The 40,848-nt window shown below is 58.5% G+C and carries 38 protein-coding genes and 3 pseudogenes; 32 read left to right on the top strand and 9 right to left on the bottom strand.

Annotated features, from left to right (window positions below):
* Positions 1-142: 142 nt before the first annotated feature.
* Entirely contained in the window at positions 143-2,683 is a 2,541-nt protein-coding gene (locus tag WA157_RS06105) for a PD-(D/E)XK nuclease family protein (protein ID WP_422620119.1), read from the bottom strand.
* An 85-nt stretch (positions 2,684-2,768) separates the two neighbouring features.
* Here WA157_RS06105 and trxA point away from each other — a divergent pair, with 85 nt between their 5' ends.
* The 10 genes from trxA (at position 2,769) to WA157_RS06055 (ending at position 12,484) form a co-directional block, all read left to right on the top strand.
* Positions 2,769-3,101 (top strand): thioredoxin TrxA, encoded by a 333-nt coding sequence (gene trxA, locus WA157_RS06100; protein WP_422620118.1) that lies wholly within the window; start codon positions 2,769-2,771, stop codon positions 3,099-3,101.
* 279 nt (positions 3,102-3,380) lie between these two features.
* The gene (rho, locus tag WA157_RS06095; protein ID WP_011465176.1) at positions 3,381-4,643 is read left to right on the top strand and encodes a transcription termination factor Rho; all 1,263 of its coding nucleotides are present in this window, start codon (positions 3,381-3,383) and stop codon (positions 4,641-4,643) included.
* 222 nt (positions 4,644-4,865) lie between these two features.
* The gene (locus WA157_RS06090; RefSeq protein WP_422620117.1) at positions 4,866-5,141 is read left to right on the top strand and encodes a type B 50S ribosomal protein L31; all 276 of its coding nucleotides are present in this window, start codon (positions 4,866-4,868) and stop codon (positions 5,139-5,141) included.
* Between the two features lie 67 nt (positions 5,142-5,208).
* Entirely contained in the window at positions 5,209-6,927 is a 1,719-nt protein-coding gene (locus WA157_RS06085; RefSeq protein WP_422620116.1) for a hypothetical protein, read from the top strand.
* Positions 6,928-7,049: 122 nt separating this feature from the next.
* Positions 7,050-8,783: a type IV-A pilus assembly ATPase PilB gene (gene pilB, locus WA157_RS06080; RefSeq protein WP_422620115.1), complete on the top strand. Its 1,734-nt coding sequence runs from the start codon at positions 7,050-7,052 to the stop codon at positions 8,781-8,783.
* 20 nt (positions 8,784-8,803) lie between these two features.
* Positions 8,804-10,021: a type II secretion system F family protein gene (locus WA157_RS06075; protein ID WP_422620114.1), complete on the top strand. Its 1,218-nt coding sequence runs from the start codon at positions 8,804-8,806 to the stop codon at positions 10,019-10,021.
* Complete coding sequence (locus WA157_RS06070; RefSeq protein ID WP_422620113.1) at positions 10,021-10,863, top strand: prepilin peptidase; 843 nt, start codon at positions 10,021-10,023, stop codon at positions 10,861-10,863. Before WA157_RS06075 ends, WA157_RS06070 begins: the two co-directional genes overlap by 1 nt.
* A 3-nt stretch (positions 10,864-10,866) precedes the next feature.
* Positions 10,867-11,505 carry a dephospho-CoA kinase gene (gene coaE, locus WA157_RS06065; protein WP_422620112.1) on the top strand — a complete coding sequence of 213 codons (639 nt, stop codon included), beginning with the start codon at positions 10,867-10,869 and terminating at the stop codon, positions 11,503-11,505.
* 5 nt (positions 11,506-11,510) lie between these two features.
* On the top strand, positions 11,511-12,269 hold the full coding sequence (gene zapD / locus WA157_RS06060; protein WP_422620111.1) for a cell division protein ZapD: 759 nt from the start codon (positions 11,511-11,513) through the stop codon (positions 12,267-12,269).
* The gene (locus WA157_RS06055; RefSeq protein ID WP_422620110.1) at positions 12,266-12,484 is read left to right on the top strand and encodes a DNA gyrase inhibitor YacG; all 219 of its coding nucleotides are present in this window, start codon (positions 12,266-12,268) and stop codon (positions 12,482-12,484) included. The genes zapD and WA157_RS06055 overlap by 4 nt, the downstream gene beginning before the upstream one ends.
* Before the next feature lie 39 nt (positions 12,485-12,523).
* Here the strand turns inward: WA157_RS06055 and WA157_RS06050 are convergent, their stop codons facing one another.
* From WA157_RS06050 to WA157_RS06030, 5 genes and pseudogenes are all read right to left on the bottom strand, one after another.
* Entirely contained in the window at positions 12,524-13,003 is a 480-nt protein-coding gene (locus tag WA157_RS06050; protein ID WP_422620109.1) for an NUDIX domain-containing protein, read from the bottom strand.
* Positions 13,000-13,878, bottom strand: coding sequence for an ATP-binding protein (locus tag WA157_RS06045; protein WP_422620108.1), 879 nt, complete (start codon positions 13,876-13,878; stop codon positions 13,000-13,002). The genes WA157_RS06050 and WA157_RS06045 overlap by 4 nt, the downstream gene beginning before the upstream one ends.
* On the bottom strand, positions 13,875-15,104 hold the full coding sequence (argJ, locus tag WA157_RS06040; protein ID WP_422620107.1) for a bifunctional glutamate N-acetyltransferase/amino-acid acetyltransferase ArgJ: 1,230 nt from the start codon (positions 15,102-15,104) through the stop codon (positions 13,875-13,877). The genes WA157_RS06045 and argJ overlap by 4 nt, the downstream gene beginning before the upstream one ends.
* 97 nt (positions 15,105-15,201) lie before the next feature.
* Positions 15,202-17,967, bottom strand: a complete 2,766-nt coding sequence (secA, locus tag WA157_RS06035; protein WP_422620106.1) for a preprotein translocase subunit SecA — start codon at positions 17,965-17,967, stop codon at positions 15,202-15,204.
* A 141-nt stretch (positions 17,968-18,108) separates the two neighbouring features.
* Positions 18,109-19,100 (bottom strand): annotated as a pseudogene (locus WA157_RS06030) (M23 family metallopeptidase).
* 26 nt (positions 19,101-19,126) lie between these two features.
* On the opposite strand from WA157_RS06030, the gene WA157_RS06025 reads away from it, so the two are divergent.
* The 3 genes from WA157_RS06025 to WA157_RS06015 all read left to right on the top strand — a co-directional run bounded on the left by WA157_RS06025 (position 19,127) and on the right by WA157_RS06015 (position 21,188).
* Complete coding sequence (locus tag WA157_RS06025) at positions 19,127-19,438, top strand: hypothetical protein (RefSeq protein ID WP_422620105.1); 312 nt, start codon at positions 19,127-19,129, stop codon at positions 19,436-19,438.
* 101 nt (positions 19,439-19,539) lie between these two features.
* Positions 19,540-20,547: a protein-methionine-sulfoxide reductase catalytic subunit MsrP gene (gene msrP / locus WA157_RS06020; RefSeq protein WP_422620104.1), complete on the top strand. Its 1,008-nt coding sequence runs from the start codon at positions 19,540-19,542 to the stop codon at positions 20,545-20,547.
* Between the two features lie 35 nt (positions 20,548-20,582).
* A complete protein-coding gene (locus tag WA157_RS06015; RefSeq protein WP_422620103.1) occupies positions 20,583-21,188 on the top strand; it encodes a sulfite oxidase heme-binding subunit YedZ in 606 nt (201 codons plus the stop codon).
* A 27-nt stretch (positions 21,189-21,215) separates the two neighbouring features.
* Here WA157_RS06015 and lysA read toward each other — a convergent pair whose 3' ends face one another.
* Both lysA and lptM read right to left on the bottom strand, forming a co-directional pair.
* A complete protein-coding gene (gene lysA / locus WA157_RS06010) occupies positions 21,216-22,517 on the bottom strand; it encodes a diaminopimelate decarboxylase (RefSeq protein ID WP_422620102.1) in 1,302 nt (433 codons plus the stop codon).
* Positions 22,514-22,723: an LPS translocon maturation chaperone LptM gene (lptM, locus tag WA157_RS06005; protein WP_422620101.1), complete on the bottom strand. Its 210-nt coding sequence runs from the start codon at positions 22,721-22,723 to the stop codon at positions 22,514-22,516. Before lptM ends, lysA begins: the two co-directional genes overlap by 4 nt.
* 12 nt (positions 22,724-22,735) lie before the next feature.
* Between lptM and cyaY the strand changes: the two genes are divergently transcribed.
* Entirely contained in the window at positions 22,736-23,065 is a 330-nt protein-coding gene (cyaY, locus tag WA157_RS06000) for an iron donor protein CyaY (RefSeq protein ID WP_422620100.1), read from the top strand.
* On the opposite strand, the gene WA157_RS05995 is transcribed toward cyaY, so the two are convergent.
* Positions 23,055-25,448 carry a penicillin-binding protein 1A gene (locus WA157_RS05995; RefSeq protein ID WP_422620099.1) on the bottom strand — a complete coding sequence of 798 codons (2,394 nt, stop codon included), beginning with the start codon at positions 25,446-25,448 and terminating at the stop codon, positions 23,055-23,057. The genes cyaY and WA157_RS05995 overlap by 11 nt on opposite strands.
* Before the next feature lie 270 nt (positions 25,449-25,718).
* Between WA157_RS05995 and WA157_RS05990 the strand changes: the two genes are divergently transcribed.
* The 18 genes and pseudogenes from WA157_RS05990 to WA157_RS05905 form a co-directional block, all read left to right on the top strand.
* Positions 25,719-26,798 carry a pilus assembly protein PilM gene (locus tag WA157_RS05990; protein WP_422620098.1) on the top strand — a complete coding sequence of 360 codons (1,080 nt, stop codon included), beginning with the start codon at positions 25,719-25,721 and terminating at the stop codon, positions 26,796-26,798.
* Positions 26,795-27,430 carry a PilN domain-containing protein gene (locus WA157_RS05985; protein ID WP_422620097.1) on the top strand — a complete coding sequence of 212 codons (636 nt, stop codon included), beginning with the start codon at positions 26,795-26,797 and terminating at the stop codon, positions 27,428-27,430. Before WA157_RS05990 ends, WA157_RS05985 begins: the two co-directional genes overlap by 4 nt.
* Before the next feature lie 12 nt (positions 27,431-27,442).
* Positions 27,443-28,114, top strand: a complete 672-nt coding sequence (locus WA157_RS05980) for a type 4a pilus biogenesis protein PilO (protein ID WP_422620096.1) — start codon at positions 27,443-27,445, stop codon at positions 28,112-28,114.
* Positions 28,111-28,653: a pilus assembly protein PilP gene (locus WA157_RS05975; protein ID WP_422620095.1), complete on the top strand. Its 543-nt coding sequence runs from the start codon at positions 28,111-28,113 to the stop codon at positions 28,651-28,653. The genes WA157_RS05980 and WA157_RS05975 overlap by 4 nt, the downstream gene beginning before the upstream one ends.
* Positions 28,650-30,782: a type IV pilus secretin PilQ gene (pilQ, locus tag WA157_RS05970; protein ID WP_422620094.1), complete on the top strand. Its 2,133-nt coding sequence runs from the start codon at positions 28,650-28,652 to the stop codon at positions 30,780-30,782. Before WA157_RS05975 ends, pilQ begins: the two co-directional genes overlap by 4 nt.
* 37 nt (positions 30,783-30,819) lie before the next feature.
* Positions 30,820-32,781, top strand: coding sequence for a beta strand repeat-containing protein (locus tag WA157_RS05965; RefSeq protein WP_422620093.1), 1,962 nt, complete (start codon positions 30,820-30,822; stop codon positions 32,779-32,781).
* Positions 32,782-32,795: 14 nt separating this feature from the next.
* Positions 32,796-32,918, top strand: a pseudogene (locus WA157_RS05960) (shikimate kinase); the annotation flags it as partial.
* A gap of 49 nt (positions 32,919-32,967) precedes the next feature.
* Positions 32,968-33,189 carry a ribbon-helix-helix domain-containing protein gene (locus tag WA157_RS05955; RefSeq protein WP_422620092.1) on the top strand — a complete coding sequence of 74 codons (222 nt, stop codon included), beginning with the start codon at positions 32,968-32,970 and terminating at the stop codon, positions 33,187-33,189.
* Positions 33,183-33,548: a type II toxin-antitoxin system VapC family toxin gene (locus WA157_RS05950; RefSeq protein ID WP_422620120.1), complete on the top strand. Its 366-nt coding sequence runs from the start codon at positions 33,183-33,185 to the stop codon at positions 33,546-33,548. Before WA157_RS05955 ends, WA157_RS05950 begins: the two co-directional genes overlap by 7 nt.
* A gap of 1 nt (position 33,549) precedes the next feature.
* Positions 33,550-34,086, top strand: a complete 537-nt coding sequence (locus WA157_RS05945; protein ID WP_422620091.1) for a shikimate kinase — start codon at positions 33,550-33,552, stop codon at positions 34,084-34,086.
* Positions 34,083-35,189, top strand: coding sequence for a 3-dehydroquinate synthase (aroB, locus tag WA157_RS05940; protein WP_422620090.1), 1,107 nt, complete (start codon positions 34,083-34,085; stop codon positions 35,187-35,189). Before WA157_RS05945 ends, aroB begins: the two co-directional genes overlap by 4 nt.
* 67 nt (positions 35,190-35,256) lie before the next feature.
* On the top strand, positions 35,257-36,429 hold the full coding sequence (locus tag WA157_RS05935) for a deoxyguanosinetriphosphate triphosphohydrolase (protein ID WP_422620089.1): 1,173 nt from the start codon (positions 35,257-35,259) through the stop codon (positions 36,427-36,429).
* 38 nt (positions 36,430-36,467) lie between these two features.
* Positions 36,468-37,121 carry a hypothetical protein gene (locus tag WA157_RS05930; protein ID WP_422620088.1) on the top strand — a complete coding sequence of 218 codons (654 nt, stop codon included), beginning with the start codon at positions 36,468-36,470 and terminating at the stop codon, positions 37,119-37,121.
* A 9-nt stretch (positions 37,122-37,130) separates the two neighbouring features.
* On the top strand, positions 37,131-37,751 hold the full coding sequence (locus WA157_RS05925; protein ID WP_422620087.1) for a DUF1415 domain-containing protein: 621 nt from the start codon (positions 37,131-37,133) through the stop codon (positions 37,749-37,751).
* The gene (locus WA157_RS05920; RefSeq protein ID WP_422620086.1) at positions 37,748-38,608 is read left to right on the top strand and encodes a class I SAM-dependent methyltransferase; all 861 of its coding nucleotides are present in this window, start codon (positions 37,748-37,750) and stop codon (positions 38,606-38,608) included. The genes WA157_RS05925 and WA157_RS05920 overlap by 4 nt, the downstream gene beginning before the upstream one ends.
* A gap of 21 nt (positions 38,609-38,629) precedes the next feature.
* Positions 38,630-39,082 (top strand): glycine zipper 2TM domain-containing protein, encoded by a 453-nt coding sequence (locus tag WA157_RS05915; protein WP_422620085.1) that lies wholly within the window; start codon positions 38,630-38,632, stop codon positions 39,080-39,082.
* A gap of 149 nt (positions 39,083-39,231) precedes the next feature.
* Positions 39,232-39,936 (top strand): REP-associated tyrosine transposase, encoded by a 705-nt coding sequence (locus WA157_RS05910; protein ID WP_422620084.1) that lies wholly within the window; start codon positions 39,232-39,234, stop codon positions 39,934-39,936.
* A 171-nt stretch (positions 39,937-40,107) separates the two neighbouring features.
* Positions 40,108-40,848: pseudogene (locus tag WA157_RS05905) on the top strand (glutamate synthase subunit alpha); the annotation flags it as partial.

Below are 40,848 nucleotides of genomic sequence, written 5' to 3'. Positions count from 1 at the left end.
GTTATTGGGGTCAGACACCAATTTCGCTGCGGCGCATGGCGCCGCTCCCTTTGGGCGAGCCGTCGGCTCGGCGAATTTGGGCTCTGACCCCAAAAACCCGGGTTGGGGGAGTGAGTGGGGGAAAAATCACAAAAAACAAAACTCATACAACATCCCAAAAATCCTTACGACACAGTCCCCGCGCAGCGCAAAATTCGCACGCCTTGCCCTCCCCCATCGCCGCCATAGCCGCACCATCGGCAATCCGCGCCATGTCCGTGGCAATCCCCGCCAGCAGCAGGTCGCGCAGGGCCACCACGTCGGACTGCTCGTACGTTTTGGTGCCGTCTTTTTCACCCACATTCACATAAGCCGCCGCCAAGGTGTCATCACCCAGCAGCGCCGCATAAAACGCGAGTTGGGTGTCTTCCGGCGCGTCCTTGATGCGCTGGGCGGTGCTGGCACGCGGCTCGGTTTTGTAGTCGATCACCAGGGCGCTGCCGTCCTGCAGGCGATCGATACGGTCAATCTTGCCAACCAGGGTCAGGTGACCGAGCGGGGTTTCCCGCCAGCGCTCGGCGGCGACAAAGGCGGCGCCGCTGGCCTCGTGCCCGGCCAGCCATTCCAGGTAGCCCGCGCGCACCCGCGGCCAGGCGGCGGCGAACGGCAAGAATTCGCTGCTGGACAAACCCAGCGCCACAGTCGCCTCTTCAGCCGCTCTGTTAATCATAGCTAATCGCCCAACAAAATCGGGGGCTGGAGACTCATTCAATGCTTCATGAAAGAGCTTGAGCACGGTGTGCAGCCAGTTGCCGAAGTCGCGTTTGCCAAGTTCGGTGTCGAGTTCATCCGACTCCTGCAGCTTGAGCTGGCGCAGGGCAAAGAACCGGTACGGGCAGCGGCGCAGGTCTTCATAAGCCGTGCTGGAGAGCCGGGTCACGGCCAGCGCATCGCCCTTCGGGCGCGGCATGGCGCCAGGCTTGGCCGTGAGCGCGCGCAGCGGCCGCGGATCCGGCGCCATGGCACCAATCTGGCTGAGCTGCAGTTCCTGCACAAAGCCGCTGGCCATCAGGTGCTCGCCGCCTTCGCTCTGGCGCCACAACACATCCACATGGGGAAACTGCAAGGCGTACTGCCAGGCCGCGCGGCTGGCAGCGGCCAGATGCGCACGCTCGGGCAGACCGAGCAGCGCGCGTTGGGCAGGGGTCCACGGGCCGGTGGGTTCGGGTGACATCGGCAAGCGCACGTCGTCGCAGCCGGGCAGCACCACCGCCGCCAGCGGGCGACCCAGCAGCTGGCTCAAGGGCAGGATCACGACCTGACCCGGCGCTGATTTCTCCGGATGTTCCGGCAAGAAACTGGCCGCCTCCAACGACTGGCTGACCCACGCCGTGAACTCACTCTGACTCATGGACACGGCCACATCCGCAAACTCGGTATGCGCGCCCTCATGCAAACGCAGGGCCTGCAGCACCGCTTGCCCGGCAGCGTCTTGCGTCAAGCCGGTCCATTGGCCCGCGCTTTGCAGCACGGCGCGCAGATCGACCAGCCAGCGCGCCAGCGGCCGCCCGGATTGCAGACTGTCGCGTAGCGCCTGTACCGGGCGTTGCAAGGCCTCACCGAGCGGCACCGCGCGCCACTCGCGCACCGCGCCGCGGCGCCAACTGGCCTCGGCCTGCGTCACCAGTTGCGGGTCAAACGCCGGCGCGTTTTTCAGCCAGTCGAGCACCACATCAGTGCTGGCGTCCCAGGCGCATGCGCGCAGCAGACTCATCAGTGTGGCGGCGGCACGGGTGGTCGACAGCGTCCAGCCGGTTTCGTCGCGCACGGCCACGCCGCGCTCTCCCAGCATGGCGCGCACGCGGCGCGTCAGCACCCGATCCTGCGCCACCAGCGCCACCGGCGAGCGCCCCGCCGCCAGATGCGCTAGCACGCAGGCAGCCGCGCGCTGCGCTTCGTCTTCGCCGTCCTGGGCCGCGTGCAGCGCCACCGTGTCCGCGCCTGCGGTAGCGCCTGCTGGTGCGTCTTCCTGCTGCAGCGCCAGCACGACGACCCGCTCACCGAGTTCGTGCTGCAAGGCCAGCGCCAGCGGTTCGCTCTGGAAGCCTTGCAGCACCACCAGCAAATCAGGTTGGGCCGCGAACAGCCGATCGGACGGATAACTTGAGCTGGCCACCCAGGCCAGCGCGACCCGGGCCAGCGCGGCCTCCAACGCCAGCACCGGCGCGTCCAGGCCGCTAGCCAACAGACTGTCCAGGCGCAGACCCCACTGCGCGCGCGCCGCGGGCGCAACAGAAGCCGCAAGCCTGGCCAGACTCCAGGCCGCTTCCATCAGGCGCGCCGCCAACAGGTTTTGATACGGGGCCAAGCCCGCGCGTGCCAGCAAAGAAGCCGCCGTCAGCACATCGCGCGCGCAATCGAGCTGCAGATCGTCCGGGCCGGGCTCAAAGCCACCCAGGCTGCGAGTCCAGTTCATGCTGGTCTCGAAACGGGGCAAAAAATGGGCAGGCGAGTTGACGCCAGGCTGGGCGCCCTCCAGAGCGCGCAGCCAGGCGCTGCGCGCTTCCTGCATCAGCTGGGCGTACGGCAACAGCACCACCGTGCGTGATGCATGCACCCCGCGCGCGGCCATTTCGGCGCGGATTTGACCCATGACACGGTCCCATGCCCGATCAACAGGATGGTTTTTTGCTATTTCAGCCATAGGATTTTGGTTAACGATGCAGGGGCTTGGTTTCTGTCACAATTTCCCCACTTTACCTGTACCGACTATCTACCAAGGAATTCTCATGGCCAGCGAACTTATCAAACATGTGTCCGACGCCTCTTTTGAAACCGATGTGCTGAAATCAACGCAGCCCGTGCTGGTGGACTACTGGGCCGAGTGGTGCGGCCCGTGCAAGATGATCGCGCCCATTCTGGAAGAAATAGCGACCAGTTACGAAGGCAAACTGCAAATTGCCAAGATGAACGTCGATGAGAACCGTGATATTCCGGCCAAATTCGGCATTCGCGGCATTCCCACCCTGATGCTGTTCAAGGATGGGCAGCTCGCCGCGACCAAAGTCGGCGCCATGAGCAAGTCGCAGATGACGGCTTTTATTGATCAGCAACTAGCCTGAAGCATTGCGGGACAGACCGCAGTGAAGCCAAGCCAACAAAGTCTGTCCCCCAACCGTTCAAAGCGAGCCAGCTTTACCCGTAAGAATTTAGGCTTTTCCAGATCATGCTTGACAGGGCTTGAAGACTGCATTTTTTTCCTGTCATAATTACAGCCAGTTCACTGACTCCCATCCTGGGTCAGTTCGAGTTCCCGGTTTAGAACATTGAGGCTGAGGATTGCGATCCGCCTCACCCAAACCCCCCCTGTATTTCGTTCAATTCCCCTACCTGGCCATTCCATGCACTTAAACGAACTCAAGGCACTGCACGTGTCAGAAGTCCTCAAGCAAGCTGAAGAGCTTGAGATTGAAAACACCGGGCGCATGCGCAAGCAAGAGCTGATGTTTGCCATCATCAAAAAGCGCGCCCGCGCTGGTGAGCAGATCTTTGCCGATGGCGTGCTGGAAATCCTGCCCGATGGTTTTGGTTTTTTGCGCAGCCCCGACACCAGCTACACCGCCTCCACAGACGACATTTACATCAGCCCGAGCCAGGTGCGCCGCTTCAACCTGCACACCGGCGACATGATTGAAGGCGAAGTGCGCACGCCCAAAGACGGCGAGCGCTACTTTGCCCTGAACAAGCTTGAAAAAGTCAACGGCGGCGGGCCCGAAGAAAACAAACACAAGGTGATGTTCGAGAACTTGACGCCGCTGTTTCCCAACAAGCAAATGCGGCTGGAACAAGACATCAAGACCGACGAAAACATCACCGGTCGCATCATCGACATCATCGCGCCGATTGGCAAAGGCCAGCGCGCCCTGCTGGTGGCGCCACCCAAGAGCGGCAAGACGGTGATGATGCAGCACATTGCCCACGCGATTGCCGCCAACTATCCCGAAATTCACATGATGGTGCTGCTGGTCGACGAGCGGCCCGAAGAAGTGACCGAGATGCAGCGCACCGTCAAGGGCGAGGTGATCGCCTCCACCTTTGACGAGCCCGCCGCCCGCCACGTGCACGTGGCCGAGATGGTGATCGAGCGCGCCAAACGCCTGGTCGAGTTGAAGAAAGACGTGGTGATTCTGCTGGACTCCATCACGCGCCTGGCGCGCGCCTACAACAATGTCGTGCCCTCTTCCGGCAAGGTATTGACCGGCGGTGTGGACTCCAACGCGCTGCAGCGCCCCAAGCGCTTCCTGGGCGCGGCGCGCAATGTGGAGGAAGGCGGCTCGCTGACCATCATCGCCACCGCCCTGATCGACACCGGCAGCCGCATGGACGAAGTGATTTTTGAAGAATTCAAGGGCACCGGCAACAGTGAAATCCACCTGGACCGCCGCCTGTACGAAAAACGCGTGTTTCCGTCGATCCAGCTCAACCGCAGCGGAACCCGGCGTGAAGAGCTGTTGCTGGCCCCCGAGATTTTGCAGAAAACCCGCATCCTGCGCCAGTTTCTCTACAACATGGATGAAATCGAGTCGATGGAAATGGTGCTCAAGCAAATGCGCGCCACCAAGAACAACAGCGAATTTTTTGACATGATGCGCCGCGGCGGCTAGAAATATTGCCCCCACGCTTGGCCACTTCGTGTGCTGCGCTGCCCCCCAAGGGGGTTAATTTTCCTTGGGGCGGCCCGGCGAAAAATTTGCCCCCACGCTTGGCCCCTTCGTTTGCGGCGCTAGGCTATAATTCGCGGTTCTACGCGACAAGTACGACGGGCTTTTAATTGCGCAATGGTTTGCACAAGGGCTGACGCGGCTAACGCAACTGATGGAGAAAACATGAAAGCAGACATTCACCCGAATTACCGCGAAATTTGTTTCCTGGACACGTCCAATGGCTTCAAATTCGTCACCCGCTCTTGCGCTAACGCCAAAGAGATGATCAAGATGGAAGACGGTCGCGAACTGCCGCTGTACAAGATCGATACCTCCAGCGAATCGCATCCTTTCTACACCGGCACACAAAAATCCGTGGACAACATGGGTGGCCGTGTCGAGCGCTTCCGCAACCGTTTTGGCAAGACCAAAACCGCAGTTGCCGCTGTCACCGAATAAACTGGCAAACGCTTCTTCCAAAAGGCAGCCCGGGTTACCCGCGCTGCCTTTTTTTCATCAAACCAGCGTGAATCAAACCACCCCCGCGATCGTCGCCCAAGGCGCCGTGCAGCGTTTGCCGCGCGTTGCTTTGTTTTTGTTTTGCATCGCCTATGTATTGCCGGGCTTGCTGGGCCGCGGCCCCTGGAAAACGGCCGACATATCCGCCTTTGGCTATATGGCCGAATTGGCCCGTGGCGGCACCGCATGGATGTCGCCGCAGTTGATGGGTCTGTCACCCGAGGTCGATGCGCTGCTGCCTTATTGGCTTGGCGCCTGGGCCATGCAGCTCGCGCCCGCCTGGTTCGCACCGGATTTTGCGGCCCGCATCCCGTTTGGCTTGTTGCTGACACTGGCCCTGGTCGCCACTTGGTACGGCACTTACTATCTGGCACGCAACCCTGAGGCCCAACCGGTTGCTTTTGCATTTGGCGGAGAGGCCAGGCCGACAGACTATGCGAGAGCCATGGCCGACGGCGGCTTGCTGGCTTTCATCGCCTGCCTGGGCCTGGCCCAGTTGTCACATGAAACCACGCCTGCGCTGGCGCAGCTCTGTTTTACGGCACTCGCTCTGTACGCGCTGGCCGCCCTGCCCTACCGCACGTTAACGCCCGCCATCGCCGGCGTGTTCGGTCTGGCAGGTCTGACCCTGTCGGGGGCTCCCAGCATGGCCGTGCTGTTGGGCGGCGGCGGCGCCCTGATTCAGCTGCTGGATCGCTCCAATGAACAAAGCGTGACGCGGCGCGCGGCCATTTTGGCCGCCGGGGCGATAGCAATCGTCACGCTGCTGGTCGCTCTGCTGGCCAGCGGGCTGGACTTGTGGCGCTGGCGCATTGAGCTGCCCCATGCCAACTGGACAACGTGGCGCAACCTTGGGCGCCTGCTGCTGTGGTTCACCTGGCCCGCCTGGCCGCTGGCCTTGTGGACCTTGTGGCGCTGGCGCCATCAACTGATTCGCATGGGCATGCCCAGCCGCCATCTGGCGCTGCCGCTATGGTTTGCAGGCGTTGCCATCGGCGCCACACTGACCACCGGCTCGGCCGATCGGTCCTTGTTACTGGCCCTGCCCGCACTGGCAACGCTGGCTGCGTTTGCCCTGCCCACCTTGCGCCGCAGCGTGGCATCGCTGGTTGATTGGTTCACCCTGTTATTTTTCTCCGGCTGCGCCTTGACCATCTGGGTCGTGTGGATCGCCCTGCAAACCGGCGTGCCCAGGCAACCCGCCGCCAACGTCGCGCGACTTCTGCCCGGCTTTGAACACAGCTTTTCCCTTGTTCCTTTTTTGATAGCTGCCAGCGCAACATTGGCGTGGGCCTGGCTGGTGAAGTGGCGAGTTGGCCGGCACCGGGCCGCCATCTGGAAAAGCCTGGTTTTGCCAGCCGCTGGCGCGGCGCTGTGCTGGCTGCTCCTGATGACCTTATGGCTGCCCTTGCTCGACTTTGCCCGCAGCTACGCCCCGCTGGTGCGTCGCACCCTGGTCATTTTTCAGCATCAACCGCGCTGCGTTGAAATCTACGGACTGAGCCGCAGCCAGATCGCGGCTTTTCAATTTCATGGCCATCTGGCACTGCGACCGGCCGGCTCGGACAGCCGTTGCCCCTGGCTGATCGTGGACAAGGATGCCGCGTCGTCTCTGTCCTCAGTCGTTGACCTGACACGCTGGAACTTTCATAGCAACATACGCCACCCGGCAGACCGGTACGAAGACGTGCTCATCTACAAACGAAAAGCCGAACCGGGGTCGTAGCCAGGATTCATTCCTGAAGCAGCGCCAAGTCACAGCCTGACCTGGCCGCCTTTTGATTGCGTCGAACAATCATTCGGCGCCGACCCCATAAATCACTTCCTGTCGTAGTACATTCTCGATCTATGACTGCTGTCGACACCTCGTCTCGAGAATCCCCCGCCACAGCCCTTCCGGGCTTGGGCCGCGCCCTCATCCTGGCGGGCAAACTGGGGCAAAAATCAGCAGAAGAAATCTACCGCAAAGCCCAGAGCGCCCGCACCAGCTTTATTGCCGAGCTCACCGGCTCGGGCGCTGTGTCGGCCTCTGACCTGGCGCACACTATGTCGACAGCCTATGCAGCGCCGTTGGTGGACATGGCCGCCATTGACCCGCAACGCCTGCCCAGGGGCTTGCTGGACGGAAAAATCTGCCAAGACTACCGCGTGGTGGTCTTGAGCAAACGAAATAACAGGCTGATCGTTGCGACCGCTGACCCCTCCGACAGCCAGGCGGCCGAAAAGATCAAGTTTGCCACCCAGTTGGGCGTTGACTGGGTCGTTGCCGAATACGACAAGCTGCTGCAACTGGTCACCGCCAACGCCATCACCGCGTCGGAAACGATGGAGCACATCATTGGGGACGACTTCGAGTTCGATGAGGTTTCGACCGAAGCCTTGACGGAAAGCTCGGACACGTCAAACTCCGAAGTTGAGGACGCGCCGGTTGTCAAGTTTTTACACAAGATGCTGCTGGACGCCTTCAGCATGCGCGCGTCCGATCTGCACTTTGAACCGTATGAGCACAACTACCGTGTCCGCTTCCGTATTGACGGGGAACTGAGAGAGATCGCCTCGCCTCCGATTGCCATCAAGGACAAGCTGGCGTCGCGCATCAAGGTGATTTCCAGAATGGACATCTCTGAAAAACGCGTCCCGCAAGACGGCAAGATGAAGCTCAAGATTGGCCCGGAACGGGTGATCGACTTCCGGGTCAGCACCTTGCCCACGCTGTTCGGCGAAAAAATTGTGATCCGCATACTGGACCCCGGCAGCGCCAAGCTGGGCATTGAAGCACTGGGTTACGAGCCCGAGGAAAAAGAAAGGCTGCTGCAGGCCATTGGGCGACCGTACGGCATGATCCTGGTCACCGGGCCGACCGGCTCGGGCAAGACCGTCTCGCTGTACACCTGCCTGAATATGCTGAACAAGCCGGGGGTCAACATCGCGACGGCCGAAGACCCTTGCGAAATCAATTTGCCGGGCGTGAACCAGGTTAACGTCAACGACAAAGCCGGGCTCACCTTTGCGGTCGCGCTCAAATCATTTCTGAGGCAAGACCCCGACATCATCATGGTCGGTGAAATTCGCGATCTTGAAACGGCGGACATCTCGATCAAGGCCGCCCAGACCGGTCACCTGGTGCTCTCCACGCTCCACACCAACGACGCACCCACCACACTGACGCGCATGCGCAACATGGGTATTGCCCCTTTCAACATTGCGTCCAGCGTGATCCTGATCACGGCGCAGCGGCTCGCGCGGCGCCTGTGCCCGAACTGCAAAGCCCCGATCGAGATTCCCCGAAAGGCCTTGATTGATGCCGGCTACCAAGACGATGAACTCCAGGCGCCCTGGATCAGCTACCGGGCGGTGGGTTGCTCCATGTGCAACAACGGCTACAAAGGACGCGTAGGAATTTATCAAGTGATGCCGGTCAGCGAAGAGATTCAACGCATCATCCTGCGTGATGGCAGCGCGCTAGAAATCGCCGAGCAAGCCAAACGCGAAGGTGTGCGATCGCTGCGGCAAGCCGGGCTGCACAAAGCCAAGTTGGGCCTGACTTCGCTCGAAGAAGTGCTCGCCGTGACCAACGAATGATCCCTTAATTAAAGAGACCCATGGCAACTGAAAAGTCAAAAAAAATCAAGGAATTTGTCTTTGAGTGGGAAGGCAAGGACCGCAATGGCAAGCAGGTACGCGGGGAAACCCGAGCGGTTGGCGAGCACCAGGTTCAGTCCATGCTGCGTCGCCAGGGCGTCATGTCAACCAAGATCAAGAAACGCCGGATGCGCGCCGGGAAATCCATCAGGCCCAAAGACCTCGCCATCTTCACGCGCCAACTCGCCACCATGATGAAGGCCGGCGTGCCGCTGTTGCAAGCGTTTGACATCGTCGGGCGCGGCAACCCCAATCCCAGCGTCACCAAACTGCTCAACGATATTCGTACCGATGTTGAAACCGGAACCTCATTGAGTGTGGCCTTTCGCAAGTTCCCGCTGTATTTCGACAACCTCTATTGCAATCTGATCGAGGCCGGGGAGTCCGCCGGTATTCTGGACCAACTGCTCGACCGGCTGGCGGTTTACATGGAAAAAACCGAAGCCATCAAGTCCAAAATCAAGTCGGCCTTGATGTATCCGATTTCGGTCCTGGTGGTCGCTTTTGTGGTCACGGCTGTGATCATGATTTTTGTCGTGCCGGCCTTCAAGGAGGTGTTCTCGAATTTTGGCGCCGACCTGCCAGCGCCAACTCTGGCGGTGATTGCCATCAGCGAAATTTTCGTCAGCTACTGGTGGCTGATTTTTGGTGGTATCGGCGGCGGCTTTTACTTTTTCATGCAAGCCTGGCGGCGCAACGAAAAGATGCAACACGTGATGGACCGCATCATGCTCAAGATGCCCATTTTTGGCGTGCTGGTCGACAAATCATGCATTGCCCGCTGGACACGCACCCTGTCGACCATGTTCGCCGCCGGTGTACCGCTGGTGGAAGCACTCGATTCCGTGGGCGGTGCCGCCGGCAATTCGGTGTACGAGATTGCCACCAAAAAAATCCAGCAAGAAGTCTCAACCGGCACGGCACTCACAGTGGCCATGACCAATACCAATCTCTTTCCGTCCATGGTCTTGCAGATGTGTTCCATTGGTGAAGAATCGGGCTCGATTGATCACATGCTGGGCAAGGCGGCCGATTTTTACGAGGCCGAGGTCGATGACATGGTGGCAGGCATCTCAAGCCTCATGGAGCCCATCATCATTGTGATTCTGGGTGTCGTGATTGGCGGCATTGTGGTGGCCATGTACCTGCCCATTTTCAAACTGGGTCAGGTGGTCTGATGCTGGTGGCAACGTGGTTTGACGCCACCGTGCTGGGCGTTCTGGGCTTGTTGATAGGCAGCTTTCTCAACGTGGTGATTTACCGGCTACCAGTCATGCTGGAAGCGCAATGGAAAGCCGAGTGCGCCGAAATGACCGGTAAAGAAACGGCGTCGGCAGAGAAGTTCAATCTGGCCGTACCTCGCTCGCGCTGCCTGAAGTGCGGCCATCAAATCCAGTGGTATGAAAACATTCCGGTGTTCAGCTATCTCTTTTTACGGGGAAAATGTTCAAACTGCAAGACTCCCATCAGCCTGCGTTACCCCTTGGTGGAGCTGGCAACGGCTGCCCTGTTTGTTTATTGCGGCTGGAAATGGGGCGCCACACCCGCTGCTCTGGTCTGGTGCGGTTTCGGTGCCACCATGCTGGCGTTGGGCTGCATCGACTGGGACACCACGCTGTTGCCGGATGACATCACCCTGCCGCTGCTCTGGGCGGGCCTGATTGCGGCTGCGCTGCAATGGACACCCGTCGCGCTGCCAGCGGCGCTGTGGGGCGCTGTGGCGGGTTATGTGTCACTGTGGCTGGTTTATTGGGCCTTCAAGCTCGTGACCGGCAAGGAAGGCATGGGTTTTGGCGACTTCAAGCTGTTTGCTGCGCTGGGTGCCTGGTTCGGCTGGCAGGCGCTGGTGCCCATCATTTTGATGGCTTCTGTGATTGGCGCGGTGATTGGCATTGCCATGAAATTCTCCAGCGGGCTGCGTGAAGGTGGCTACATTCCTTTCGGGCCTTTTCTGGTCGGCGCCGGCCTGACTGCGATGATTTTTGGCCCCGGCTCGATTCTTCGCGCGTTTGGGCTCTAGACCATGCGGGGGCTTGTCCGGCTCGGGTTGACCGGTGGCATTGGCAGCGGCAAAAGCACCGTGGCTCGCCTGCTGGCTGAACTGGGTGCCGCCGTGGTGGATGCCGATGCAATTGCACGTCATCTGACCGCGCCGAACGGACCGGCCATCCCCTTGATTGCGGCAACTTTTGGCCCGGATTTCATCACCTCGACGGGTGCCATGGATCGGGAGAAAATGCGCGCACTGGCCTACGCCGACATCACGGCGCGGCAACGCCTCGAAGCCATCATCCACCCGCTGGTTCGACACGAAACACAACGACAAACGCTGCTGGCGGCAAGTCAAGGCCACCCCTGCATCGTCTTTGATGTTCCGCTGCTGGTTGAATCCACCACTTGGCGCGAAAAACTCGATTGGGTGTTGGTGGTGGATTGCACGCCTGCCACCCAGATCAGCCGGGTCATGGCCCGCAATGCCTTGACCCGCGACGAAGTGGAGAAAATCATCGCCTCACAAGCCAGCCGCCGCCACCGCCTGGCTGCTGCAGATGCGGTTATTTTCAATGACCGGCTGTCGCTTGTGGCTTTGGCCGCGGAGGTCGATCAAGTCGCACGTCACTTCGGGCTATCATGCCAACCGTCAGGCCTTAACCAAAAATAATCAGCGTGATCCTTTACGAATACCCTTTTAACGAGCGCATCCGCACCTATTTACGGCTCGAACATCTGTTTCTTCGGCTCAGGGAGTTGGTTTCGCGCGAGTCAGCGCTGGATCACCACTTCGCGCTCTCGACCCTGTTCGAGATCATGGATGTCGGCGCCCGCGCTGACCTCAAGTCAGACGTGCTTAAAGACCTGGACAAACAAAAACACACGCTCGATGCTTACCGGGGCAACCCTGCCATTGCCGAAGATGTGCTCAACGAGATCGTTGCGAAGTTGGAAAACAGTTTCCAGGCCATGAATAGCCTGCCCGGAAAATGCGGGCAATCGCTCAACGACAACGACTGGCTCATGAGCATCCGCAGCCGCGTCGGGATTCCGGGTGGAACCTGTGAGTTCGACCTGCCGGCCTACTACGCCTGGCAACACAAAACAGGAGGCCAGCGCCAGCAGGATCTGGCGCGGTGGATTGCCACTTTAACGCCGCTGGCTGACTCGATTCAATTGCTGCTCAAGCTCCTGCGTGACTCGGGTACGCCGCAAAAAGTGATCACCAATGGCGGGCAGTTTCAGCAGAGCTTGCCCCAGGGGCGCACTTTTCAGCTTCTGCGACTGGCCCTGGACCCGACGCTTGGCTTGATACCGGAAATCAGTGGCAATCGTCTGATGGTATCGATCCGGCTGATGCGCCAGGGAGACGATGACCGGCTGCATGCAAGCAGCGAAGATGCCACTTTTGAACTCGCCTTGTGCTCATCATGAAACCTGCCAATGAAACGCCGCCAGCTCGGCCCAAAATCGTCGTGTGCCCAAGCTGCGGCGGTGAGAGCGTCTACGCCGCGTCCAATCCGTTCCGGCCTTTTTGCAGCGAGCGTTGCAAAAATATGGATTTTGGCGCGTGGGCCAGTGAAAGCTTTCGGGTGCCAGCCAGCGGCCTGCCAGAAGATCAAGCCGACGGCGCTGAACCACTTCAATAGATTTATAAGAAATAGGGCCGCAGCCCCCGTGTAATATGCTTAAGTAGCTACCAAATAAGTAGCGCCCTTGAAACCCCGTTCAGCGGCCAGCCATTGCAGCACCGGCACCGTGCCGGGCAGTACGGGTGCCACCTGCACCGGCAACTGTTGCCACGCGAACAATTGCGCTTCGCGCATCTGCAAGTCGCCCATCCAGTTGAAAACCTTGCAGAAGTTCAAACGCACCAGGGCGTGGGGGTAGTCCACCATTTCAACGCGCCAAGGCATTGCCGGGCCGATGGTGATGCCGAGTTCTTCGTGCAGCTCGCGGTGCAGGGCTTGGGCCACGCTTTCACCCGCTTCCAGCTTGCCACCCGGGAACTCCCAATAACCTGCATAGACTTTGCCCACTGGCCGGGAAGTGAGCAAAAAGCCGCCATCTGGGCGGATCAGAACACCAACCGCGACATCAACAACCGCGCGATTGGCGCCACCTTCGCGCGGCAGCGCGGCGTCAGCGACCAGCATCGCGCTGCTCATGCATCAGCGACATGGGTGCCTGCATAGTCACGCGCAAACTGGTAGGCCACCCGGCCGCTGCGTGAACCCCGCTCCAGAGCCCAGACCAGGGCGTCTGGCCGGGCGGTCTCAATCGCCGGTGCAGCGACACCGAACGAGCTCAACCACTGCGCCACGATGGCCAGATACTCATCCTGGTTAAAGGGGTAAAAGCTGACCCACAAGCCAAACCGCTCGGAGAGCGAAATTTTTTCTTCCACACCCTCGCCCGGATGCACTTCGCCGTCATCGGTGTGGCTGTAGCTCAGGTTTTCGCGCATGTATTCCGGCAGCAGATGGCGCCGGTTGCTGGTGGCGTAAATCAGAATATTGGCGGTCGTGGCGGCCACCGAGCCGTCCAGGATCGACTTGAGCGCCTTGTAACCCGGCTCACCGTCTTCAAAGCTGAGGTCGTCGCAAAACACGATGAATTTTTCGGGCCGATCCGACACCACGTCCACGATATCGGGCAAATCAACCAGATCCGCCTTGTCGACCTCAATCAGGCGCAAGCCGCGCGGCGCGTATTCGTTCAGACAGGCTTTGATCAGCGACGACTTGCCGGTACCGCGGGCCCCGGTCAGGAGCACATTGTTGGCCGGCTGGCCGTTGACGAACTGCAGGGTGTTGCGGCGAATCTTTTCCTTTTGCGGCTCAACTTCTTTCAAGTCGGACAGCCGCATGGCGCCCACATGGCGCACGGGTTCCAGCACACCGTGGCCAGCGCTGCGCTTGCGGTAGCGATAGGCAAAGCCCGCGGTCCAATCGGGCGGCGTCAGCGCGTGTGGCAACACCGATTCAATCCGGCCGATCAGCTGCTCGGCACGCGCCAGCAGGTGCTCAAATTGCTCGTTCATGAGCGGTAGTCCGCGTTGATCGTGACATAGTCGTGACTCAGGTCACAAGTCCAGACCGTATCTGCCGCATCGCCCCGCCCCAACAGCACCCGCACGGTGATTTCACTTTGCTTCATGACGCGCTGGCCCTCTTCTTCCCGATAGGCCGGATGGCGGCCACCCTGCGTGGCCACATGCACCTCGTCCAGGTACAGGTCGATGCGCGTCTGATCCAGATCGTTGATTCCCGCGTAGCCGACCGCAGCCAGAATACGCCCCAGGTTGGGATCACTGGCAAAAAAAGCCGTCTTCACCAGCGGCGAATGGGCAACAGCATAGGCCACCTGGCGACACTCAAACTGGGTCTTGCCGCCTTCCACCTTGAGGGTGATGAATTTTGTCGCGCCTTCGCCATCGCGCACGATGGCCTGCGCCAGTTTTTTTGCCACGCCGAGCATGGCGGACCGGAGCGCTCGCCCGTCAACACTGTCCAGCGATTCAATCGGCGCATGCTTGGCTTTGTTGGTGGCGATCACCACAAAGGAGTCATTGGTGGACGTGTCACCATCGACCGTCACCCGGTTGAATGAACCCTCAGCCAGTTCTGTCGCCAGCTGCTGCATCACAGCCTGACTGACACAGGCGTCGGTCGCCATAAAGCCCAGCATGGTGGCCATATTGGGCCGAATCATGCCCGCGCCTTTGCTGATGCCGGTGATGCTCACCAAGGCGCCACCAATCAGCACCTGCGTTCCAAATGCTTTGGCCACGGTGTCGGTGGTCATGATGCCCTCGGCGGCGCGCAGCCAATTGTCTTCGCGCACGTCTGCCAGCGCGCCGTCCAGCCCGGCCTCAATCCGCTCAACCGGCAGGGTTTCCAGGATGACACCGGTCGAAAAAGGCAGCACTTGCGCCGCAGAGATGCCGAGCTTGCGCGCCAAGGTCAGACACGTGCCCAGGGCCCGGGCGCGCCCATCTTCACCCGTGCCTGCATTGGCATTGCCGGTATTGATGAGCAAGGCCCGAATGCCGGCACCGCTGGCAAGATGTTGCCGGCACAGTTGCACCGGCGCCGCACAAAACCGGTTCTGGGTGAAGACACCCGACACCGAAGCGCCCGGGTCGATCAGCACCACGGTCAAATCCTTGCGCTGGGCTTTGCGAATGCCGGCTTCAGTCACGCCGATGCGCACGCCGGCGATCGGATAAAGCTCGTCAGGGTTGGGGGCAGGCAAATTGACAGACATACTTCTCTTTCAAATCAGGATCAGATGATCCAAAACTCAACCCAAAAAATGGGCCGTGGCAATCAACCAGGGCCCATCGATGTGGCGCGAACTTGCCTCAGGCCAGCTTGCCGTGGCAGTGTTTGTACTTTTTGCCACTGCCGCAAGGACACAGCTCATTGCGACCGACACGGGGAACGTTTCCGCCCGGAATGGTCGATTTCTTCCTGAAGGTTTCGTCGTCGGTAATGGTTTCAACCTCGCCGGTTTCAGTAGGTGCCATGTAGGTCACATTGGCGATGCTTTCACCCCGACTTTCCATGTCCTCAGCGGCCTGTTCCAGTTGCTCACTGGATTGCACCTTGACGGTCATGAGCACCTTGGTGACATCATTCTTAACGGCATCAAGCAACTGGCTGAAGAGCTCGAATGCTTCGCGCTTGTATTCCTGTTTCGGTTGCTTCTGGGCATAGCCGCGCAAATGAATGCCCTGGCGCAGATAGTCCAGCGAACTCAAGTGTTCACGCCAATGGGTGTCAATGCTTTGCAGCAACACCATGCGCTCGAACTGGGTAAAGTTTTCACCGCCCACCTGCTCCACCTTGGCGGCAAAGACCCGATCGGCCTCCTGTTGCACGCTAGTCAGCAGATCATGATCGGTAATTGCGCTCGCCGCGCTGACCTGCTGCTGCAATGCCAGATTCAGCTGCCAATCGTCAGCCAGAACCTTTTCCAGGGTCGCAATATCCCACTGCTCTTCAACCGACTCCACCGGCACATATTGACGCACCAGATCATCGAAACAACCCGCACGCAAGGAGGCAATCTGGGCTGTCAGGTCGCCGGCGTCCAGAATTTCATTGCGCTGCTGATAAATCACCTTGCGCTGGTCGTTGGCCACGTCGTCATACTCCAGCAACTGCTTGCGCATGTCGAAATTGCGCGCCTCCACCTTGCGCTGGGCGCTCTCGATTGAGCGCGTCACAATGCCGGCTTCGATCGCCTCGCCATCGGGCATCTTGAGCCGATCCATGATCGCCTTGACCCGGTCCCCGGCAAAAATGCGCATCAGCGAGTCGTCCAAACTCAGGTAGAAGCGCGACGAGCCGGGATCGCCCTGGCGACCGGAGCGGCCACGCAACTGGTTGTCGATACGGCGCGACTCGTGGCGTTCAGTTGCAATGATGCGCAAGCCACCCAAGGCCTTGACTTTTTCGTGCTCCTGCACCCACTGCGCCTGTATCGCGTCAATCTGTTTTTGTTTCTGTTCGGCCGTCAGCGTTTCATCCGCTTCCACCGCTTCCAACTCCTTGCTGACGTTGCCGCCCAACACAATGTCCGTACCCCGACCCGCCATGTTGGTGGCGATGGTGATGACTTTTGAGCGCCCGGCCTGTGCAATGATCTCCGCCTCGCGCGCATGCTGCTTGGCGTTGAGCACCTGATGCGGCAACTTTTCCTTGTCCAGCAACGCGGCAATGATTTCCGAGTTCTCGATGGAGGTCGTGCCCACCAGCACCGGCTGACCGCGCTCATAACACTCCCGGATATCCTTGATCGCCGCCTCGTATTTTTCACGTGTGGTCTTGTAGACCCGGTCCAACTGGTCGTCACGTCGGCTGGGACGGTTCGGTGGCATCACCAGCGTTTCAAGACCGTAGATTTCCTGGAACTCGTAGGCTTCGGTATCAGCCGTGCCTGTCATGCCCGCCAGCTTGCCGTACAGGCGGAAGTAGTTCTGGAACGTGATCGACGCCATGGTCTGGTTTTCAGGTTGAATGGCGACACCCTCCTTGGCCTCCACGGCCTGATGCAAGCCCTCGCTCCAGCGCCGCCCCGACATCAGTCGGCCCGTGAATTCGTCCACGATCACAATTTCGCCGTTTTGCACCACATAGTGCTGGTCACGGTGATACAGATGGTTGGCGCGCAACGCGGCATACAGGTGATGCATCAGCGTGATATTGGCCGGGTCGTACAGTGTGGCGCCTTCAGGAATCAGCCCCAGCTCGGAGAGAATGCGCTCGGCGCTCTCATGACCCTGCTCGGTCAAGAAAACCTGATGACTTTTTTCATCCACGGTGAAGTCACCCGGCTTGGTGACACCTTCGCCGGTGCGAATGTCTTCTTCACCTTCCTGGCGCTGCAGCAAGGGCACCACTTTATTGATGGCAATGTAAAGGTCAGTCTGGTCTTCGGCCTGGCCGCTGATGATGAGCGGTGTGCGTGCCTCGTCGATCAGGATTGAATCGACCTCATCAACAATGGCGTAATTGAGGCCGCGTTGCACCCGGTCGGCTCCCTCGTAGACCATGTTGTCGCGCAGGTAATCAAAGCCGTATTCGTTGTTGGTGCCGTAGGTGATATCGGCGCGGTACGCCGCCTGCTTTTCCTCGCGCGCCATGTTGGGCAGATTGATGCCGACGCTCAAACCCAGAAAGTTGTAGAGCTTGCCCATCCACTGCGCGTCGCGATTGGCCAGGTAATCATTGACCGTGACGACGTGAACCCCTTTGCCCGTCAAAGCATTGAGGTACACCGGCATGGTGGCGGTCAGGGTCTTGCCTTCGCCGGTGCCCATTTCGGAAATCTTGCCGTTGTGCAGCGACATGCCGCCGAGCAACTGCACATCGAAATGGCGCATCTTCATTACACGTTTGGAACCCTCACGCACCACGGCAAACGCCTCGGGCAACAGGGCATCCAGGGACTCCCCCTTGGCGATGCGATCCTTGAACTCCTGGGTCTTGCCGCGCAACGCCTCATCAGAGAGCTTCTCAAGCTCGGCTTCCATGGCGTTGATGCGCACCACACTCTTGCGGTACTGTTTGAGCTGGCGGTCATTGCGACTGCCGAAAATTTTGGTGAGAATGTTAGTGGCCATGAATGCAAGACCGACCCGCCAGCCCACCGGGGCCAACAGAACAGCGCAATCCTTTTATTAATCTGGATGAAATGGGGTCACCGTCGCGAAGTGCAAGCGTTTGAACGAAATACGCAGCGCTGAGATAACCAAGATGTGATTTTACCTTTGACCGGCCAACCGATTTTCTGGGCGGCTTGGCCGGGCTGGCGCAGCAGCCATCAGCTTGGCCAATTGATGCGTTGCCAGGTTTTGCCCGGCCGCCAGAAACTTCTGGGGGTCTTGCGGAATGCCCATCACCAACACCTCAAAATGCAAATGCGCCCCCGTAGAGCGGCCCGTGGTACCCACCTCGGCAATTTTCTGCCCGCGCCTGATCAAGTCGCCCTTCTTAACCAGCATTTTTGAGGCGTGGGCATAACGGCTGATGAGGTCATTGCCGTGATCAATTTCAATCATGTTGCCGTATTCGGGATGAAACTCCTGCGTTACCACCACGCCACCGGCAGCCGCGACGATGGGCGTTCCAGAAAAGGCCGGGAAGTCCAGCCCGGTGTGCAGCGCCGTACGGCCGGTCAGCGGGTCCAGACGCCAGCCAAAGGCGGAGCCTACCGTCGCTGTTATGACCGCGGCTGTGTCGGCACCATCATGTTGCGAATTTTCTGCTCAAACAAACGCGACTCCAGCACCGTCAGCAAATCGGTCCGCTGATCGGTCAGGCGCGCCAGGTCGTCCAGCGTCGTCTGCAACTCGTCCATCGACAAGGAGTGACCCGACACCAGCGCGCCGCCTTGACCCGTCTGGGCCTTGATCTCGACCGGGTTAACCCCTGCCAATCCCGAGACCCGCTCACCCAAAGACTCCAACTGCCTCAGTTTTGCCTGCATTTCGCCCAGCTTGCGCGCCAAGGCATCCAGGTTTTCACGCATAAACCGGTCCCGCTGGGCAAACTCGTCCTTCACGACCACGCGCAGCAAGTTGCCGACGACGGGCCACCCCTCCCTGGCACCCTTCAAAAACACATAGTGGTAGACGCCCGCCGCCAGCACTATCAAGGTCAATGAGACCACCAACGCAGCCAGAACCAGCTTGGTACCACTGAGGTGTATCGCACGACTCTTGGCGAGCCACGCATCCGTGATAATCAATTGCATTCCAATAGTTCCTCAGCAAGCCATCCATGAACCGCCGCCACCATGCCGTCTCGCTGCTGCAAGCCAGCCAGGACTCGCCAACGCTGGCGCGACTGACCGAACTCACACGTGACTCGGCGGCGCGACTCAAGGCGGTTGAGTCGCTCATTCCCGCAGCCTTGTTTTCAGCCGTCAAAGCCGGCCCCATTGAAGGCCCGGTTTGGTGTCTGCTGTTGGACAACAACGCAGCCGCAGCAAAAATTCGCCAGTTGTTGCCCGCACTGCAGTCTCACTTGCGGGTCAAGGGGTGGGAGGTTAACTCAATTCGGCTCAAGGTCCAAGTGGCTCGCCAGCGCTAATTCCCCACGCCAGCATCATCGCCCGTCAGCTTGAATAATCGGCTACTGTTTGACGGTAGATAAGCAGTTTTCCCGCGACCACCTGAAACGAGGACACCACCATGCTGATCAAAACCAATCGCGACGGCTTTTGCCAGCCGCTCGCCAGCGAGATCACGTCCCAGCGCGTTTATGAGCAACGGCGCACCCTTGTCAAGCTGATGGCCAGCGGTGTCGCAGGTGCGGCACTGGCTGCCTGGGCTTCGCGCACCGCCCATGCACAAGAGGCCAGCCTGACGCCCCGACCCGGCAAGCAGCCTGCGCTACCCAGTGTGAAGTCGAGCTTGGCGGGTGCCATCACCATGGACAAGCTGACACCTTACAAGGACGCCAGCAGCTACAACAATTTTTACGAATTTGGCACCGACAAGGCAGACCCTGCACGCCATGCCCATACCCTCAAGACCAGCCCCTGGACGGTGGAAATCGAAGGGCTGGTCAAAAAGCCGGCCCTATACGCACTGGAGGATTTGCTGAAACTCAGTGCCCAGCAAGAGCGCATTTATCGGCTGCGCTGTGTCGAAGGCTGGTCCATGGTGATTCCGTGGATCGGTTATTCGCTCAGTGAGTTGATCAAAAAAGTGGAGCCGCTGGGCAGCGCCAAATACGTGGAGTTTGTCACGCTGGCCGATCCCAAGACGATGCCGGGCGTCGGCTCGCGGGTTCTTGATTGGCCCTATGTCGAAGCTTTGCGCCTGGACGAGGCCATGCACCCGCTGACCCTGCTGAGCTTCGGCATGTACGGCGAGCTGCTTCCCAAGCAAAACGGGGCTCCGGTGCGCCTGGTGGTGCCCTGGAAATATGGTTTCAAGAGCGGCAAAAGTCTGGTCAAAATCCGCTTCACCGACAAGCCGCCCGCCACCGCGTGGAACAAGGCCGCTGCCAATGAATATGGTTTCTACTCCAACGTGAACCCCAACGTCGACCACCCGCGCTGGAGCCAGGCGACCGAGCGGCGTATCGGTGAGGATGGCTTGTTTGCCAAGAAGCGCAAGACCCTGATGTTCAATGGCTATGAGGCACAGGTCGGGCAGCTCTACGCGGGCATGGACCTCAAGAAGTTTTTCTGATGTCGGCGCTCGCCTCGCGGCGGCCGGCAGCGTGGTTGAGGCCGCTTCTGCGCCACCGCCTGGCCAAACCGCTCGTCTTTGGCTTGTCGCTGCTGCCGTTTTGCTGGCTGCTTTATGGGGCGATCTTTGATCAGCTGGGTGCCAATCCAGCCGAAGCGCTGGTTCGGGCCACCGGGGACTGGACGCTGCGCTTCCTGTGCCTGGTGCTGACGGTCACGCCCCTGCGGGTCATCTCCAACACGCCGGCGCTGGCGAGTTTTCGACGCATGCTGGGCTTGTTCGTGTATTTCTACGTCGCCATGCATTTGCTGAGCTACAGCTGGTTTGACATGGGGTTTGACGTGACCGAGATCGGGCGAGACATTGCCAAGCGCCCTTTCATTCTGGTGGGCTTCTCGGCTTTTGTTCTGCTCACCGCATTGGCTTCGACATCCTTCAATCGGGCCATCAAAACCCTTGGCGCCAAACGCTGGCAGCGTTTGCACCGGCTGGTTTATATCGTTGCCGGGCTCGCGCTGCTGCATTTCTTCTGGATGCGCGCGGGCAAAAATGATTTTGCCGAGGTGTTGGTGTACGCCCTGATTCTGGGCTCGCTGCTGGGCTGGCGACTGGTCAATTTTATAAGTAAAACTCGGCGCTAGCCCCCGTGGGATATGCGTATGCCACTATCAAATAAATAGCGGCGTTGGTCTCCGCCCGACCAGACTCTCACCTTGCATCTGATCCGCAATCGTTTCACGTTGCCGAATAACGCAGGCTTGGGCACCGTCCACCAGAATCTCTGCCGCGCGTCCGCGCGAGTTGTAGTTGCTGGCCATGCTCATGCAGTAGGCCCCTGCTGACAGCACCGCCAGCAGGTCGCCCGACCGCACCGCCAGGGAGCGGTCATGCCCGATCCAGTCGCCGCTCTCACAGATGGGGCCCACCACGTCGTACGTGTCAGGGGCATCCGGGCGCCGGTTCAACGGCACGATCTGGTGGTACGCCTGGTACATGGCCGGGCGCGGCAAGTCGTTCATGGCGGCGTCGATGATGCAGAAGTTTTTTTGCTCACCGGGTTTGAGATACAGCACCTCCGACAGACACACCCCGGCATTGCCCACCAGCGAGCGCCCCGGCTCGATCATCAAATGCCGCTGGCCAAAGCCGCGCGCATCGAGACGAGCCAACAGCTTTTGCCAGAGAAGCCCGGCATCGGGCGGTGTCTCGCCGTGGTAATCAATGCCCAGGCCACCGCCAAAATCGATGTGCTGAAGGGGAATGCCCGCCGCCTCAATCGCTTCCACCAGATCCAGCATGCGGTCCACGGCATCCAGATAAGGCTCTTCCTGCGTGATCTGAGAGCCGATGTGGCAGTCGATACCGACCACCCGAACGCCGGCCAGCTTCACGGCCCGCTGGTAGGTCGGCAGCACGCGTTCATGCGCTACGCCGAACTTGCTGTCCTTGAGACCGGTGGAAATGTAGGGGTGAGTCTTGGGGTCCACATTGGGATTGACGCGGATGCTCACCGGTGCGGCGACACCCATGGACAAAGCCACCTCGCTCAGAACTTCAAGTTCCGCTTCACTCTCGACGTTGAAACAGCCAATGCCGGCCCGTAACGCACGCCGCATTTCCGCACGTGTCTTGCCGACGCCCGAGAAAATGATTTTGTCAGCCCGACCGCCCGCGGCCAGCACACGGTCCATGTCACCGCCCGAGACAATGTCAAAACCGCAGCCCTCTTCGGCAAAAACCTGAATCACGCCGAGTGCCGGATTGGCTTTCATGGCATAACAGATCTGCACGTTGCGCCCGGCAAAGCCGCGCTGGTAAGCGGCCAGAGCCGCCAGCATGGCGCTTTTCGAATAGACAAAAAGCGGGGTACCGTGGGCTCGTACCAGATCACTCAAGCGAATTTCTTCACAAAAAAATTCATTGCCCCGGTAGGCAAAATGGGGCTGGCCGGGAGGATTTCGGAGTGTCATTGGGGCACGGGGGTGGCAGCCGAGGCTGCGTGGGCAGGCAAGCTGGCAGGTGACGGGGCAGTCTGCGTTTCGGGCCAGGTGGCCCGTTTCGCAATGGCTGGTTCTGTGGGCAAATACAGCGGGCCTTGCTGACCACAAGCCGACAGGCTTGCCGCGCTGCTGGCAAGGACCATCGTACTGACTAGAATTTGAAAAAATCTCAACATGGTGAAATTGTAATGAACGACCTTGAATTCATGGACCGCGCTGAAAATCTGCTCAAAGCGGTTGAAACCAGTTGCGACCGCATCAATGACCAGACGCTGGCCGATATCGACAGCCAGCGCGTCGGGAGCATGGTCACACTGGTTTTTTCAAACAAGAGCCAGATTGTCATCAATCTGCAAAAGCCATTGCATGAAATCTGGCTGGCGGCCAAGTCGGGCGGCTATCACTATAAATTTGATAACAAGCAGTGGCTTGACACCAAGGGCCAGGGTGAGTTTTTTGCCAATTTGTCGCGCTGTGCCAGCGAGCAGGCGGGCTGCCTGCTGGTGCTTAATTCCTGAACAAATCCAGTATTTTTTTTCGTTCATCGGCGGGTGGCAACTCAATCACCTGGCTGCCGTCTTGCGTCCCTGAGGGTTCATCGAGCCCGACACTGGTGACACCAGCCCTGTTGGCATACTCGGTATAAAACCATTCGCCACCTGAATTGACAACGCCCTCCGGAACGCTCAATTCAGTCACCGCGACATTGGCGAGCGCCTGCTGCATGAACCGGATCCAGATCGGCAGGCTCAAGCCACCACCCGTTTCACGCGCGCCAAGATTGCGCGGCGTGTCATAACCAATCCAGCTGACGGCAGCCAGAGTGGGCTGGAATCCCGCAAACCAGGCATCCACCGAATCATTGGTGGTGCCGGTTTTGCCGTACAAGTCAGGGCGCTTCAAGATCGCCTGCGCGGAGGCCGCCGTGCCGGTGCGGGTCACTTCCTGCAACAAACTGTCCATGATGAAAGCGTTGCGCGCATCAATGGCACGCATCGACTCGTCGAGCACCGGTGACTTGGTTTCCAGCAGGACTTTTCCTTTCTGTTCGGTCACTTTGCTGATCAGCCACGGATTGATGCGGTAGCCGCCATTGGCAAAGACCGAATAGGCCGAAGCCATTTGCAGGGGTGTGACGGAGCCGGCACCCAAGGCCATGGTGAGGTAGGCGGGGTGCTTGTCGGCTTCGAAACCAAAGCGCGTGATCCAGTCCTGCGCATTTTGTGCACCCACTGCTTGCAGGATGCGGATAGAGATCATGTTCTTGGACTTGGCCAGCCCCCGGCGCATCGTCATGGGACCTTCAAATTTGCCGTCATAATTTTTGGGCTCCCAAGGCTGCCCTCCGGTCACACCGGCGCTAAAAAAGATTGGGGCGTCGTTGATGATGGTCGCCGGGGTAAAGCCTTTTTCGAGGGCAGCGGAGTAGATAAAAGGCTTGAAGCTGGAACCCGGTTGACGCCAGGCTTGCGTCACATGGTTAAATTTATTCTTCTGGAAATCAAAACCGCCGACCAAGGCCTTGATGGCGCCATTGCGCGGGTCCAGCGCCACAAACGCACCTTCCACTTCCGGCAATTGCGTGATTTCCCACGTATTTTTTGGCGTCTTGGTCACCCGAATCACGGCACCGCGCCGAATCTTGATGTTGGGTGGCGCTTTGTCCGACAGACCTGATTGAGCCGGCTTGAGACCTTCGCCGGTAATTTCAACGGTTTCTCCGTTCAGGCGTACCGCAGTGATCTTCTTGGCGTCTGCACCCAGCACCAGGGCCGACATCACGTCGCCGTCATCAGGGTGCTCACCCAAAGCCTCGTCAATGGCGTCCTCAAGTTCCTGCGGATCGGACGGCAGCGAGACGAATTCCTCCGGCCCCCGGTAAATCTGGCGCCGCTCAAAATCCATGATGCCCCGCCGCAAAGACTTGTAGGCAGCCTCCTGATCGGCCGCGCGCACAGTGGTGTACACGTTCAGGCCACGGGTGTAAGTCTCATTGCCATACTGCGCGAACATCAACTGACGTACGGTCTCGGCCGCGTACTCGGCGTGCACTTTGGCGTGCTCTGCACTGGACTTGACGGTGAGCTTTTCCTGTCTGGCGGTCAGCGCCTGTTGTTCCGTGATGAAGCCGTTTTCCAGCATGCGATCAATGATGTGCAACTGCCGCGCCTTGGCTCGCCTGGGGTTGCTGATCGGGTTGTAGGCCGATGGCGCCTTGGGTAATCCGGCCAACATGGCCGCTTCTGCAATGGAGATGTCTTTCAGCGGCTTGTCAAAATAGGCCTCAGAAGCAGCGGCAAAACCATAGGCACGATTACCCAGAAAAATCTGATTCATGTAGATTTCAAGAATCTGATCCTTGGTCAATAAATGCTCCAACTTGAAGGTCAGCAACATCTCATAAATCTTGCGGGTGTAGGTTTTTTCGGTTGACAGATAAACGTTGCGTGCCACCTGCATGGTAATGGTGGAGGCGCCCTGGCTCTTGATGCGCCCCAGGTTGGCCAGCGCCGCGCGCAATACGCCCTTGTAATCGACGCCGCTGTGTTCGTAAAAACGTGCATCCTCAATGGCCAGCACCGCATCCGTCATGACCTTTGGGATTTCCTTGATTGGTGTCAGGTGTCGGCGCTCCTCGCCAAACTCCCCAATCAAAACACCTTCGACGGAATACACACGCAAAGGCAATTTGGGGCGGTAATCAGACAAATCCGAAATGTCGGGTAGATTTGGAAACGCCACTGCCATCGCAATGGCAACGATGATCAAAATTGACAATATGCCGGCCAGTAGCAAACCACCGGCCCATAGCACGATGCGCAGCAGCCACTGCACGGCAGTTGCGCCGGAGTTGGCTTTGTGGGATGGGCTGGTCTCGCTAGCGGGTGATTTGGAGGGCATAGAAAACTTGGTGGATATTCGTTGTCATTATAAAAAGTGATGTTCTTGTGGCTTTGGCGCGCAAGCATCCGCTATTGTTGCCGGCTGGCTTCCAGGTGCCTGCTGGCCTATCGATTTGAATCTGGAGCAAGCCAAAAGCGTCTACTTTTGGCAACACTGGTATTCCCTAGAACGGCGAAAAATCTTTGCGAAACAATAGGCTTGCTGCTAGCATTGAAGTGAAGTCTTAAGTTTCGCCGATTTTCGATTGGCCTGTTTCAGGGGATAGTTTTGATCTCATTGGGGTCCTTGTTTAGCCGTCAACCTGCCCCCATGCTGGGTTTGGATATCAGTTCTTCCAGTGTAAAAATGGTCGAGTTGGGTCACGACAAAGCTGGCAACCTGGTGCTTGAACGTTGTGCGATTGTGCCGCTTGAGCGCGGTTGGATAACTGACGGCAACATCGAGAAGTTCGATGAGGTGGCTGATGCCGTTCGCCGTCTGGTAAAAAAAAGCGGGACCAAAACCAAAAATGTTGCCATGGCCTTGCCGCCCTCAGCGGTCATCACCAAAAAAATTACGCTGCCGGGTGGTATGTCCGACCTAGAGTTGGAATTGCAGGTCGAGACCGAGGCCAACCAGTACATCCCGTTCCCACTGGACGAAGTGAGCCTTGATTTTTGTATTGTTGGGCCCAGTGCCACTTCTGCCGGCGATGTGGAAGTTCTCATTGCCGCTTCACGCCGGGAAAAAGTGCAGGATATCCAGGGCCTGGCCGAAGCAGCTGGCTTAAAGCCGGTGATCGTGGACGTGGAATCTTATGCTTCGCGCCTGGCGACCAGTCGGCTGATAGAAAACCTTCCCCATAAAGGCGTTGGCAGCATCGTGGCCCTGTTTGAAGTCGGGGCGCAAACCACCAGCATGCAAGTCATTCGCGATGATGAAGTCCTGTACGACCGGGATCAAGCGTTTGGTGGAGCCCAACTCACCCAATTGATCGTGCGGCAGTATGGTTTTTCATTGGAAGAAGCTGAGAGCAAAAAGCGAAGCGGTGAACTGCCCGATGATTACGAAGCCAGCGTGTTGCGTCCATTTGTTGAAAGCATGGTGCAAGAAATCGGTCGTGCACTGCAATTTTTCTTTACCAGCACGCCGCACAACAAGGTTGATTACGTGATGCTGGCGGGCGGTTCGGCGGCGTTGCCGGGCTTGACGGCGGCGGTCACGCAGCACACCACATTCGCCTGCATGTTGGTCAATCCGTTTGACGGCATGGAAATTGGTGAAGGGGTTCGTTTGAAAAAAATGACGCGAGAAGCCCCGTCTTATCTCACGTCATGCGGACTGGCCCTGCGGAGGTTCATGCAGTGATATTGATCAATCTACTGCCGCATCGCGAAGCTGCGCGCAAACTTCGCAAAGACGTTTTTAATGTTAGTTTGGGGTTGGCCGCCCTTGCGGGCGGCGTACTCGCCGGCATTATTTTTCTTGCCTTCCAGTCCCAGATTTCCGATCAGCAAGGCCGGAATCAGCTGTTGCAGACCGAGATCAAACGTTTTGATGCCCAAATCAAGGACATCGCCGGTCTCGAATCCGAGATTACCGCCTTGCGAGCGCGCCAGCAGGCTGTTGAAGACTTGCAGGCCGACCGAAATTTGCCGGTCCATCTGCTGACCGAACTGGTCAAGCAGCTACCCGATGGGGTCTACATCGTGAGCATGCGCCAGGACAACCAGACGGTAACGCTGCAAGGCGTTGCGCAGTCCAATGAGCGCGTGTCCGAGCTGTTGCGTAATCTCGGCAACAACACACCCTGGTTTTCCAAGCCGGAGTTGGTTGAAATCGTGGCAGGCACTGTCACACTCGCGCCCCGGGAGCAGCGACGCGTTGCCAATTTCACCATCCGCGTTCGTTTGATGCGCGCCAGCGAAGCTGAGAAGTCACGCGTTGCGGCAGGTACTGCAAACCCGGTGCCCGTTGCCGCAACTCCTGTCAAGAAATAGGCACAAGGCATCATGGCAAGCAAACCCGCATTGAATTTCGATTTTCCGGCCCTGCAGGAAAAGCTATTTCGACAATTTCGCAACCTCGATCCCAAAGACCCATCCAACTGGCCCGCGCTTCCGCGCTATCTGATGTTTGTCGTCATTTCCGCCCTGGTCGTGGTGATACTTTGGTTTCTGTGGCTCAACACGTCTGAAGAAGAATTAGCTACCGAGCAGGCCACTGAAGTCAAGCTGCGCGAAGAGTACAAGGTCAAGCTGGGTAAGGCGGTCAACCTCGAGGCGCTGAAAAAGCAACGCGAGCAGGTTCTGCAGTATGTAACTCAGCTCGAGAAGCAACTCCCAAGCAAAGCCGAGATGGACGCTTTGCTGTCCGACATCAATCAGGCCGGCTTGGGGCGCAGCCTCCAGTTCGATCTATTTCGCCCCGGGCAAGTGACTGTCAAAGATTACTATGCCGAGTTACCCATTGCCGTGCGTGTCACCGGTCGCTATCACGACATCGGCGCTTTTGCTTCAGACATTGCCAATCTTTCCCGCATCGTGACACTCAACAATTTAACGATCTTGCCGGGCAAAGAAGGAACTTTGGCGATGGACGCCACGGCCAAGACCTTCCGTTATCTGGATGCCGATGAAGTGGCGGCGCAGCGCAAGGCAACTCCGAAAGGAGCCAAGAAATGATGCCTGTGCATAAACTGATCCTTACGAGCGTGCTGCTGACGCTGGCTGCTTGCGGTCCCACTGGCGAGGATGAATTGCGTCAATGGATGAGCGATCAAAAGAGCCAGACCCACCCCAAAGTCGCCCCCATCTCCGAGCCCAAGCAATTCAAGCCGGAAAGCTACACCCAGGTCACGGCGACTGAACCTTTCAGCAACCAGAAACTGACCCAGGCCCTCAAGCGCGAGTCCACACAATCGGTCAGCAGCGGCGCCTTGATCGCCCCCGAATTGGCGCGCCGCCACGAAGCCCTGGAAGCCTTCCCCCTGGATGCCATGGCCTTGGTGGGCAGCTTGACCAAAGCGGGCCAGCCGGTCGCACTGGTCAGGGTCGACAATTTGCTGTACCAGGTAAAACCGGGCAATCATCTCGGACAAAACTATGGACGCGTAACCAAAATCACCGAGACCGAAGTCACGCTACGTGAAATTGTGCAAGACGCAGTGGGCGAATGGATTGAACGCCCCGCTACTTTGCAGCTGCAAGAGAAATCAAAATGAACAATCAAAACTACTCGATGGCAAAGCGCATGTGGCAACAGGTTTTACTGGCAGCGTGGCTCATGTTGCTGGCACTTGGCGCGCAGGCCCAGAGTGCGATTGAGTCGGTGTCGGGATCGATTCAAGGCGGTGTGGAGGTCGTCAGAATCGACCTGACGCAGCCATTGGCGGCTGTCCCAACCGGTTTTTCGATCCGGTCCCCTGCCAGAATTGCGCTTGATTTTCCGGGCGTTACCAGCGCCATGGGCCGTTCCACCGTCGAGATCAATCAAGGCAATTTGAGGTCGGTCAGTGTGGTGCAGGCGGGGGATCGAACCCGCGTGGTGCTGAATCTGAAACAAGCCACCGCCTACAAGGCCCAGTTGCAGGGTAAATCGTTGTTGGTGGTGCTGGATGCTGTGGCGCTCGCCGCACCGGCAGCGTCTGCCACCCCGGTTTTTGCAGAAAACCGCAGCCGCGACACCCTACCGCTGAAAGACCTGGATTTCCGTCGCGGTGAAGAAGGCTCGGGCCGCGTTGTGGTGTCGCTGCCCAACAGCCAGGTCGGCGTCGACATTCGCCAGCAGGGGGCAACGCTGGTGGTCGAGTTCATGAAATCCACCTTGCCCGAGGGCATGCGGCGGCGTCTGGACGTGACTGATTTTGGTACCCCGGTACAAACCGTGACGACATTCGCAGTCGGTGACCGCGTGCGCATGGTGATTGAGCCCAAAGGGCAATGGGTGCACAGTGCCTACCAAACTGATGACCAGTTTGTGGTGGAAGTCAAGCCGGTGAAAGCGGACACCTCCAAATTGACGCAGGGACCTGGCTACAGTGGGCAAAAGCTGTCCCTGAATTTCCAGAACATTGAAGTGCGCTCGCTGTTGCAGGTGATTGCCGACTTCACCAATTTCAATATCATTACCTCGGACTCGGTCAACGGTTCCGTCACCCTGCGTCTGCAAGACGTTCCCTGGGATCAGGCGCTCGATATCATCCTGCAAGCCAAGGGTCTGGGCATGCGCAAAACCGGCAACGTGCTCTGGATTGCACCCAAAGATGAAATCAACGCCAAGGAAAAGCTGGAGCTTGAGTCGGTCGCCTCGCTGCAAAGTCTGGAGCCCTTGCGTACACAGTCTTTCCAGCTGAATTACACCAAGGCGGCAGAAGTTGCCGCCCAGCTGACCGCCACCGGCGGTGGCACCGGCGCCAACAGCTCGCGCATGTTGAGCTCACGCGGCAGCACCATTTCAGAGGCCCGCACGAACCAGTTGTTTGTGACCGACATCCCCAGCAAACTCGAACAAGTGCAGCAACTGATCGCCAAACTCGACATTCCGGTTCGCCAGGTGCTGATTGAAGCGCGCATTGTGGAGGCGTCGGACACCTTTGGTAAATCGCTCGGTGTCAAGTTGGGTGGCAATGATTTGCGGGCACAAAGAGGCGGCGATGGCGGCTATCAACTCTCTGGCGACAATCGTGTCGCCTTTGGCACCAGCTATGGCAATGCGGTGGCCAGCAGCGGCGCGGGCGGCGTCGTTGACCTGACCAGTAATTTCGTCAATCTGCCTGCCGTCGGTCAGGGTGGCTATAACCCGGCGACTTTTGCACTCTCAATCTTCAGTTCGGCCGCCAACCGTTTTCTCAATCTGGAACTATCGGCACTGGAAGCCGATGGCAAAGGCAAGGTGGTCTCAAGCCCGCGCGTGGTCACCGCGGATCAGATCAAGGCGCTGATTGAACAAGGCACGGAGCTGCCCTATCAGGTAGCCTCTTCCAGTGGCGCCACCGCCATTGCCTTTCGCAAAGCCAATTTGAAACTGGAAGTCACGCCGCAAATCACCCCCGAAGGCAACATCATCCTGGATCTGGATGTGAACAAAGACACCGTTGGCCAGTCCACCGCAGCTGGCTTTGCCATCAATACCAAACACATCAAGACCCAGGTGCTGGTTGAAAACGGCGGCACCGTGGTGATTGGCGGTATTTTCGAATTGACCGAAACTGAAGATGAAACCAAAGTACCCCTGCTCGGTGATTTGCCTGGTATAGGCAATCTTTTCAAGAGTCGTTCCAAAATTGCAAACAAGCAAGAAATGCTGGTCTTCATCACGCCCAAGGTGGTGGCGGACCGGGCAGCACGCTGAGTTTTCTCTATAAACAATGAATTACAGGAAGATGGATATGAAGTTATTGAAATTTTTTGTCGGATTGACAGTTGCGGTGGCACTGACGGCTTGCGGTGGGGGCGGGGGAAATCCGGGAACAACGTCAGGTGGAACTCCAGCACCCACTCCGGCAGCGAGCTCGCCGGCAGCAGCAAATTTGAGTGTTTCATCTATCAGCATCAACTCCAGTCCAGCAGTACTGAATGCGGATGGAACATCCACTGTGACTTTGACGCTTTATGCATTGACAAGCGGCAATGCGTCTGTAGCTGGAGCAACGATTGACCTGGCAGCTACGAATGGTGTGATCTTAAGCACGCCATCGGTTGTAACCACTGCAACTGGTGCAAATGGCGCGACCGGTGCCACGGTGACCATGACTGCAGCATCATCTGATCAGACAAATCGATTAACCACTGTCACTGCATCCTGTTCTGGTTGCGCAGCAGTGCCAGCGACCGCTCAAGTCAAAGTCGTGGGGGCCAGCGTTATGTTGACCAATTCAGGTGGCACATCACTGATTGTTGGCGGCACGACTTCTACGCTGACGGCCACGATCAAGAATTTTTCCGGGACCGTTATGTCTGGAGTGGATGTGTCATTTGCCGCTACTGATCCATTGATACTTGGTTTAAGTGCTGCATCGGTCAAAACAAACAGTTCTGGCCAAGCGAAAGTTACCGTGTCTGCTTTGGCAGCAGGAAATACCACAGTCAACGTATCGGCACTGGGTGATGCCAAATCTCAACCGTTTGTTGCTGGCGCGCCAGCTGCTGTCTTAGCGGTAACTTCCCCGGCTAACAACTCGGTGTTGATCACAAACACTCCCGCAGTCATTGCTGTATCAGCTCCGGCGGGTGCCACTTCAGTGACCTTTGCGACGACGGTAGGTACTTTTTCAAATGGACTTACGAGTCAAAGTGTGAGTGTGGTTGGGGGTACGGCGTCAGCGACTCTGAAGTCAGCGCAGGCCGGTACAGCAACGGTCACAGTTATTGATAGTCTATCGAATACTACGAATGTCACGCTCGTGGTGTCTCCACCAGTGTCAGCAGCCAACAAGATACTTCTCAATGCGAGTCAAACGACGGTGCCATTGTCACCGGTTGGAGGGAACCAAAATTCCCTAACACTTACTGCACGGGCTATTTCCTCTAATGGAGTAACAGATCAAGCAGTGGCAAATGTGCCGATTCAGTTTTCGATGATAGGTGGGCCGGGGGCTGGCGAATTTTTATCCCCAGCGCTGGCTTATACAAATAGCGCTGGTGTTGCGGTTGCAACGTTCACGGCCGGAACTGCCGCATCCATTTCTAACGGCATAGCTGTCAGCGCAGCGATTCCAGGTGCCGCGGTCCAAACTGGTACTGCGCCCTCTGGTACCGATGTACTCTTGACAATTGGTGGTCAGGCTTTATCGGTAGCTTTTGGACCGGCTTCTGTATTGAGTGAAAGCTCAGACAAAACGTTATATGTGCAGGCATATTCGGTGCAGGTAACAGATGCCAATAACAATCCTGTGTCTGGTCAGGTTGTGACTTTGCGTATGCGGCCTGTTGCATTCAGTACGGGTACACCCTGCGCAATTGTCGCCACCTATTGCTCGGAAGATGTGAACGGGAATGGGTCCTTGGATGCGGGTGAGGACGGGACGCGTACTCTGCTCGCTACAGCTACTGATGCTGGATCTTGTCCAACCACCGCGCCTCTCGTAACTGGGAACGTGGACACTGGTTTAACGCCGCCCAACTCAGATGGCGGAGGAATTCCTGCGACTGTGACAACAGATGTAAACGGCACTGCAGCGTTTAATTTGACTTACCTGAAAGGTTCGGCCTTATGGGTCGTCGATAGACTGACCGCTACCGTTAGCTCCAATGGCACAGAGGCCACCAAATCAACGATATTCCGCTTAGCTGCGACCGTGCCAGATACAACTCCAATTTGTTCGCTCCCGGCATCGCCTTACAGTTTTTAAGCTTTAGCTTTTGTGTGATCGCCCTCATCGGCCTCCCCGGCTCCGGCAAGTCCACCGTCGGGCGTCAGCTCGCCCGGCGGCTGCAACTCCCCTTCTTTGACTCCGACCATGTGATTGAGCAGCCATTGGGCTGCTCTTTTTTTGTGCTCTGCTATGATATCAAAGAGTGATATCTAAAGGGGTCATATGAAACGCACGTTGGTTGGTTTATCGGATCAGGATTTTCAGGCGCTTGATGCACTGTCGGATATCAAGCGGGTGTCGCGTGCTGAGCTCATTCGTCAGGCGGTGTCTCAATACCTTGAGAAATTCAAATCTGAACCACCATCAGATGCCGCGTTTGGCCTGTGGGCCACCAAGAAAGAGAATGGCCTGGCCTACCAGCAGCGCTTGCGGGGCGAATGGTGAAGGCCCTTTTTGACACCAACATCCTGATTGACTATCTCAACGGAATGACCCAGGCCCGGGCAGAGTTGGCTCTTTACGCGGACAAAGCCATTTCCATCGTGACCTGGATGGAAGTTCAGGTTGGCGCGACGCCGATCGATCAGCTTGCTGTAGATCATTTTTTGCTTGGATTCACGGTATTGCCAGTGGATACACCGGTATCCGTCAAGGCTGTTGCGCTGCGCAAATCCATAAAAATTAAATTACCTGATGCCATCATTTGGGCCACCGCGCTGGTCAACCAGCGCTTGCTGATTACACGCAACAGCAAAGATTTTTCACCCTCGGCCCAAGGTGTGCGTGTGCCTTACATCATTTAACATGATCGCCCTCATCGGCCTGCCCGGCTCCGGCAAATCCACCGTCGGGCGTCAACTCGCCCGGCGGCTGCAGGTCCCCTTCTTTGACTCCGACCATGTGATTGAGCAGCAACTGGGCTGCTCAATCCGTGAGTATTTCGAGCGCGAGGGCGAAGACCGGTTCCGCGATCTCGAAGAATCGGTCATCGACGAACTCACGCAAAAACAAACGGGGGTTGTATCAACCGGTGGTGGCGTGATTTTGCGGCCCGCCAACCGCAAGCACCTGCGCGAACGTTGCCGGGTGGTGTACCTCAATTCCTCGCCTGACGAGCTGTTCCGGCGCCTGCGCCATGATGTGAACCGGCCTTTGTTGCAGGTCGCCGACCCCCTGACGCGTCTGCGTGACCTGCACACGCTGCGCGACCCGCTCTACCGGGAAACCGCGCACTTCATCATCGAGACCGGTCGCCCATCGGTCGCCACCCTGGTTAACATGATCGTGATGCAGCTGGAGTTGGCGGGTGTGCCTCTCAAGCCCCTAAACTCACCCCCATGAACGCCACCGACCTCCAAACCGTTGCCATTGACCTGCAAAGCCGCAGCTACCACATCGCCATTCGCGGCTCGCTGTTTGACAACCCCCTGAGCTACACCGAATTGCCCGCCGCCAGCAGCGCGCTGATCGTGACCAACACCACGGTCGGGCCGCTCTATGCCGAGCGCCTGCAGAGCGCTTTGCTGGGTAAGTTCAAACACATCCACACCGTCGTGCTACCCGACGGCGAGGCGTTCAAGACCTGGCAGACACTGAACCTGATTTTTGATGCCTTGCTGTCGCACGGTTGCGACCGCAAAACCATTCTGTTTGCGCTGGGTGGCGGCGTGGTCGGCGACATGACAGGTTTTGCGGCTGCCAGCTACATGCGCGGTGTTCCGTTTGTGCAGGTGCCCACGACACTGCTGGCGCAGGTTGATTCGTCGGTGGGTGGCAAGACCGGCATCAACCATCCGCTGGGCAAGAACATGATTGGCGCCTTTTACCAGCCGCTCAAAGTGGTGTGTGACCTGGACACGCTCAAGACGCTTCCCGCGCGCGAGCTCAGTGCCGGGCTGGCCGAAGTCATCAAATACGGCCCGATTGCCGACCTGGAATTTCTGGTCTGGATTGAGGCCCATATCGACGCCCTCATGGCCCGCGAGCCGCAGGCATTGGCGCACGCCGTCAAACGCAGTTGCGAAATCAAGGCCTGGGTGGTGGCGCAAGACGAACGCGAGGCGGGCCTGCGTGCCATCCTCAACTTTGGTCACACCTTTGGTCACGCGATTGAGGCCGGGCTAGGCTACGGCGAGTGGTTGCATGGCGAGGCTGTGGGCTGCGGCATGGTGATGGCGGCCCATCTGTCGCTCAAACTGGGGCTGATTGATGCAGCGCTGGTGCAACGTCTGACCACGCTGATTCAAAAAGCCGGCTTGCCCATCAAGGGGCCGCAATTGTCAGCCTCCGACAATGCCGGGCGCTACCTGGAACTGATGCGACTGGACAAGAAGGCCGAAGGCGGCGAGATCAAATTTGTCGTGATCGATGGCCCAGGCAACGCCAGCGTGCGCAGCGCACCGGATGCACTGGTGCGTGAAGTCATCCATGATTGCTGCGCCTGACTACTATAAAAATAGTAGCTACTAAGGCATATGCGACGGGGGTTAGGGCCCGATTTATTATAAATTTATGACACTCGCCTGCTACGCCTGCGATCCCGCCCAATCGCGCGGTCGCCATTACCCCCAAGCCCCGGCCCTGACGCGCACCGAGTACCAGCGCGACCGCGACCGCATCGTGCACAGCACCGCTTTCAGGCGGCTGGTGTACAAGACGCAGGTGTTCGTCAACCACGAAGGCGACCTGTTTCGCACCCGCCTGACGCACTCGCTGGAGGTGGCGCAACTGGGGCGCTCGGTGGCTCGCTCTTTGCGGTTGAATGAAGACCTGGTCGAAGCCATTGCGCTGGCGCACGACCTCGGACACACGCCGTTTGGCCACGCCGGGCAGGATGCGCTCAACGACTGTATGACCGCCCTTGGCGGCTTTGAGCACAACCTGCAAAGCCTGCGCGTGGTCGATCACCTGGAGGAGCGCTACCCCCAGTTTGACGGCCTGAACCTAACGTTCGAGACGCGCGAAGGCATTCTCAAACACTGTTCACGCAGCAACGCGCAAGTGCTTGAAATGAAGGAGCCCGGTGGCGTCGGCCTGCGTTTCCTGGATGGCACGCAACCCAGCCTGGAGGCGCAGTTGTGCAACCTGGCCGACGAGATTGCCTACAACGCGCACGACATCGACGACGGTGTGCGCTCTGGCCTGATCACGCTGGAGCAGCTTGAAGCGGTGGCCCTGTTTGACGATTTCAGGCGCGAAGCTCTGGCCGAGTACCCGCAGTTGCAGGATGCAGCCCAAGGTCGGCGCCTGCTCTACGAAGCGACCCGGCGCATGCTCACCGCGCAGGTGCACGACGTCATTGCCGCGACCACCGCAGCGCTGGAGACAGCCGCACCAACCAGCGTGGCGGCGGTGCGGCAACAGGCGCCTTTGGTTCAGTTTGGCCCGGACATGCGGCTCAAATCACAAGCGCTCAAAACATTTTTGCTGCACCAGTTGTACCGTCATCCCCAGGTCATGCAGACCATGAACCAGGCCCAGCAAATCGTGCATGAGCTGTTCAAGGCCTATCTGGAACAGCCGCAGGAAATGGGTGAAGGCTTTCTAGCGCGGGCTGAGGCCGCCAGAGGCGCACCGGACCCCCTGAGTGCCAGCGCGCGCGTGGTGGCCGACTACATCGCCGGCATGACCGACCGTTTTGCCGCACGCGAGCACGAGCGTCTCACGGGCGTGAAGCTGCTGTGATAATTGGTGCCAACCATCAAGAGCATCCGGGAGCCCGTGTGAGTTTTCTCAATCAGCTTAAGTCGCAGGCCCGCGCTTTGCAGTCGGTCCAAAGCGTGGACCTCCTCCAGCGTGAGGCCAATACCCGGCTGACCGAAGCGGCGGCAACAACCGTCTGGTTATATGTCGCCGAACTGGCCAAACAGCTCAATGTGATTGCCCCCAGCGGCCCGTCACTGAGTCTGAGCAGCAAAACGCCCTGGCCGGCCATGAAGCTGGTTGATTTTCAGGTGGACGCGCGCAAGAAAACGCTGCGCGACCAGGAGGTGTTTGACTACATTGCCCTGGGCTGGCGTCTGGTGCCGATTGACGGTGCGCCGGTGGCGGGCAGCGTCAGTGCCAATTTTCCACCGGACTTGCAGCGCATTGAATCACGCCTGGCGGCGGGTAGCGTACCGCATGACCGTGTCCACGTCCGCCACCCGGAGAAAAACACCTTGCAGGCGGTTCGCTTTGACTACAGCACCGAGGCGCGCGCAGGCATCACCATCACCCCTGATCACGAAGCTGCCAACTTGTTGTTTCGCCTGGCCAACCTGCAGGCTTTCGAAGTGCTGACCGCCACCTACCCGGCTGCGCAGATTCAAAGCCCGCTGCTGGACGAACTGGCCAAGATGATTGTGGGTCAGGCCAGCCGCTTTGTTTTTAATTGAGAAATTGACATGCCTGTCCCGTCACAAGTAGCCATCGATGACACCCGCGCCTGGCTTGAGCGCGCCGTGATCGGCTTGAACCTGTGCCCGTTTGCCAAGGGCGTGCACGTCAAGGGGCAGGTGCACTACGCCGTGAGTCACGCCACCACCTCCCCAGCCCTTTTGCAAGATCTTGAATTTGAGCTGAAACAGCTGCTAGCCCTTGATGCGTCTGAGCGGGACACTACACTTTTGATACTGTCTGAGGGCCTGGCGGATTTTCTGGACTTCAATGATTTCCTGGCCGAAGCCGATCAGGCTTTGGTCGATCTGGCGCTTGACGGAATTTTGCAGATCGCCCCTTTGCACCCGCTGTTCCAGTTCGCGGGAACGTCAGAAGATGAGATCACCAATTACACCAACCGTTCGCCCTACCCCACCTTGCACTTGCTGCGCGAAGACAGCATCGACCGCGCCGTGGCGGCTTTTCCGGATGCCGAAAGCATTTATGAGGTGAACATGCAAACCATGAAGCGGCTCGGGGTCGAAGGCTGGGCCGCGTTGGGGGTTGGTCGCTCAGGCGGCGGCCCGGCGGCTTCGCCAGAGATTGAGCCGCCGGCGACGGCGCCGCACGGTAGCAAAGACGCATGAAGAAGCAAAACAAAACGCCAGCCCCGCAAGCGCTGGCCGACGAAATCCGGCCGGGACAGTCACTGGCGCTGCTCAAAGAGCTGCACATTCTGACCCGAGAGGGCAAGCTCAACCAGGACTCGCGACGCAAGCTCAAGCAGGTCTACCACTTGTTTGGCTTTATCGAGAAACTGCTGCTTGAGCTGGCTGATCAACCGGGCGGCATCCTGCTCGCCGACCATGGCGCGGGCAAGTCGTATCTGGGCTTCATCCTGTACGACCTGTTTTTCAAGGCACGCACGACCGGCCATATTTACGGCATTGAAACCCGCCCTGAGCTGGTGCAAAAGTCGCGTGAGCTCGCCGACCGACTGGGCTTTGATCGCATGTCATTTTTGAATTTGAGCGTGGCCGAGTCGGCGCAGTCTGACCAATTGCCCGAGCGCATTGACATGGTGACCGCCTTGCATGCCTGCGACACCGCCACTGACGATGCCATTGCCTTTGGGCTGCAAAAGCACGCTCGCTTCATGGTGCTGGTGCCTTGCTGCCAGGCAGAAATTGCGCGCTGCCTGAACCAGCACAAAGCACTGTCGCTGGCACGCACGCCGCTGGCCGAGCTGTGGCGTCACCCGCTGCACACGCGCGAGTTGGGCAGCCAGATCACCAACGTGCTGCGCTGCCTGTACCTGGAGGCATCGGGCTATCAGGTCACGGTGACCGAGTTGGTGGGCTGGGAGCACAGCATGAAGAACGAGCTCATACTGGCGCGCTACACGGGTCAGAAAAAGCGCGCGGCGGCGGAGCGCTTGCAGGCAATTCTGCAAGAATTTGGTCTGGCGCAGTTGAACGAAACGCGCTTTCGGCTGTCAAATTGACTTTAACGCAAGGGGTAAGGAATGAAAGTTTTGTTGACCATGAGTCTGCTTGTTCTGCTGGGGGGCTGTGCCACCAGCAGCCCGGATGTCATCCAGCGCGGTGATGCCCAGCGCATGTCCGAGGTGATAGATGCCACTGTATTGAGCGTTCGCCCGGTCACGGTCGATGGCAGTCAGTCTGGCGCGGGCGCAGCGGCGGGCGGCGTGGTCGGCGGCATTGCCGGCTCCAGCGTGGGCGGGCGGCGTGAAAATGCCGTTGTGGGCGTCTTGGGAGCCGTGGTCGGGGCGGTTGCGGGCAATGCGATCGAGCGCATGGGCACGCAGGAAGAAGCGGTCGAAATCCTGGTGCAACTCAGGAATGGCAGCCGGCGCGCCATCGTGCAAGCCAAGGGCAACCAGACCTTGCTTCCCGGCGATGCGGTCGTTCTGGTCACCACCGGTGGCAAGGTGCGAGTCACCCGGGCACTGAGATGACAACAAGCGGATTGGCCGGGCCTTGCGCAAGTCTACAAGCCTTTTTGCCATCCAGCCCCCGTCGAATATGCGTAGTTAGCTATGTATTTTGCAGCATTGCGCCAATGCGGTCCCGGCTGACTTGACTTAACGCTTCCATCTGGAGAACCATGGCCCGCCTGCCCCGCCTTACCCTGCCCGGCTATCCGCATCACATCATCCAGCGTGGCAACAACCGGCAGGCGATTTTTGCGACAAAGGCGGACTATCAGACCATGCTCGACCTGCTGGCGGAAAACGCCAGGAAGTACGACGTTGCCGTTCATGCCTATGTCTTGATGAGCAACCACTTCCATCTGCTGGCCACACCACACACCGCGGACGGCCTGCCGCAGATGATGCAGGCGGTGGGTCGGCGTTATGTGCGCTATTTCAACGACAGCCAAAAGCGCAGCGGCACCCTGTGGGAAGGTCGCTACAAATCCACCCTGATCCAGACCGAACGCTATTTGCTGGCCTGCATGGTCTACATCGACCTCAATCCGGTGCGCGCCGGGCTGGTGAGGCACGCGGCTGACTATCCGTGGTCAAGCTACGGCCACTACACCGGTCTGCGCAGTGACAAGCTGATCACCCCGCACCCGCTGGTGTGGGAGCTGGGCAACACGCCGTTTGCGCGCGAAGCCGCCTATGCGGAGTTGGTGCAAGGCGACCTCAACCCGGCGCAACACGCGGCGTTGACCGACAGCGTTTTGCGCGGCTGGGCGTTGGGCGAACCCGATTTTGTCGCTGAGTTACAAAAAAGAACGCAGCGCCGGCTTGCCAAGATCAGCGCGGGGCGACCGGTTTCCATTCAGAAAAATATACAAAATTAGACGATAGCCCCCGTGGATACTGCATAAGTCGCTATTATTTTGATGTGTCCCCAATTATTTGTCATGTGATAAATTCAATAAATAATTGGAATCTGACCCCAATTATTGTGCTTGGAACTTTTGTTGCGCTGCGGTATTCTTCAGCATTCTCACAATTTTTAGGAGCGCGCCATGACAAGGGCTGCCGAGATCAAACATCTCCAGGAACACGGTTTGTATTCATCCACCCAGGAGCACGATGCGTGCGGCGTGGGTTTTGTGGCGCACATCAAAGGCGTCAAGTCGCATGACATCGTTCAAAACGCCTTGAAGATTCTGGAGAACCTGGACCATCGGGGTGCCGTCGGCGCCGACAAGCTGATGGGCGACGGTGCGGGCATCTTGATTCAGTTGCCCGACGCGCTGTACCGCGAAGAAATGGCCGCGCAGGGCGTCACGCTGCCCCCGTTTGGCGAATATGGCGTGGGCATGATCTTTTTGCCCAAGGAGCACGCCAGCCGGCTCGCCTGCGAGGAAGAGTTGGAGCGCGCCATCAAGGCCGAGGGCCAAGTGTTGCTGGGCTGGCGCGATGTGCCGGTGAACCGCGAGATGCCGATGTCGCCCACCGTGCGCCTGAAAGAGCCGGTTCTCAAACAACTGTTTATTGGCCGCGGCAACGATGTGATCGTGCAGGACGCGCTGGAGCGCAAGCTGTATGTGATCCGCAAGACCGCCAGCGCCGCCATCCAGAACCTGCAACTCAAGCACAGCAAAGAGTATTACGTGCCCAGCATGTCGAGCCGCACCGTGATTTACAAAGGCTTGTTGCTGGCCGATCAGGTGAGCACCTACTATCTGGATCTGCAGGATGAGCGCTGCGTCTCGGCGCTGGGCCTGGTGCACCAGCGCCTTTCCACCAACACTTTCCCCGAG

The sequence above is a fragment of the Rhodoferax ferrireducens genome (assembly GCF_049302455.1).
Taxonomy (GTDB): domain Bacteria; phylum Pseudomonadota; class Gammaproteobacteria; order Burkholderiales; family Burkholderiaceae_C; genus Rhodoferax; species Rhodoferax ferrireducens_B.
This window is presented reverse-complemented; position numbering and strand designations above follow the sequence as displayed.

What these genes read in the sequence shown, in the direction of transcription:
- WA157_RS05925 (WP_422620087.1), top strand. Translation starts at nt 37,131, where the DNA reads ATGCCTGTCCCGTCACAAGTAGCCATCGATGACACCCGCGCCTGGCTT.
- WA157_RS05945 (WP_422620091.1), top strand. Translation starts at nt 33,550, where the DNA reads ATGATCGCCCTCATCGGCCTGCCCGGCTCCGGCAAATCCACCGTCGGG.
- WA157_RS05975 (WP_422620095.1), top strand. Translation starts at nt 28,111, where the DNA reads ATGATGCCTGTGCATAAACTGATCCTTACGAGCGTGCTGCTGACGCTG.
- WA157_RS06075 (WP_422620114.1), top strand. Translation starts at nt 8,804, where the DNA reads ATGGCAACTGAAAAGTCAAAAAAAATCAAGGAATTTGTCTTTGAGTGG.
- WA157_RS05920 (WP_422620086.1), top strand. Translation starts at nt 37,748, where the DNA reads ATGAAGAAGCAAAACAAAACGCCAGCCCCGCAAGCGCTGGCCGACGAA.
- WA157_RS05950 (WP_422620120.1), top strand. Translation starts at nt 33,183, where the DNA reads ATGGTGAAGGCCCTTTTTGACACCAACATCCTGATTGACTATCTCAAC.
- WA157_RS05915 (WP_422620085.1), top strand. Translation starts at nt 38,630, where the DNA reads ATGAAAGTTTTGTTGACCATGAGTCTGCTTGTTCTGCTGGGGGGCTGT.
- WA157_RS06105 (WP_422620119.1), bottom strand. Translation starts at nt 2,683, where the DNA reads ATGGCTGAAATAGCAAAAAACCATCCTGTTGATCGGGCATGGGACCGT.
- WA157_RS06045 (WP_422620108.1), bottom strand. Translation starts at nt 13,878, where the DNA reads ATGAACGAGCAATTTGAGCACCTGCTGGCGCGTGCCGAGCAGCTGATC.
- WA157_RS05980 (WP_422620096.1), top strand. Translation starts at nt 27,443, where the DNA reads ATGGCAAGCAAACCCGCATTGAATTTCGATTTTCCGGCCCTGCAGGAA.
- WA157_RS05935 (WP_422620089.1), top strand. Translation starts at nt 35,257, where the DNA reads ATGACACTCGCCTGCTACGCCTGCGATCCCGCCCAATCGCGCGGTCGC.
- coaE (WP_422620112.1), top strand. Translation starts at nt 10,867, where the DNA reads ATGCGGGGGCTTGTCCGGCTCGGGTTGACCGGTGGCATTGGCAGCGGC.
- aroB (WP_422620090.1), top strand. Translation starts at nt 34,083, where the DNA reads ATGAACGCCACCGACCTCCAAACCGTTGCCATTGACCTGCAAAGCCGC.
- WA157_RS05955 (WP_422620092.1), top strand. Translation starts at nt 32,968, where the DNA reads ATGAAACGCACGTTGGTTGGTTTATCGGATCAGGATTTTCAGGCGCTT.
- msrP (WP_422620104.1), top strand. Translation starts at nt 19,540, where the DNA reads ATGCTGATCAAAACCAATCGCGACGGCTTTTGCCAGCCGCTCGCCAGC.
- trxA (WP_422620118.1), top strand. Translation starts at nt 2,769, where the DNA reads ATGGCCAGCGAACTTATCAAACATGTGTCCGACGCCTCTTTTGAAACC.
- cyaY (WP_422620100.1), top strand. Translation starts at nt 22,736, where the DNA reads ATGAACGACCTTGAATTCATGGACCGCGCTGAAAATCTGCTCAAAGCG.
- WA157_RS06070 (WP_422620113.1), top strand. Translation starts at nt 10,021, where the DNA reads ATGCTGGTGGCAACGTGGTTTGACGCCACCGTGCTGGGCGTTCTGGGC.
- WA157_RS06050 (WP_422620109.1), bottom strand. Translation starts at nt 13,003, where the DNA reads ATGAGCAGCGCGATGCTGGTCGCTGACGCCGCGCTGCCGCGCGAAGGT.
- secA (WP_422620106.1), bottom strand. Translation starts at nt 17,967, where the DNA reads ATGGCCACTAACATTCTCACCAAAATTTTCGGCAGTCGCAATGACCGC.
- pilQ (WP_422620094.1), top strand. Translation starts at nt 28,650, where the DNA reads ATGAACAATCAAAACTACTCGATGGCAAAGCGCATGTGGCAACAGGTT.
- lptM (WP_422620101.1), bottom strand. Translation starts at nt 22,723, where the DNA reads ATGTTGAGATTTTTTCAAATTCTAGTCAGTACGATGGTCCTTGCCAGC.
- lysA (WP_422620102.1), bottom strand. Translation starts at nt 22,517, where the DNA reads ATGACACTCCGAAATCCTCCCGGCCAGCCCCATTTTGCCTACCGGGGC.
- pilB (WP_422620115.1), top strand. Translation starts at nt 7,050, where the DNA reads ATGACTGCTGTCGACACCTCGTCTCGAGAATCCCCCGCCACAGCCCTT.
- WA157_RS06090 (WP_422620117.1), top strand. Translation starts at nt 4,866, where the DNA reads ATGAAAGCAGACATTCACCCGAATTACCGCGAAATTTGTTTCCTGGAC.
- argJ (WP_422620107.1), bottom strand. Translation starts at nt 15,104, where the DNA reads ATGTCTGTCAATTTGCCTGCCCCCAACCCTGACGAGCTTTATCCGATC.
- WA157_RS06025 (WP_422620105.1), top strand. Translation starts at nt 19,127, where the DNA reads ATGAACCGCCGCCACCATGCCGTCTCGCTGCTGCAAGCCAGCCAGGAC.
- WA157_RS05965 (WP_422620093.1), top strand. Translation starts at nt 30,820, where the DNA reads ATGAAGTTATTGAAATTTTTTGTCGGATTGACAGTTGCGGTGGCACTG.
- WA157_RS06055 (WP_422620110.1), top strand. Translation starts at nt 12,266, where the DNA reads ATGAAACCTGCCAATGAAACGCCGCCAGCTCGGCCCAAAATCGTCGTG.
- rho (WP_011465176.1), top strand. Translation starts at nt 3,381, where the DNA reads ATGCACTTAAACGAACTCAAGGCACTGCACGTGTCAGAAGTCCTCAAG.
- WA157_RS05910 (WP_422620084.1), top strand. Translation starts at nt 39,232, where the DNA reads ATGGCCCGCCTGCCCCGCCTTACCCTGCCCGGCTATCCGCATCACATC.
- WA157_RS05995 (WP_422620099.1), bottom strand. Translation starts at nt 25,448, where the DNA reads ATGCCCTCCAAATCACCCGCTAGCGAGACCAGCCCATCCCACAAAGCC.